General features: G+C 62.9%; 41 protein-coding genes, 1 tRNA gene and 1 pseudogene (1 of these 43 cut by a window edge). 18 read left to right on the forward strand and 25 right to left on the reverse strand.

The window, feature by feature from the left end; all coding sequences use genetic code 11:
* The 3 genes from NH14_RS15410 to NH14_RS15420 form a co-directional block, all read left to right on the forward strand.
* Window positions 1-283 carry the 3' end of a 4Fe-4S binding protein gene (locus NH14_RS15410; protein ID WP_035522827.1) on the forward strand. The gene continues 1,148 nt to the left of window position 1, outside the view, so the window shows 283 of its 1,431 coding nt (coding positions 1,149-1,431); its start codon lies beyond the left edge, outside the window; its stop codon occupies window positions 281-283.
* Window positions 284-479: 196 nt separating this feature from the next.
* Window positions 480-887, forward strand: coding sequence for a GlcG/HbpS family heme-binding protein (locus tag NH14_RS15415; RefSeq protein WP_035522830.1), 408 nt, complete (start codon window positions 480-482; stop codon window positions 885-887).
* A 31-nt stretch (window positions 888-918) separates the two neighbouring features.
* On the forward strand, window positions 919-1,098 hold the full coding sequence (locus NH14_RS15420; protein WP_035522833.1) for a hypothetical protein: 180 nt from the start codon (window positions 919-921) through the stop codon (window positions 1,096-1,098).
* A gap of 90 nt (window positions 1,099-1,188) precedes the next feature.
* On the opposite strand, the gene hemP is transcribed toward NH14_RS15420, so the two are convergent.
* The 4 genes from hemP to NH14_RS15440 form a co-directional block, all read right to left on the reverse strand.
* On the reverse strand, window positions 1,189-1,443 hold the full coding sequence (gene hemP, locus NH14_RS15425; protein WP_035523083.1) for a hemin uptake protein HemP: 255 nt from the start codon (window positions 1,441-1,443) through the stop codon (window positions 1,189-1,191).
* Window positions 1,444-1,630: 187 nt separating this feature from the next.
* Window positions 1,631-2,116 carry an SRPBCC family protein gene (locus NH14_RS15430; RefSeq protein WP_035523086.1) on the reverse strand — a complete coding sequence of 162 codons (486 nt, stop codon included), beginning with the start codon at window positions 2,114-2,116 and terminating at the stop codon, window positions 1,631-1,633.
* Between the two features lie 38 nt (window positions 2,117-2,154).
* Entirely contained in the window at window positions 2,155-2,553 is a 399-nt protein-coding gene (locus NH14_RS15435; protein ID WP_035522835.1) for an OsmC family protein, read from the reverse strand.
* Window positions 2,554-2,740: 187 nt separating this feature from the next.
* Window positions 2,741-3,622: a pirin family protein gene (locus tag NH14_RS15440; protein WP_035522838.1), complete on the reverse strand. Its 882-nt coding sequence runs from the start codon at window positions 3,620-3,622 to the stop codon at window positions 2,741-2,743.
* Window positions 3,623-3,744: 122 nt separating this feature from the next.
* Here NH14_RS15440 and NH14_RS15445 point away from each other — a divergent pair, with 122 nt between their 5' ends.
* On the forward strand, window positions 3,745-4,752 hold the full coding sequence (locus NH14_RS15445; RefSeq protein ID WP_052147844.1) for a LysR family transcriptional regulator: 1,008 nt from the start codon (window positions 3,745-3,747) through the stop codon (window positions 4,750-4,752).
* 480 nt (window positions 4,753-5,232) lie between these two features.
* Here NH14_RS15445 and NH14_RS15450 read toward each other — a convergent pair whose 3' ends face one another.
* The 9 genes from NH14_RS15450 to NH14_RS15490 all read right to left on the reverse strand — a co-directional run bounded on the left by NH14_RS15450 (window position 5,233) and on the right by NH14_RS15490 (window position 12,784).
* The gene (locus NH14_RS15450) at window positions 5,233-5,652 is read right to left on the reverse strand and encodes an ExbD/TolR family protein (protein WP_035522840.1); all 420 of its coding nucleotides are present in this window, start codon (window positions 5,650-5,652) and stop codon (window positions 5,233-5,235) included.
* 19 nt (window positions 5,653-5,671) lie between these two features.
* Complete coding sequence (locus NH14_RS15455; protein WP_035522843.1) at window positions 5,672-6,397, reverse strand: MotA/TolQ/ExbB proton channel family protein; 726 nt, start codon at window positions 6,395-6,397, stop codon at window positions 5,672-5,674.
* A 54-nt stretch (window positions 6,398-6,451) separates the two neighbouring features.
* A complete protein-coding gene (locus NH14_RS15460; RefSeq protein ID WP_035522845.1) occupies window positions 6,452-7,204 on the reverse strand; it encodes an energy transducer TonB in 753 nt (250 codons plus the stop codon).
* A gap of 289 nt (window positions 7,205-7,493) precedes the next feature.
* Window positions 7,494-7,745: a (2Fe-2S)-binding protein gene (locus NH14_RS15465; protein WP_035522848.1), complete on the reverse strand. Its 252-nt coding sequence runs from the start codon at window positions 7,743-7,745 to the stop codon at window positions 7,494-7,496.
* A 224-nt stretch (window positions 7,746-7,969) separates the two neighbouring features.
* Entirely contained in the window at window positions 7,970-8,827 is an 858-nt protein-coding gene (murI, locus tag NH14_RS15470; RefSeq protein ID WP_035522851.1) for a glutamate racemase, read from the reverse strand.
* A gap of 8 nt (window positions 8,828-8,835) precedes the next feature.
* On the reverse strand, window positions 8,836-9,315 hold the full coding sequence (gene bfr, locus NH14_RS15475; RefSeq protein ID WP_035522854.1) for a bacterioferritin: 480 nt from the start codon (window positions 9,313-9,315) through the stop codon (window positions 8,836-8,838).
* 199 nt (window positions 9,316-9,514) lie between these two features.
* Entirely contained in the window at window positions 9,515-11,038 is a 1,524-nt protein-coding gene (locus NH14_RS15480; RefSeq protein WP_035522856.1) for a fumarate hydratase, read from the reverse strand.
* 86 nt (window positions 11,039-11,124) lie between these two features.
* Window positions 11,125-11,742 carry a TIGR00645 family protein gene (locus NH14_RS15485; protein ID WP_035522859.1) on the reverse strand — a complete coding sequence of 206 codons (618 nt, stop codon included), beginning with the start codon at window positions 11,740-11,742 and terminating at the stop codon, window positions 11,125-11,127.
* A gap of 124 nt (window positions 11,743-11,866) precedes the next feature.
* Complete coding sequence (locus NH14_RS15490; protein ID WP_035522863.1) at window positions 11,867-12,784, reverse strand: DMT family transporter; 918 nt, start codon at window positions 12,782-12,784, stop codon at window positions 11,867-11,869.
* A gap of 219 nt (window positions 12,785-13,003) precedes the next feature.
* Between NH14_RS15490 and acs the strand changes: the two genes are divergently transcribed.
* The 3 genes from acs (at window position 13,004) to NH14_RS15505 (ending at window position 17,492) form a co-directional block, all read left to right on the forward strand.
* A complete protein-coding gene (gene acs, locus NH14_RS15495) occupies window positions 13,004-14,986 on the forward strand; it encodes an acetate--CoA ligase (protein ID WP_035522868.1) in 1,983 nt (660 codons plus the stop codon).
* A gap of 125 nt (window positions 14,987-15,111) precedes the next feature.
* On the forward strand, window positions 15,112-15,477 hold the full coding sequence (locus NH14_RS15500) for a DUF4212 domain-containing protein (RefSeq protein ID WP_035522871.1): 366 nt from the start codon (window positions 15,112-15,114) through the stop codon (window positions 15,475-15,477).
* The gene (locus NH14_RS15505) at window positions 15,474-17,492 is read left to right on the forward strand and encodes a sodium:solute symporter family protein (protein WP_035522874.1); all 2,019 of its coding nucleotides are present in this window, start codon (window positions 15,474-15,476) and stop codon (window positions 17,490-17,492) included. The genes NH14_RS15500 and NH14_RS15505 overlap by 4 nt, the downstream gene beginning before the upstream one ends.
* A 133-nt stretch (window positions 17,493-17,625) precedes the next feature.
* Here NH14_RS15505 and NH14_RS15510 read toward each other — a convergent pair whose 3' ends face one another.
* The 5 genes from NH14_RS15510 to NH14_RS15530 are packed head-to-tail and all read right to left on the reverse strand — an operon-like array spanning window position 17,626 to window position 21,142.
* Window positions 17,626-19,239: a T6SS phospholipase effector Tle1-like catalytic domain-containing protein gene (locus tag NH14_RS15510; RefSeq protein ID WP_084225126.1), complete on the reverse strand. Its 1,614-nt coding sequence runs from the start codon at window positions 19,237-19,239 to the stop codon at window positions 17,626-17,628.
* Between the two features lie 9 nt (window positions 19,240-19,248).
* Window positions 19,249-19,731 (reverse strand): DUF3304 domain-containing protein, encoded by a 483-nt coding sequence (locus NH14_RS15515; RefSeq protein ID WP_084225128.1) that lies wholly within the window; start codon window positions 19,729-19,731, stop codon window positions 19,249-19,251.
* 16 nt (window positions 19,732-19,747) lie between these two features.
* Window positions 19,748-20,230 (reverse strand): DUF3304 domain-containing protein, encoded by a 483-nt coding sequence (locus NH14_RS15520; protein ID WP_084225130.1) that lies wholly within the window; start codon window positions 20,228-20,230, stop codon window positions 19,748-19,750.
* Window positions 20,231-20,245: 15 nt separating this feature from the next.
* Window positions 20,246-20,728 carry a DUF3304 domain-containing protein gene (locus tag NH14_RS15525; protein WP_168727146.1) on the reverse strand — a complete coding sequence of 161 codons (483 nt, stop codon included), beginning with the start codon at window positions 20,726-20,728 and terminating at the stop codon, window positions 20,246-20,248.
* 15 nt (window positions 20,729-20,743) lie between these two features.
* Entirely contained in the window at window positions 20,744-21,142 is a 399-nt protein-coding gene (locus NH14_RS15530) for a DUF3304 domain-containing protein (RefSeq protein WP_161790906.1), read from the reverse strand.
* A 361-nt stretch (window positions 21,143-21,503) separates the two neighbouring features.
* On the opposite strand from NH14_RS15530, the pseudogene NH14_RS33500 reads away from it, so the two are divergent.
* A pseudogene (locus tag NH14_RS33500) lies at window positions 21,504-21,936 on the forward strand (hypothetical protein); the annotation flags it as partial.
* 94 nt (window positions 21,937-22,030) lie between these two features.
* On the opposite strand, the gene NH14_RS15535 reads toward NH14_RS33500, so the two are convergent.
* Window positions 22,031-22,121, reverse strand: a tRNA-Ser gene (locus tag NH14_RS15535).
* Window positions 22,122-22,178: 57 nt separating this feature from the next.
* Window positions 22,179-22,595 carry an HIT family protein gene (locus tag NH14_RS15540; protein WP_035534995.1) on the reverse strand — a complete coding sequence of 139 codons (417 nt, stop codon included), beginning with the start codon at window positions 22,593-22,595 and terminating at the stop codon, window positions 22,179-22,181.
* Window positions 22,596-22,862: 267 nt separating this feature from the next.
* Between NH14_RS15540 and cfa the strand changes: the two genes are divergently transcribed.
* Window positions 22,863-24,083 carry a cyclopropane fatty acyl phospholipid synthase gene (gene cfa / locus NH14_RS15545; RefSeq protein ID WP_052148624.1) on the forward strand — a complete coding sequence of 407 codons (1,221 nt, stop codon included), beginning with the start codon at window positions 22,863-22,865 and terminating at the stop codon, window positions 24,081-24,083.
* 11 nt (window positions 24,084-24,094) lie between these two features.
* On the opposite strand, the gene crcB is transcribed toward cfa, so the two are convergent.
* The 4 genes from crcB to NH14_RS15565 all read right to left on the reverse strand — a co-directional run bounded on the left by crcB (window position 24,095) and on the right by NH14_RS15565 (window position 29,207).
* A complete protein-coding gene (gene crcB, locus NH14_RS15550; protein WP_035534992.1) occupies window positions 24,095-24,475 on the reverse strand; it encodes a fluoride efflux transporter CrcB in 381 nt (126 codons plus the stop codon).
* Between the two features lie 168 nt (window positions 24,476-24,643).
* Entirely contained in the window at window positions 24,644-26,122 is a 1,479-nt protein-coding gene (styD, locus tag NH14_RS15555) for a phenylacetaldehyde dehydrogenase StyD (protein ID WP_035534990.1), read from the reverse strand.
* A gap of 33 nt (window positions 26,123-26,155) precedes the next feature.
* Window positions 26,156-27,214 (reverse strand): hypothetical protein, encoded by a 1,059-nt coding sequence (locus NH14_RS15560; RefSeq protein WP_035534986.1) that lies wholly within the window; start codon window positions 27,212-27,214, stop codon window positions 26,156-26,158.
* 7 nt (window positions 27,215-27,221) lie between these two features.
* On the reverse strand, window positions 27,222-29,207 hold the full coding sequence (locus NH14_RS15565; protein ID WP_035534984.1) for a primary-amine oxidase: 1,986 nt from the start codon (window positions 29,205-29,207) through the stop codon (window positions 27,222-27,224).
* A gap of 237 nt (window positions 29,208-29,444) precedes the next feature.
* Here NH14_RS15565 and NH14_RS15570 point away from each other — a divergent pair, with 237 nt between their 5' ends.
* From NH14_RS15570 to NH14_RS15595, 6 genes are all read left to right on the forward strand, one after another.
* A complete protein-coding gene (locus NH14_RS15570; RefSeq protein ID WP_035534981.1) occupies window positions 29,445-30,446 on the forward strand; it encodes an AraC family transcriptional regulator in 1,002 nt (333 codons plus the stop codon).
* A gap of 373 nt (window positions 30,447-30,819) precedes the next feature.
* Window positions 30,820-32,289, forward strand: coding sequence for an APC family permease (locus NH14_RS15575; protein ID WP_152617368.1), 1,470 nt, complete (start codon window positions 30,820-30,822; stop codon window positions 32,287-32,289).
* 50 nt (window positions 32,290-32,339) lie between these two features.
* Window positions 32,340-33,560: a porin gene (locus tag NH14_RS15580; RefSeq protein ID WP_084226029.1), complete on the forward strand. Its 1,221-nt coding sequence runs from the start codon at window positions 32,340-32,342 to the stop codon at window positions 33,558-33,560.
* An 80-nt stretch (window positions 33,561-33,640) separates the two neighbouring features.
* Complete coding sequence (locus NH14_RS15585; RefSeq protein WP_035534976.1) at window positions 33,641-34,384, forward strand: (Fe-S)-binding protein; 744 nt, start codon at window positions 33,641-33,643, stop codon at window positions 34,382-34,384.
* Window positions 34,381-35,838 carry a lactate utilization protein B gene (locus tag NH14_RS15590; protein WP_052148623.1) on the forward strand — a complete coding sequence of 486 codons (1,458 nt, stop codon included), beginning with the start codon at window positions 34,381-34,383 and terminating at the stop codon, window positions 35,836-35,838. The genes NH14_RS15585 and NH14_RS15590 overlap by 4 nt, the downstream gene beginning before the upstream one ends.
* On the forward strand, window positions 35,825-36,421 hold the full coding sequence (locus NH14_RS15595; RefSeq protein WP_035534974.1) for a LutC/YkgG family protein: 597 nt from the start codon (window positions 35,825-35,827) through the stop codon (window positions 36,419-36,421). Before NH14_RS15590 ends, NH14_RS15595 begins: the two co-directional genes overlap by 14 nt.
* Window positions 36,422-36,473: 52 nt before the next feature.
* Here NH14_RS15595 and NH14_RS33865 read toward each other — a convergent pair whose 3' ends face one another.
* A complete protein-coding gene (locus tag NH14_RS33865; RefSeq protein ID WP_269151833.1) occupies window positions 36,474-36,599 on the reverse strand; it encodes a hypothetical protein in 126 nt (41 codons plus the stop codon).
* An 88-nt stretch (window positions 36,600-36,687) separates the two neighbouring features.
* On the opposite strand from NH14_RS33865, the gene NH14_RS34220 reads away from it, so the two are divergent.
* From NH14_RS34220 to NH14_RS33515, 3 genes are all read left to right on the forward strand, one after another.
* Window positions 36,688-39,135 carry a cation:proton antiporter domain-containing protein gene (locus NH14_RS34220; RefSeq protein ID WP_508613266.1) on the forward strand — a complete coding sequence of 816 codons (2,448 nt, stop codon included), beginning with the start codon at window positions 36,688-36,690 and terminating at the stop codon, window positions 39,133-39,135.
* Between the two features lie 223 nt (window positions 39,136-39,358).
* Entirely contained in the window at window positions 39,359-40,891 is a 1,533-nt protein-coding gene (locus tag NH14_RS15605) for a phage late control D family protein (RefSeq protein WP_237179631.1), read from the forward strand.
* Window positions 40,836-41,192 (forward strand): type VI secretion system Vgr family protein (locus tag NH14_RS33515; RefSeq protein WP_237179632.1); only part of this gene is annotated, 357 nt, incomplete at its 3' end. The genes NH14_RS15605 and NH14_RS33515, both read left to right, overlap by 56 nt.

Consider the following 41,192-nt stretch of genomic DNA (forward strand, 5'->3'; position numbering starts at 1 on the left):
GCAGGCGCTCATCCCGCTCGCGGGCGCTGGCGTGTTCCTCGGCTTGTCGGCCACGACGCTCTCGCTCTTGCGCGCCGAGCACATGCAGCTCGACTGGGCCTCGAGCGTGCGCATTGCAATCCTCGTAATCACCAATGCATGGAGCGCATGGCTCGCGTGGCGCGTCACGGGCCGCTATAGTACGCGTGCGTGGCAACGCGCGCTCGCGCTGGCGGGCTTCTGCGTGGCGCTTGCCGTGGTCGACAGCGCGTGGTGGCTGATGTTCTGGGGCTGGGCGCATTGAGCGTGAAGCGACCCAGGTCGCATAGCTTCGTCAATTGCGAATGACGGGTATACGGATAAGGACAGCGCCACGGCGCGAGTGTGCGTGTACTCTCAAAAGCCGGACTGGCAGCTTTGCATGGGACCGGAGTCAGTGCTTGAAGCCCTCGCTCCAATCGACAGGTGCGCCACCCGTTTTTAAATACTCGGAGACATGTATGCGAACCAGAGCAGTGCTAACCGACGAAGACGTGGTAAAGGTGGCCGATGCGGCCATTGCGCACGCTCGTGCGAACGAGTGGAAGGTGACGATTTCGATCGTCGACGACGGTGGACATCTGCTGTATCTGCGTCGTCTCGACGGCGCGCCGCCTATCAGCAGCGAAGTCGCGCCGGGCAAGGCGCGCACGGCCGCGCTGGGACGCCGCGAGAGCCGTTTCTTCGAGGAGATGATCCGCGACGGCCGCACGGCGTTCCTGAGCGTGCCGCTCACGGCCATGCTCGAAGGCGGCTTGCCGATCGTCGCGAACGGCGACGTGATTGGCGCGGTGGGTGTCTCGGGCGTGAAGGCCGATCAGGACGCGGCCATCGCACTGGCCGGTATCAAGGCGCTGAACCTCGAGTAAGCATGACAGTCATGGCGCGAATCGTCGCGCCATGACGCGTGTGGCCGTCAAAAAAGCAGAAAGCCGCGGCAATCGTCGCGGCTTTCTGCTTTTTGCTTCGTGCGGCAAGCGCTTCGCGCGCCGCTACGGTTTTGAGCATGAGAACAAAAAAAACGGCCTGGCTGGCTGCGACGGCTGCTTGAAGGAGGGATGCACGAACGAAGGGGTCTAGTCTCGCGTGCAAGCCGTCGTTGCTGGCTAATGCCCAACGCCTCTCGGTGGAGGCGGTCCCCACAATACCCGGTAATAAAAAACTAAAACGTTACTTGGTCAGAATCAGCTTGCCGAGCCGCGTCGCGCGCAACTGGTAAGTCTCGCCGTTGTGCACGATGCTCACGTGGCTGCGGCCTTGCAGCAGCGCGGCGCTGGCGAGCGTGCGATCGGCGCCCGCCTGCGGGGCGGCCGTGGCCGCCGTGTGGGGCTTTACGCCGGCCGGGCTGGCGCTCCTGTGCGCGCCGGTGAGGGCGGAGCCAGTGCGGCGCACGCTGAGTGTCGACGAGCGGTTGAATTCGGTCATGAGCGTGACGGGGTTGGATCTCGATTCGATGGAAATCATAATAAATGATAATCGTTCCCATTTGCAATATCGCGAAATTCATCGAAATCCCGCGGCGATAGCGTGACGCCCAAAAGACGACGCCCGGCCTCGAGCCGGGCGCTTGAAGAGTCCGCTGCCGGTCAGTACAACTGCCTGGCGCAGCCGCTCAGTGCAGCGGCGCTTCCGGCTCGCCCAGCCCCTGCACGTACTGACGTATGAGCCGCACGGTGTCGATATCTGACTCGCGATACGCCGATTTCACGATCTCCGAGGTCTGGCGGTCGTCCTCCGTATCGGCGGTCGGCAACGTCGTGCGGTACTCGAAGCGCAGGAATAGCTGCAACTCGTCGGGCTGCTCGATCGTCATCGTGAGCGAGCCGCCCACGTAGTCGGCGGTCGGGAGGATGTCGTAGCGCACGTTGTCGTTCGGCGTGAGCGTGACGCGGTCGCGCACCGTGGCCTGGCCGTAATGCAGCTCGCGTTCGAGCGTGTTGCCTTCGCGCGAAAGGATCGTGCAGTCGTCGAGACCGATCACGAAAAGCTGCGGTTGCTCGGCGCGCAGCACGAGGCCTTCCCAAAGCTGCTCGCGCGTCATGGGCAGGACGAGCGGGTTGAGCGGGTCGTTGATCTGGATGAGGTGTTCGAAATTCAAGGCGCGGCCTTCTTGTGGCTGGTTCCGTCCGTCGCCGCTCATGCGGCGACAAGCCCAGAGCGGATCGTGATCGTATTCGTCAGGACCTTGTGGACCGGGCAGGCGTTGGCGATCTGCAGCAGGCGCTCGCGCTGCTCGTTCGAGAGTGCGCCGTCGAGTGCGATCTGGCGATCGATCGTGGTGCCTTCGCTGCCGGTTTGCATCGACAGCTTCACGCGCACGCCTTCGAGCGGCCACTCTTTGCGCTGCGCATACATCTTCAGCGTGATCGACGTGCAGGCGCCAAGGCTCGACAGCAGCAGCGCAAAGGGCGCAGGGCCACGGTCGCCGCCGCCGGCCGATGCCGGTTCGTCGGCGAACCACGTGTGGGTGCCATCGTCGAACTGAACCTGGTAGTTGGTCGAGCCAATCTGTGCGGTGACTGCGGTTTCGGCCATGCGCTCCTCGCGGACGGAACGGTTGAAAGGGAACACGCCGCAGCCGGTTGGGCCAGCCCGTTGGGCCGGCCCGTGGGGCGCGCGGCATGGAAAACCTTATTGTGACGGAAAGCGGATCAGGCTGCGGAGGTGTCGACAATGCACGCACGCCGCGCGATTTCGAAACGCCCGGTCCAGCCCGGCGCACTCAGCGAGCGATGCTCCCCATGCGCCCCGCCTGATAGTCGAGCACCGCCTCGCGGATCTCCTGCTCGGTGTTCATCACGAACGGGCCGTAGCGCACGACTGGCTCGTTGAGCGGCAGGCCGCCGATCAGCAGCACTTCGACGGGCTCGGCCGCCTCGGCAGACGTGGCAATCGCGACGGTGTCGCCGTCGCCCGCGAAGGCCACCATGTGCTGCGCGCCGATCTCTTCGCCATTCGCCCCGTATTGCGCCGTGCCGGAAAGACCGTAGGCGAACACGTTCCAGCCCGCGGGCACCGGCTGCTCCACGCGCGCGCCGGGCGCAAGCGTGAAGTGCAGGTACAGGATCGGCGTGCGCGTTTCGATGGCCGCTCTCGCGCCCAGCGATTCGCCCGCGATGACCTTGACCGTGGCGAGGCCGTCCGCCGAGCGTCCCTGCGGAATCCGCGCATGCGGCATCTCCTGGTAGCGCGGCGCGATCATCTTGTCGCTGGCGGGCAGGTTCACCCACAACTGCAGCCCGTGCATGCGGCCGCCCGTGTGGACGAATTCGGGGTCGGGCATTTCGCTGTGAACCACGCCCGCGCCCGCCGTCATCCATTGCACGTCGCCGGGTCCGAGCGTGCCTGAATGGCCGGCCGAGTCCTTGTGGCCGGAGCGTCCCTCGAGCATATAAGTGACCGTCTCGAAGCCCCGGTGCGGATGATCGGGCGCGCCCTTGGCCGCGCCGGGCGCGTAATCGACCGGCCCCATCTCGTCGAGCAGCAGGAACGGATCGAAATCCATCAGCTGGCGGGTGGGGAAGGGTCGATTGACGATGAAGCCACCGCCCTCGGTGGTGCGAACCGCGGGAAAGACGTGGGCGATCGAGCGGACGGCCGACATGGATATCACCTCGAAAAAGTGGGAATTACGCGATATGCGAAACAAACCGCTATTATAGGTACCCGATTTGGCGTGTTTGACGGCCTGATCGCAATGGATTGTCCCATCGCTGGAACGACGACATGCAAATCGATTCGCACAACCTGAACGACCTGATGTACTTCTCGCAGGTGGTGGAGCACGGCGGATTCTCGGCCGCAGAACGCGTGCTTGGCATATCGAAGTCGCGTCTCTCGCGGCGGGTGAGCGAGCTGGAGGCGTCGCTCGGCGTGCGTCTGTTGCAGCGTTCCACACGCAAGCTCGCGCTTACCGAGGCAGGCGAGCTGTTCTACCAGCATTGCCGCGCGATGCTCTCGGAGGCGCAGGCCGCGGTGAACGTCGTTCAGTCATTGCGCTCGTCGCCGCGCGGCACGGTGCGCGTAAGCGTGCCGGTCACGCTGTCGCAAACCATCTTTTCGCAGATCATCCCCGAATTCATGCATCGCTACCCCGAAGTGCGGGTGGTGATGCGCGTGACGAACCGCGTGATCGACCTGTTCGAAGACTCGGTCGATATCGCCTTGCGCGTGCGCTCGGAGCCGCCGGAGAACGCCAATATCGTGGTGCGGCCGCTCTGGCGCACCGAGCAGATGCTGGTGGGCTCGCCCAGTTTGCTCGCGCAGAACGCGCCGCCGCTCGCGCCCGAGGATCTCACACGTTTCGAAACGCTCGATACGCCCACGAGCGATGGCCGCCATGTGTACCACCTGATCGCGCCCGACGGCACGCATCACGCGCACGAGCACGAGCCGAGGCTCATCACCGCCGACCTCACGGTCATTCGCGAAGCGGTGCTGGCCGGCCTTGGCATCGCCGCGATGCCGGAAATGATGTACGGTGCCGCGTTGCGCACGGGCAAGCTCTCGCCTGTGATGCCGGGCTGGACGCTGCCGGTGCCGCAGCTTTACGCGGTATTTCTCTCGCGCCAGGGCATGGTGCCCGCTGTGCGCGCGTTCGTCGACTATCTGGTCGAAGTGCTCGACTCCGGAAAGGGCCTGCAGCAGGAATGCCCGCTCAAGAGCGATGTGATTGCGCTGATGGGGCAGGGCGGCGCGCCGTCAACGAAGGCGCGCAAGAGCGAAACAGTTTGATGTCCGGATTTGAAGTCCGCGCGGTGCATCGCATATGAAAGCTCAAGCTTTGCGAACATGTACGGTACATGCTTACGCGGTACGTGCTTACGCGTGCCCGAATTTCGAGCCGATGCGCATAGCGCGAAACGGACTGTTGGTGCGCCGTTTGTGTTTTGGCATTTAAGCGCCGCCGGCAATCGTTACTTTCAATGGCCGAAGTATTGAACGCGGGCGGCGAGAGGAATATATTGAAATCCCTCTCGCCAAGCACCGGTCTTGTGCGGGAATTGATGGCCGCTATCATAGCGAGCCTTCAGGGCTGAAAGCGCAGTCCGTGTCGACCACGGCAGTCGCATGTGCCGATGTGAACCGAACGATTGTCGGGGATCGTCGCCACCGCCCGAATGCGCCGCGTGCGCACGAAAAAAGGCCCTCATCTGACGATGGGGGCCTTTTACTTTGGACTTCGAAATCTTCGGCTTCTTCGGTTTTCCTCGCTCAATGGCGGGCGGGATCGGTGACGAAGCCAAGTTTGGTCAGGCCGCCGCTCTGCGCGGCCGACATCACCTGCGCGACCTTTTCGTAGGCGACCTTGCGGTCCGCATTCAGATGCAGCTCGGGCTGCGGCTGCTGTTGCGCCGCTGCGGCGATCTTCGTCTTGAGCGCGTCGTCGTTGACGGCCGCGCCGTCCCACAGCACCGTGCCGTCCGCCTCGATCGCGATGTTGATCTGCGCGGGCTTGGCGTCTTCCTTCTGGCTGCTCGCGTGCGGCAGATCGATCTTCACAGCGTGGCGGATCACGGGAATCGTCACCATGAAGACGATCAGGAGAACCAACATGACGTCGACGAGCGGCGTCATGTTGATCTCGTTCATCAGGCCGTCGTCATCGTCGCTGGCAAAGGGGCTCATCGCCATGTTGCTGGCCTCCGCTCGATTAGTGGCTGCGCGCGGCGACGCGCAGATTGCCGCCCTTCGCCGTCGACGACAGGCGCGCGCCCGTTACGAAGAACGCATGCAGGCCGTGCGCGAAACGGTTGAGCTTCGTGACGACCGACTTGTTGGCGCGCGTGAGCGCGTTGTAGCCAAGCACGGCAGGAATCGCGACGAACAGGCCGAACGCGGTCATGATCAGCGCCTCGCCCACCGGGCCCGCCACCGCGTCGATCGAAGTCTGGCCCGTCGCGCCAATGGTGAGCAGCGCGTGATAGATGCCCCACACCGTGCCGAACAGGCCGACGAACGGCGCCGTGCTGCCGATCGAGGCGAGGATTGCGAGGCCCGACTGCATCTTCGCGATCGAGTCGTCCATGGTGTCCTTCAGGCAGCGCGTGATCCAGTCCGAGACGTCCATGCGGTCGTGCAGATGCGGCTGCGTCTGGTGATGATGCTCGGCGGCTTCCTGGCCCGAGAGCGCGAGCGCGAGGAACGGGTTGTCTTCGCGCGTGCCGCTGCCGAGCTTTTTCACGCCGTCGGCGAGATCGTCCGAATGCCAGAACGAGGTCTCGGCGTTCTTCGTAAGGCGCTTCAGGCGCGCGACGTTCCAGCCCTTCACGACGATAACGCACCAAGACAGCACCGACATGATCAGCAGCGCGAGCGCGATACCGCGCGTCACGAAATCCCCTTGCGCCCAGACGTGGGCGATACCGTAGTTCTGCATAGTTTTTCCTTTATTTCAATTCGTCTAAACAGTGCAATTCAGATGAGCGAGCCTTTAGTTTTGCAGGCTGAAATCGAATGGCTGCGTGTAGGCCGCGCGCACCGGCTGACCGTCTTCCATGTACGGCTTGCAAGTGCTGTTGCGCATGGCGGCAAGCGCGGCGTCGTCGAGGCGGCTGTAGCCGCTGCTCTTCCTGAGTTCGATGTTTTCGAGCTTGCCCGTGAGCCCCACCACGAAGTGCACGTGGGCCACGCCGGTCTCGCCGCGACGCTTCGAGAGCATCGGGTAATCGGGCTCGACGATGTTGCAGTCGAGATGCGAGACGTTTTTGGGCGCGGTGAGCGCCATCGTCGGCTTGCCTTGGGCGGGGGCGGCGGCCTGCGTGGCGGGCGCCGGAGCGGGCGGGGTGGGCGCGGGCGTCGCCGGTTCGGCGGGCGCGCTTGTTTCGATCACGTGCTGCGAGGGCGCGTCGGCGACCGGCAGCGGCGTGGGCGTTGGCTTGGGTTTGGGCTGAACCTTGGGTTGCTCGCGGCTCACGCGCGGCACCGGCTTGGGCGGAGGCGGCGTGGGCGTCGACTGGATCGCGGCCGGCGCGGCAACGGGTTCGGGCTGGAGCAGCTCGGCGGTGATGGTCCGCGATTCGAGCGAGACCGGCGTGATGGCGTTGCGTTGGTGCAGCGCGATGGCAACGAGTCCGGCGTGCAGCGCGACGACGGTCGCGCATGCGGTCACGACGCGGCGTTGCGTGCCCGAGGGACGAAAAGCGGGAAGCACTTGCGCGGTGGCGGTGGTTTGGGAAGCCTGCATGTTAGCGTGGCCGCCAGAAAAGCAACGGCGCGCAGGCTGGGCAACGCGTCGCAACGGGCGGCTTTATTTGCGAAAGATCAACAGCGAAATACACACAGTGGTCACGAATCCGATCAGCAATTCCATCCCGGCACACTCCTTCTTCAAAAGGACACGGGGACTAGCTGGCTGGTCGTGAAACTGGCTTGCTGTCGGCGGTAAGGCGGGCAGTAAAGCGCCCGGGCGTGAACGCGTGCGAGCGGTGCGGCAAAGGCGCGCGACCTGAGGAATGAGGCGCGCGGCGCAGGAATCAGGCGGCCTTGCGCTCGTAGAACGTCAGGGGAACGGCTTGCGGCATGGCTGCCGGGCGCGCATGGCTCACGCCGCAGTGCGTCGCGCAGGCGCCGCTTTGCGCCATCACTTCGCGCACGGATTCCTCGCACTTGCCGCAGCAGGTCGCGACGCCGAGTTCGAATTGCAACTCGTCGAAAGAGTCCATGCCTTCCGCGATGGAGGCGCGGATCGTTCGGTCGGAGACGGACTTGCACACGCAGACAATCATGATGAACCGCAATAGAGAGAGTTAATGCGAATTATTATCATTATGTTTGCCTGCTTTGGCAAGCGCGCGCACAGATTTTTTGTAACAGAACCGGACCCTTAGCACGGGGTATGCATTGGATCAATGTGGACGGGAGTCCGGTGAGATCGGGCAGAAATGGGGTGGGAAGGCAAAGGCTTGACGTGACGCGTGGGGCCGCCGGGAGCAGGCGGCCCGGATGGTATTCAGGCGGCGTTGGCTTCGGGCTCGCGCGTGCGCGGCGAGGGGATGCTCACGCATTCGACCTGCGCCTCGATGCCGAGCAAGGCCGCCGCGAGCGTGCGCAGATGCGCGCCGTCGCTGGTCGAGCAGAAGCGCGCCGTCGTGCTTCCGACGTCGTCGGCCGGATATGCGCGCAAACCATGCTGATCGAGCACGCGCTCGAGCTGGCGCGCGATGGCTACACTCGTATCCACCAGCGTCATTCGCTCGCCCACGATCGAGCGGATGGCTGCATCGAGAAATGGGTAGTGCGTGCAGCCGAGCACGAGCGTGTCCGCGCCCGCGTCGAGCATCGGCTGCACATAGCCGCGCAGCAGTTCGACAAGCGCCGGCGAATCCACGTCGCAGCGCTCGACTGCTTCCACGAGTCCGTGGCCCGGCTGGCAGAGCACGCGCAGATCGGCGGCGTGGCGCTCGACCAGTGCCTGAAAGCGCGCGCTGCGCAGCGTCACCTCGGTGGCGAGCACGCCTGCCACGCGCGATTTGGAGAGCGCGGCCGCAGGCTTGATGCCGGGCTCCACGCCCACGAGCGGGACCGCGAGCCGCTCGCGCACGAGCGCGATGGATTGCGCGGTGGCCGTGTTGCAGGCCACCACGAGCGCCTTGGCGCCCTGCGCGACGAGCCATTCGCAGATGGCGAGCGTGCGGTCGGCGATAAAGTCGTCGTCGCGCTTGCCATAGGGCGCATAGCGCGAGTCGGCCACGTAGATGAGGCGTTCGGCGGGCAATTGCGCGCGCACGGCGCGCAGCACCGAAAGGCCGCCGAGCCCCGAATCGAAGATGCCGATGGGCGCGGCGCAGGAAGAAGCCGGAGCGTTCAAGTGAGTGATCAGGAATCAGTGGAACCCATTGCCGACTGCTGGTAGTTCTGGATGCCGACCTTGTCGATGAGATCGAGCTGGGTTTCGAGCCAGTCGATGTGTTCTTCAGTGTCGTGGAGTATCGTCGCGAAAATCTCGCGCGAGACGAAGTCGCGCACGGACTCGCAGTAGGCGATAGCTTCCTTGCAGGTGGACTGCGAAATCTGCTCGAGCTTCAGATCGCATTCGAGGATTTCCTTGGTCTCCTCGCCGATCAGCAGCTTATGCAGGTCTTGCAGATTGGGCAGGCCGTCGAGCATGAAAACGCGCTCGATGAGCAGGTCGGCATGCTTCATTTCGCCGATCGACTCGTCGTACTCGTGCTTGCCGAGCTTTTCCAGGCCCCAGTGCTTGTACATGCGTGCATGCAGGAAATACTGATTGATGGCGGTCAGCTCGTTCTTGAGCTGGGCGTTCAAGTATTCGATGACTTTTTTATCGCCTTGCATGATGTTCCGTCCTATTGAGGGCGTGCGGTTTTCAACCGCAGGATTCAAACGCGGGTTTCCAACAATAAACGCTCGATCCGCAAAAGCCAAGGCCGAATCCGCATGGAAATCGAGGTTGAATCAGACCTTTTCGCGTCGATCAATAAAAAACCGGGGCGCCAGGCCCCGGTTTTTTTGCATCGGCTGAATCAGCCGCGCATCAGACCGTCGCGACCGGAATCTTGCCGATCTTCGCCTGCCATTCGGCGGGGCCGGTCTTGTGGACCGAGGTGCCCGACGAATCCACGGCGACCGTCACCGGCATGTCCTGCACGTCGAACTCGTAGATGGCTTCCATGCCGAGGTCTTCGAACGCGAGGACCTTCGAGCCGCGGATCGCCTTCGAGACGAGGTACGCCGCGCCGCCCACGGCCATCAGGTAAGCCGCCTTGTGCTTCTTGATCGCCTCGATCGCCACGGGGCCGCGCTCGGCCTTGCCCACCATCGAGATGAGGCCCGTTTGCGAGAGCATCAGTTCGGTGAACTTGTCCATGCGGGTGGCGGTGGTGGGGCCTGCCGGGCCGACCACTTCGTCGCGCACCGGATCGACCGGACCCACGTAGTAGATCACGCGGTTCTTGAAGTCCACCGGCAGCTTTTCGCCCTTCGCGAGCATGTCGGCAATGCGCTTGTGCGCCGCGTCGCGGCCCGTGAGCATCTTGCCCGAGAGCAGCAGCGTCTGGCCCGGCTTCCACGAAGCGACTTCTTCGGGCGTGAGCGTGTTCAGATCGACGCGCTTGCTGGTTTCCGTGTTCGGCTCCCAGTTGACCTTCGGCCATGCGTCGAGCGAGGGTGCTTCGAGCTTCGCGGGGCCCGATCCGTCGAGCACGAAGTGCGCGTGGCGCGTGGCGGCGCAGTTCGGGATCATCGCAACGGGCTTGGACGCCGCGTGCGTGGGCGCCGCGTGAATCTTCACGTCGAGCACGGTGGCGAGGCCGCCCAGACCCTGCGCGCCAATGCCGAGCGCGTTGACCTTCTCGTGCAGTTCCACGCGCAGCTCTTCGACCCAGTCCTTCGGACCGCGCTTGATGATGTCCTGAATGTCGATGGACTCCATCAGCGATTCCTTCGCCATCAGCATCGCCTTTTCAGCGGTGCCGCCGATGCCGATGCCGAGCATGCCCGGCGGGCACCAGCCCGCGCCCATCGTCGGCACGGTCTTGAGCACCCAGTCGACGATCGAGTCGGACGGGTTCAGCATCACGAACTTCGACTTGTTCTCCGAGCCGCCGCCCTTGGCCGCAACTTGCACGTCCACTTTGTCGCCCGGCACGATCTCGTAGTGGATCACGGCCGGCGTGTTGTCCTTGGTGTTCTTGCGGCCGCCTTCGGGCGGGCTCACGATCGAGGCGCGCAGCACGTTGTCCGGGTTCAGATAACCGCGGCGCACGCCTTCGTTGATCATGTCGGTCACGCCCATCGTCGCACCGTCCCAGCGCACGTCCATGCCGACCTTCACGAAGATCGTGACGATGCCGGTGTCCTGGCAGATCGGGCGGCGGCCCTCGGCGCACATGCGGCTGTTCGTGAGAATCTGCGCGATTGCATCCTTCGCGGCCGGGCTTTCTTCAAGCTCATACGCGCGGCCGAGCGCCTCGATGTAATCCTGCGGATGGTAGTAGCTGATGTATTGCAGCGAATCCGCAATGCTCTGGATCAGGTCTTCCTGTTTGATGACGGTCATGGCTGGCTTCTGTGGGGACAGTGGGGGTTTTTGAATCGTGTAAATCGTGTCTAGCGAATCAAGCGTGGATGCTGCGCGCCGGGTGGCTATTCCGACGTTGCGGCCTCGCGCACCACGGTGCTTGCCGGCGCCGGATGGCGCGCGGCGAGGTCGTGGTAGTGCTCGGGATGTGTATGCGTGGTGATGCGGTCGATCCACGCCATCACGAGCGCGGAGAGCAGGAAGGCGATGTGAATGGCCACTTGCCAGATCACCGTGCGCTCGGACACCGCGTCGGGATTGATGAAGGTTTTCAGCAGATGAATCGACGAAATGCTGATGAGCGCCATCGCGAGCTTCACCTTGAGCACGCCGGCGTTCACGTGGTCGAGCCATTCGGGCTCGTCGGGGTGGCCTTCGAGGCCCATGCGCGAAACGAAGGTTTCGTAACCGCCCACGATCACCATGATCAGCAGGTTCGAGATCATCACCACGTCGATCAGGCCGAGCACGGCGAGCATGATGCTGGTCTCGTCGAGTGACATGGCGTGGCTCACGAGGTGCCAGACTTCCTTCACGAACAGCACGCAGTAAACGGTTTGTCCGACGATCAGCCCGAGATAGAGCGGCACCTGGAGCCAGCGGCTCATGAAGATGATGCTGGGCAGCAGGCCCATGCGGCGGGGGCGAGCGGCGGAAGGCGGCTGGTGGCGTGCAGCGGACATGGATGTTTCCGGAGTGGCGAAAAATCGGGCGCAAACCTGTGGCCGGGAGGGCCGGGCGGGCGTCATTGTAACGCGTCGGCGCGCCGCTTCGCCGCGACGCCAGCAGGCAAGTCTTACAAATAAATTACGACGCCACAGGCGGCAGCCGCCGGGTCTTGAGACTCGCGAGCGCGATGCCGCCGATCACGCAGGCCAGCGCGATGCCGTGCGCGGGCGTGGGCCGCTCGTCGAGAAAGGCGATGCCATACAGCGCCGCAGCCACCGGCAGCACGGCGGAAAACACTCCCGCGACGCTGCCCGGCACGTGGCGGATGCCCATCATCCAGAGGCAGAACGAGAACACGCTGGCCGAGAGCCCATACCAGATCACGAGGGCCCAGACGCTCACGGGCACGCTCGCATGAGCGGGCGACATCACGAACGACACTACGCCAGGCAGCCCGACCGGCAGCATCAGCAAAAAGCCGAACAGGTGCGTGTATGCGCAGATTTCGAGCGGCGCGAGCGTTTGCGTGAGGCGGCGCGAAAGGATCACATAGAACGATTCGCAGCACACCGCGCCCAGCACCATCAGATTGCCCGCGAAGTTGTCGGCGAACGATCCTGCGTTTTGCGCGCCGCTGCCCGCATGCGCGAGATTGATGACGGCGATGCCCGCAATGGCGAGCGCAATAGACGCGAACGCCCGTGCGTCGGGCCGCTCGCGCAGGAACAGCCACGAGAACAGCGCGACCACGGCAGGGATCGTGCTCGTGATGACACCGGCGGCCACCGCGCTCGTGCGATGCACGCCGCCGAGCATCAGCAGCGTAAACCCGAATGTACCGAAGAGGGCCTGAAGGAACAGATTGACCCATTCGCCGCGCTTTACGCGCCGCATGCGCGCGACGCGCAGCAGGGGCCAGAGTACGGCGAGCGCGATCACGAAACGCAGCAGCGCGAACATGGGAACAGGCAGAAACGCAACGATCGTTTTGCCAATGCCGACATTGCTGCCCACCAGCAGCATGGCGGCGACGAGGAAAAGGGAATAGCGGTTCAAGCTGGAATCCGGGCATACAGATCAGTTAGCATTCTAAATGCCCGCTTAACTGACGGCTATTGCGTGGCGGCCCGCGTAAGTAGCGGGTAAGTTGCCATGTTTAATCTTGCGTGCATGGGTTCGCGCGCGAGCCCGCACAAGGAGACGGCGCGCGGCAGGTATCGAAGATCCTGCGCGCGTCTACGAGTTTGACGTTTCATCTTCACCAAGGGGTTGTCGATGTCTGCGATTGAATCGGTTCTTCAGGAACATCGTGTGTTTGCGCCTTCGGCGCAAACGGTGGCGGACGCTACGGTGTCCGGCATGGACGCATACAAGGCTTTGTGCGCCGAAGCCGAGCGCGATTACGAAGGTTTCTGGGCGCGTCTCGCGCGCGAAACGCTGACGTGGCAAAAGCCCTTCACGAAAGTGCTCGACGAGTCGAAGGCGCCGTTCTACACCTGGTTCGAGGACGGCGAGCTCAACGCTTCGTACAACAGCCTCGACCGCCACGTGCAAGCGGGCAATGGCGAGCGCGTCGCGATCATCTTCGAAGCCGACGACGGCACCGTCACCAACGTCACCTACAAGGACCTGCTCTCGCGCGTCTCGCGCTTCGCCAACGCGCTCACGAAACGCGGCGTGAAGCAGGGCGACCGCGTGGTCATCTACATGCCGATGTCGGTCGAGGCCGTGGTGGCCATGCAGGCTTGCGCGCGCATCGGCGCGACGCATTCGGTGGTGTTCGGCGGCTTTTCGTCGAAGTCGCTCAACGAGCGCATGGTGGACGTGGGCGCGGTCGCGCTCATCACCGCCGACGAGCAGATGCGCGGCGGCAAGGCGCTGCCGCTGAAGAACATCGCCGACGAAGCCATCGCCATGGGCGGCTGCGAAGCCGTCAAGAGCGTGATCGTCTACAGGCGCACGGGCGGCAAGGTCGGCTGGACCGAAGGCCGCGATCACTGGATGCACGAACTCTCGCAAGCCGAGAGCGAGACCTGCCCGCCGGTGCCCGTGAGCGGCGAGCATCCGCTTTTCATCCTCTATACGTCGGGCTCGACCGGCAAGCCCAAGGGCGTGCAGCACAGCACCGCCGGCTATCTGCTGTGGGCGGCGCAGACCATGAAGTGGACCTTCGACTGGAAGCCCACCGACGTATTCTGGTGCACGGCCGACATTGGCTGGGTCACGGGCCACAGCTATATCGCCTACGGCCCGCTCACGATCGGCGCGACGCAGGTCATGTTCGAGGGCATCCCCACATACCCGAACGCTGGCCGCTTCTGGGACATGATCCAGAAGCACAAGGTCACCGTGTTCTACACCGCGCCCACGGCCATCCGCTCGCTCATCAAGTCCGCGGAAGCCGATGCGAAGGTGCACCCGAAGAGCTATGACCTTTCTTCGCTGCGCATCCTCGGCACGGTGGGCGAGCCGATCAACCCCGAAGCGTGGATGTGGTACTACGAGAACGTGGGCGGCAAGCGCTGCCCGATCGTCGACACCTGGTGGCAGACCGAAACCGGCGGCCACATGATCACGCCGCTGCCGGGCGCCACGCCGCTCGTGCCGGGCTCGTGCACGCTGCCGCTGCCGGGCATCATGGCGGCGATCGTCGACGAAACCGGCCAGGACGTGCCCAACGGGCAGGGCGGCATTCTGGTCGTGAAGCGCCCGTGGCCCGCGATGATCCGCAACGTGTGGGGCCAACCGGAGCGCTACAAATCGGGCTACTTCCCCGAGGAACTCGGCGGCAAGCTGTACCTGGCCGGCGACGGCAGCGTGCGCGACAAGGAAACGGGCTACTTCACCATCATGGGCCGCATCGACGATGTGCTGAACGTCTCGGGCCACCGCCTCGGCACGATGGAGATCGAGTCGGCGCTGGTGGCGAACCCGCTGGTGGCCGAAGCCGCCGTGGTGGGCCGTCCCGACGACACCACCGGCGAAGCCGTGGTGGCGTTCGTGGTGCTCAAGGCCGCACGCCCGCACGGCGAGGACGCCGTGAAGCTCGCCGCCGAACTGCGCGCGTGGGTGGGCAAGGAGATCGGACCGATCGCGAAACCGAAGGACATCCGCTTCGGCGAAAACCTGCCGAAGACGCGCTCGGGCAAGATCATGCGCCGTTTGCTGCGCTCGCTCGCGAAGGGCGAGGCGATCACGCAGGACGTCTCCACGCTCGAGAATCCCGCGATTCTCGATCAGCTTGGCGAGGCGCTTTGAGCGTTGTTTGATTGCCGGATCGAGCGCTAAAGCACTCGGTCCGGTGCGGTAGCTCGATACTCCGGCCCCATGCAAGGCCGGATCTTCCCGATTGCCGGCCATGCGCGTTTTTGCTACACAAGCGCATGGCCGCACCACACACCCCTCCGAAAAACAACCTCAACGCCTTGCCCGAGCCGCCGCCGGTGAGCGAGGCGATGGCGCTCGCGCATCGGCGCTACTGGCGCTTCAATCTGGTGCTGATCGCGGTGCTCATGAGCATCGGCTTCGCGGTGTCGTTTATCGTGCCGCTGTTCGCTCGCTCGCTCGACAGCGTGCGCTTCGCGAGCTTCAGCCTGCCGTTCTATATCGGCGCGCAAGGGGCGATCCTCGTTTATATCGGGCTCGTAGCGCTCTACATCGTGCTGATGCAGCGCGCCGACCGCGAACTGCAGGCCGCGCGCGAAGCCGATACGGCCATTCGCGAGGCCAGCCAGGCGCAGCAACGATGAGGCTCGCGCACCGGTTGATCCGCTCCTACGCGCTCTATACGCTCGGCTTCCTCGGCTTCATCTTCGTGATGTGGCGCATCGAACTGGCCACCGGCCCCGGCATGTGGATCGGCTACGTGTTCCTGTTCGTGCCGATTGCCGTCTATGCCGTAATCGGACTGCTCTCGCGCACCTCGGACCTGGTCGAGTACTACGTCGCGGGACGCCGCGTGCCGTCGTTCTTCAATGGCATGGCGACGGCGGCCGACTGGCTCTCGGCGGCCTCGTTCATCGGCCTCGCGGGCTCGCTCTACGCGAGCGGCTACGACGGCCTTGCCTACCTGATGGGATGGACGGGCGGCTACTGTCTCGTCGCGTTCCTGCTTGCACCTTACGTGCGCAAGCTCGCGCGCTACACCATCGCGGATTTCCTCGGTACGCGCTTCTCCAGCAACCTCGTGCGCGCGCTCGCCGTGCTGGCCACCATCATCTGCTCGTTCGTCTATCTCGTCGCGCAGATCCAGGGCGTGGGGCTGATCGCGGTGCGCTTCATCGGCGTGGATTTCGCCATCGGCATCTTTTGCGGGCTCGCCGGCATTCTCGTGTGCTCATTTCTGGGCGGCATGCGCGCGGTCACGTGGACCCAGGTGGCGCAATACATCATCCTGATCGCGGCGATCCTGATCCCGGTTTCGTTGATCGCGCATCGAGATGGTCTCGGCTGGCTGCCGCAATTCGATTACGGCAAGGTGATGCAGCGCGTGGAAACGCTCGAGCGCGAGGTGCGCGACACCAGCGCGGAGACGAACGTGCGCGACGAGTACGCGCACCGCGCCGCGCTATGGCAATCGCGGCTCGATGCGCTGCCGCAGTCGTATGCGGAAGAGAAGACGCGCCTTATCGATGCGCTCGCGAACATGCGCCGCCACAACGGTCCGCTGCGCGAGATCGATTCGCTCGAACGCGAGATCGAGCATTTCCCGCGCGACCCCGAAGCCGCGCGCGTGGCATGGACCCAGCAGCGCGACGACCTGCTCGCGCGCGCCGCGCCGCCTGTGGCGATGCACGAACCATTTCCCGCCGATAACGACGAGGCGCGGCGCATTCACGAACGCAATTTCCTCTCGCTGCTGCTGTGCCTTTCGCTCGGCACGGCGAGCTTGCCGCACATTCTCACGCGCTACAACACGACGACTTCGGTGGCGTCGGCGCGGCGTTCGGTGGGGTGGACGCTGCTCTTCGTCGCGCTGTTTTATTTGACGGTGCCGGTGCTGGCGGTGCTCATCAAGTTCGAAATTCTTTCGCACCTCACGGGGCTGCATTTCGCCGATCTGCCGCATTGGGTGATGCAGTGGCGGCGCATGGAGCCGACCATGATCGGCATTGCCGATATCAACGGCGACGGCATCGTGCACTGGAGCGACATTCAGATGCAGCCGGATATGGTGGTGCTCGCCGCGCCGGAGATTGCGGGGCTGCCGTATGTGATGTCGGGACTTGTGGCCTCGGGCGCGCTTGCGGCGGCACTCTCGACGGCGGACGGGCTGCTGCTCACGATCTCGAACGTGCTTTCGCACGATGTGTACTACCACATGGTGGACCCGAACGCTTCCAGCCAGCGGCGTGTGACCATGTCGAAGATTCTGCTGTTGGGCGTGGCCCTGTTTGCTTCGTGGGTGGCCTCGCTCAATGCCGGAAATATCCTATTTCTGGTGGGCGCGGCGTTTTCGCTGGCGGCGTCGAGCCTGTTTCCGGTGCTCGTGCTGGGGGTGTTCTGGAAGCGTACGACGCGGCTGGGCGCGGTGGCGGGGATGGTGGCGGGGCTGGCGGTGTGCGTGTATTACATCGTTTCGACGTATCCGTTTTTTACGCAGCTTACGGGGTTTGAAGGCGCACGCTGGTTTGGGATCGAGCCGATTAGTTCAGGCGTGTTTGGGGTGCCGGCGGGGTTTCTGGCGACCATCATCGTGAGTCTGGTTGGTGAGAAGCCGGATGAGTATTCGGTCGCGCTGGTGGATTATATTCGGCATCCTTAGGGAAGGTCGGCAGCCCGACTGTTGTATCGGATGTGCGTCGCTCGGCGATTGAGCGGTGGGCGAAAGACGTTCAATCGGCAAATGAGCGGCGCAAGGATACGATCAAATCCCGCAACGCTGGCAGGATCATTTCTCAAGCGATGGCATCCGCGTCTTCGTCGGGCTTGTTCGCGTCTGCGACATTCCAGTCGTTAGCAGGCTCATAGCCCTGATCTCCGAAGTAGATCATTCTCCAGTTTTGCAGTTTCGACGCGTCCGAGCCAAAACCCGCCACGGAGTCGTGCACGATGTAGTCAAAGAATTCAAGCAGTGTCTGGCGGATTTCGCTGGAGCCAGTGATCAAGGACACGTCCTCGTACGCACGCGCCAGCATCGCTTCGCGCAAGCTGAGTGATTTGCCATTGATCTTGCGCGTTTCCGCTTCCGCTGACGCCGTGTTTACGGCGTTACCGCCTGCGGTGATTCTCGCTAGTTCCTTGTCCACGTCTTTTACAAGGTCGCCGTTTCCCGTCTGCTGGAGAACATGCTTTGCTGCGGGAGCACGCGCGTGGGCTGCCTCGTCGTTGGTCAACTTGGACAGATGGCTACGCGTGATATACAGCGGGTAGAGATGTTCGGCGACGGCATTTTCGACCGGTCCGGATGCCTTGGCAAAAGTCTGGTAGGCGTCGAAGAGTGAGGCGGTTTTAGGCGATAGATTGAATGTCGCCCTCGTATCCACGTCGAGAAGATTGATCGCTTGAAGCGGGACGCCCGCAACTCTTGCGGCGCGATGCATATGCAACAGCGGAACCTGGCTCAGCTTTTCGTCGTCTTTCAGCGTTCGCGTTTGTTCGCCCGGCGCGTAACCGCCTCCAACGTCCGAGTGCACGCCGGGATAGATGATCTCGACGCAGTTGGGCGGATAACTCTTTCCTTCACGCACTGAGTCAAGTGGAAACGAGTCGCGGACCTCATGCGCCGCCACGTAGTGGACACATTGTTCGACCATTGGCGGGATTTTCAGGTCCTTCGCCCAGTAATAATGCCCGTCCTTGGGAACGAGCGCCAGGGTGGAACTCAGAGTGGGGAAAGCCGCAGTAGTCGCAATCTTGACCATCGGGCTGCGGTCCAGAAGCTTGAAGCTCGCGGGCAGCCCGGCCGACGCCACCGTGTCGAACAGGCCCATGAAATACAGGCGGATAGGGTGTCCCCGATATTGCCAGCCATCTCCTACATTCTGACATTCCTTGGCGAGCCGCACTGCAAAGGCGCGAGCGAGTGCCGAGCCTCTGGAAAAGCCGAATAGGGCGACATTGATGTTCCGGATAGGCTGTTTTGGGTTTGTTGCCCGTGCCTCGGCCTTTTCAATCCGATCGTCAAACTGTTTGCGTGCCCATAGCAGGCGCTTCTCGCCGCCGACTCCGAAAGCCAGCCCGGGTTTGCTGTACGTATGCTCGCCTATCTCTGGAAATGGTGTGCCAAGGCCGTTGATATAGATACGGTATCGGCTTGTTACGTCGTTATCCGATTCATGCGCAAAAAAAAGTCGCGAAACGTTGCTGTGTTTTAATTTCTTGGTGTCGTTAAACAGATTATTCCCCGTTCCATCGAAAAATAGTGAAAGCCAGATCGATTGGGAGCAATCCGCCATTCCGGGTCTTTTGGTGGGGTCCAGACAGGCCATCGAGGCCGCACGCGCTTCCCGCTCAAGCAACGTCAAGGGGCGCAGACCTGCAGCCTGCGGGACTTGGGTATCGTCAAGCATGACTATCCTTTATCGAACGAAAGGTAAGCGGCGTTTAAGCTTCAGCCGCGGCGGCGAAGGGCCATCGCGGCCCGATAGGGCCGCCTCGATATGACCATCCGGATAAAAATGAATCTCGAGATAGCTGGGGTCAGAGGGGACGGGGCCGATTACCTGGACCTTCGTTTTTCTGTAAGGCCCTGCTGCTTCGATTACTCTGCGCGGCGGATATGATTCGAGCGCGTCCATTTGATATTCGACGGTCACCCAGAATGGCGTTTTCGTGTCGCGGCTCATTACTACACAACACATAGTGCTCCCCCCACCAGATGTTGGGGTGCTTAACACGAGATTTGCACCCCATTGCCCGTTCACCGAGAAATCTGCAATTGCTCGGTCCGTGTAGTTGTATCCAACCAAACCAAGCATATAAGGATCTTTCGTGCAGCCCGGAAGAAGCAGGAGTGCCAACAGGAAAATCGAAAGGGCTAGCAGTACGCTTTTTGAATTCATTCGATCTCCGTGTTTTTTATCGAACGAAAGGTAAGCGGCGCTCAAGCTTTAGCCGCGGCGGCGAAGGGCCGTCGCGGCCCGATAGGGCCGCCTCGATATGACCATCCGGATAAAAATGAATCTCGAGATAGCTGGGATCGGAGGGGATGGGGCCGATAACCTGAACCTTTGTTTTTATGTAAGGCCCTGCTGCTTCGATTACTCTGCGCGGAGGATATGACTCGAGTGCGTCCATTTGATATTCGACGGTCACCCAAAATGGCGTTTTCGTGTCACGGCTCATTACTACACAACAGATGGTACCTCCTCCGCCTGAATCAAGAGAACTGAGTTCAATATTTCCGCCACCTTGATCATTTACGCCAAAATTAGCGATTGCGCGGTCGGTATAGTTATAACCAACGATTCCAAGCATATAGGGCTCTTTCTTGCAACCCGACAGAAGCAGGAGTGCCAACAGGGAAAACAAAAAAGATGGCAGTACGCTCTTTGAATTCATTCGATCTCCGTGTTTTTATCGAACGAAAGGTAAGCGGCGCTCAAGCTTTAGCCGTGGCGGCGAAGGACCATCGCGGCCAGATAGGGCCGCCTCGATATGACCATCCGGATAAAAATGAATCTCGAGATAGCTGGGATCAGCGGGGACGGGGCCAGTTACCTGAACTTTCGCTTTTCTGTAAGGTGCTGAGGGCTCAATAATTTTTCTCGGCGGATAGGATTCGAGAGCGCTCATTTTGTATTCAACATCGACCCAGAATGGCGTTTTCGTGTCGCGGCTCATTACTACGCAACACATAGTGCTCCCTCCACCAGATGTTGGGGTGCTTAACACGAGATTTGCACCCCATTGCCCGTTCACCGAGAAGTCCGAAATTGCCCGATCCGTGTAGTTGTATCCCACCAAACCAAGCATGTAAGGCTCTTTCTTGCAACCTTGCAGAAGCAGGAGTGCCAACAGGAAAAGTGAAAAAGCTGGCAGTACGTTCTTTGAATTCATTCGATCTCCGTGTTTTTATCGAACGAAAGGTAAACGGCGCTCAAGCTTCAGCCGTGGCGGCGAAGGACCATCACGGCCAGATAGGGCCGCCTCGATATGACCATCCGGATAAAAATGAATCTCGAGATAGCTGGGATCAGCGGGGACGGGGCCAGTTACCTGAACCTTCGTCTTTCTGTAAGGTGCTGAAGGCTCAATAATTTTTCTCGGCGGATAGGATTCGAGAGCGCTCATTTTGTATTCAACATCAACCCAGAATGGCGTTTTCGCGTCGCGGCTCATTACTACACAACACACGGTGCCTCCCCCGCCTGAATAAAGAGAACTGAGCTCAATATTTCCGCCGCCTTGGCCGTTTACGCCAAAATTAGCGATTGCACGGTCGGTATAGTTATAACCAACGATTCCAAGCATATAAGGCTCTTTCTTGCAACCTTGCAAAGGTAGCAGTGGCAAGAGGCAGAATAATATTAGAAGACTTCTTCTCTTTAAGATCATCCACATTTCTAGCCTTTTATCGCTTCCGTCTTTTTGCTTGGTTTCATGGGGAATGCCGTATGAGAAAACAATGTTCGGTTCGGACTATGACTGCCTCAGATACGACTTTTCGGCTCGTCTGGCGCTTATACCGTGCCGATAATGGAGCTTCAATCGGTCAAAATTTAAAAAACCACCCTGTGTTGAGTGATATCAAGGCGCGTTGCGAAACTGCATCCAACAGCCTAACCGTGTACGTGTGCGCGGGCGCATCGAATGGAAGCAGGCATCAATCATGGAGCCGACCATGATCGGTATCGCCGACATCAGCGGCGGCATCGTGCACTGGAGCGACATCCAGATGCGGTCCGCCATGGTGCTGCTTGCGCCCCGGGAGACCACAGCGCTGCCGTATTTGATGTTGGAACTCGTGGCCTCGGGCGCACTCGCGGCGGCGTGTCGGTTTCCGGTGCTAGTGCCGGGTAGAAGCGCACGACGCGGCTTGGCGCTGTGGCGGGGCTGGCGGTGTGCGCGTACTACATCGTTTCGACGTATCCGTTCTTTACGCAGCTTACGGGGGTTGAAGACGCACGCTGGTTTGGGATCGAGCCGATTAGTTCAGGCGTGTTTGGGGTGCCGGCGGGGTTTCTGGCGACCATCATCGTGAGTTGGTTGATAAGAAGCCGGATGAGTATTCGGTCGCGCTGGTGGATTATATTCGGCATCCTTAGCCGTGGCTTCGCAAATTGCTCTAATAGCCGCTTGACAAGCCAAGAAACAAAAAACCCCGCAACTCATTGATTTTGCGGGGTTTTTGCTAAATTCTGGCGGAGAGAGGGGGATTCGAACCCCCGATAGGCTATTAACCTATACACGCTTTCCAGGCGTGCGACTTAAACCGCTCATCCATCTCTCCGGCGGGAGGCGAAGTATAGCAGACTCTTTGCGGCAGGGGGAGTAGGCGAGGGCGCCCTCAAAGCGCCGCCCGAATCCGCTCCGCGGTCGCTTCAAGCTCAGCCTTGTCCGCCATGTCACGAGCATGCAAACGCAGATCCTCCCCCTTGCGGCGCGGAATGAGGTGAAAGTGCACGTGCGGCACGGTCTGACCCGCCGCCGCACCGTTGAACTGGGCGATCATCAGCCCATCCGGCGCGAGCGACTTGCGCACGGCCGCGGCCAGTTTCTGCACCATCGCCATCGAGGCGGCCACTGCTTCGGGCGACAACTCGTAAATTTCCTCGGCCGGCTCCTTCGGCAGCACCAGCACGTGGCCTTCGGATTGCGGCATTACGTCCATGATCGCGAGCGCCGCGTCGTTCTCGCACAGCTTGATGGAGGGAATTTCGCCGCGCAGCAGTTTCGCGAAGATGTTGTTGTCGTCGTAAGCCATGGGTTTCTCGGTAGTGTTTCGGGCGCGGCGCTTGCACGCCAAAAGGTCGATTATCGCCCACGCCAGGCCGTCCGTCGGAGTTCCTGCAGATTTTTTGAAGCGGGTGCATCATTAGAGCTATCGCAGCGTGCGCGACGAAGAAATGTCTTGATAGCACCCTCTTGCATGGGATCGGAGTAAGGAGCTCTGCATGGGACCGGATTCATTGCCAAAGCCGCAATTCCGGTCGATAGCGAAGGCGCCAACTCCGGTTTACACGGAGAACGTATGGCAACGACTGATCTCGAAGCAGACCAACCCGCTCAAGCTACCGGGCCGGCACAGCCCGCACAGCACGTCGAGCCGCCTCAGGCCGTCCGCGATGTCGCCGCGTCGGGGGCCTCGCGGTTCGCCGCCGAACTGCTGGCGCGCGCCGACATCAGGCTCAATGGCGCCCGCCCGTGGGACATGCGCATCCACGATCCGCAGGTGCTGGAGCGCGTGGTCGCGCTCGGCAACCTCGGCTTGGGCGAGGCGTACATGGACGATCAGTGGGACTGCGATCGGCTCGACGAATTCTTCGCGCGCGTGCTGCGTGCGCATCTCGATGAGCAGATCGATCCCGCCCGGCTGGTTTTTCACGCGCTCAAGGCGCGCCTCATGAACCGGCAGACGGTGCGCCGCGCGTGGAAAGTGGGGCAGCAGCACTACGATATCGGCAACGCGTTTTACGAGGCCATGCTCGACAAGCGCATGACCTACACCTGCGGCTACTGGTCGGGCGGCGCGAGGACGCTGGACGAAGCGCAGGAGGCCAAGCTCGATCTGATCTGCAGAAAGCTCGGGCTCGAGCCGGGCATGCGTCTGCTCGACATCGGCTGCGGCTGGGGCAGTCTCATGAAATTCGCCGCCGAGCACTATGGCGTGTCCTGCGTGGGCGTCACGATCTCGAAGGAGCAGGCCGCGCTGGGCGCCGAGCGTTGCAAAGGTTTGCCCGTGGAGTTTCGTCTGCAGGACTACCGTCTGCTCGACGAAAAATTCGATCGCATCGCGAGCGTGGGCATGTTCGAGCACGTCGGACACAAGAATTACCGCGCCTATATGGAAGTGGCGCATCGCTGCCTCGTCGACGACGGCATCTTCGTGCTGCACACGATCGGCAAGAACCGTCGCGACACCACGCCCGATCCGTGGGTCGACAAATACATTTTCCCCAACGGCGAGCTGCCCACCATCGGCCAGATCGCGGACGCCTCGGGCGGGCTTTTCGTCGTCGAGGATCTGCACAATTTCGGCGCCGATTACGACCGCACGCTGATGGCGTGGCACGCGAACTTCGAGGCCGCGTGGCCGCGTTTCGCGCCCGAAATGGGGCACCGTTTCTATCGCATGTGGCGCTATTATCTGCTCTCGTGCGCGGGCGCGTTCCGCGCGCGTGACATTCAACTCTGGCAGTACGTCCTTACCAGGCATGGCCTGCTCGGCGGGTATCGCCGGCCGCAAGCCTGAGGCATGTGGCGTTAGCGCATGACCACGGCGACCGTTGCGATGCCGAGTATCGTCATCAGCACGGAGGCGCACACGTGAATCGCGATCTCGCCCGCCGCCCAGCCGAGGCGGCCATGCTGCAGATGCGCGACCACCTCGGCGGAGAAGGTCGAGAACGTCGAGAGTCCGCCCATGCAGCCAGTGATGACGAAGAGGCGCCACTGCGGTGAGACGTCGGGCAGGCGCGCGAACGCGGCGAGCGCCACGCCAATGATGTAGCCCGCGATGATGTTGGACGCGAGCGTGCCGAGCGGCAACGTGGGGAAAGCAGCGTTCAGGCGCAGGCCTAGCACCCAGCGCAGCAGCGAGCCGAGCGCGCCGCCAATGCCGACGGCGAGAATCGAGAGATACATGGTTTGGAGTCGTTGTAGGCGCAAGGGGCGTCGACACTGGAAGGCCGGTTAGCCGGCCGTTGCCCGGCGTGGGGCGCGATGGTGTCGCGCTTTCGACTCCGGAGTTTAGCATCGCGATGGGCGCTGCAAGGCCCGCCCGCACGGTGTTGTCGGTGCGGGCGTTGCGCGTCAATACGCGATGCAGACCGATTTCGTCTCGGTGTAGGCATCGATGATGGCGCGGCCGTGCTCGCGGCCGATGCCCGAGGCCTTGAAGCCGCCGAAGGGCAGCGCCGGATCCACCATGTTGTGCGTGTTGACCCAGACAGTGCCGGCCTGCACCGCATCCACCACGCGCAGCGCGCGGTCGAGCTGGTTGGTCCATACGCTCGCGCCGAGTCCGTATTCGGAGGCGTTGGCGGCAGCGATGGCTTCTTCGACGTCGTCGTAAGGCATTGCTACGAGAACCGGGCCGAACACTTCTTCGCGCACCACTGTGAGCGGCTTGTTGGCGGCGTTTGCAATCACCGTGGGCTCGATGAAGTAGCCTGCACGCCTGCCGTCGCCGCCGCCTGCCACGATCTCTCCGCCTTCCGCGCGGCCTTGCGCGATCATGCCGGCCACCTTGTCGCGATGGCGCGAGGAAACTAGCGGCCCCATCTGTGTGGCGGCATCGAAGCCGGAGCCGAGCACGGTGTTGCGCGCCACTTGCGCGACGCCTTCGACGATTTCCTCGAAGCGCGCGCGCGGCACATAGAGGCGCGATCCGGCGGTGCAGACCTGGCCGTGGTTAAAGAAGATCGCGCCCGCAGCGCCTTCGATGGCGCGTTGCGGGTCGCAGTCGTCGAGCACGATGACCGGGCTCTTGCCACCGAGCTCCAGCGAGACGCGCTTGAGATCGTTCGCGCACTGTTTGCCGATGATGCGGCCCACTTCGGTGGAGCCGGTAAAGGTGACTTTGTCCACGCCTGCATGACGCACGAGCGCCGCGCCCGCTGTCTCGCCCTGGCCGGTGACAACGTTGAACACGCCCGCCGGAAAGCCTGCTTCGTGCGCGAGTTCGGCCAGGCGGATTGCCGTGAGCGGAGTTTCCTCGGCGGGCTTGAGCACGACGGTGCAGCCGCAGGCGAGCGCGGGCGCGATTTTCCACACGGCCATCAGCAGCGGGAAATTCCACGGCACGATGGCGGCGACCACGCCCGCCGGCACGCGCCGCGTGGAGGCGTTGTAGCGCACGCCCGGCGGGAAGGCGAGCGAAAGGTCGACGGTGCTGCCTTCGATCTTGGTGGCCCAGCCCGCCATATAACGCAGCCATTGCACGCTGCCGCCCACTTCGAGCATCTTCGAGAAGCCGAGCAGTTTGCCCTGGTTGAGCGTTTCGAGCGCGGCGAGTTCGTCGCCGTTGCGTTCGACGAGATCAGCGAGCTTCAGCAGCAGGCGCTCGCGTTCGGAGGGCGGCAGGCGGCGCCACGGGCCGGCGTCGAAGGCGCGGCGCGCGGCGGTAACGGCGGCGTCGATGTCGGCGTTGGCGGCGTCCGGCACCTGGGCGATTTCAGCGCCCGTGGCGGGGTTGAAGACGGCGAACGTGCGGCTGTCGCCGCTGGCGCAAAAGCGGCCGTCGACGAACATCTGCGTGCGGATCGTGTGCGTGAAGTCCTGGCGGTCCATGGGGTTTCCTCGATTGGGTCCTGTGCTTGGGTGTCAACGAATGTCGATTCCGCCGCCCGATGAAAGGGCGTGCGCTGCGTAGCTAGATGGATACTGCTGTGCGGAATGCGGCGCATGCACGTGAGCCCGGCGCCTGTGGCGGCGAGCCGCGAGTGTGCAAGCGCACACGAGGTTGAGTGTGGCGCTCGCGAGAAAGAGCGTGTGGAACCCGGGGCCGAAACCCCAGGAAGTCGTGGCCAACGCAGCGCCCGCGAGCATGCCCGCGTGGTGCGCGAAGCCGGGGCAGCCTGCCTGTGACGCCAGGCCGATGCGCAGGAGTGTCGGTAGCGTGAGCGCGTCGAGCACGGTGAACGCTGGCGCGGCGAATACGGCCCACGGTGCGAGCGTATCGAGCGTGAGCGCGGCCAGCAACGCGCCGCGCAGCGTGAAGAGCGCTAGCAATGCGTAACGGTGGTCGATACGCTCCGCGAGCAGGCCCAGGCCAGCCGCCGCGCCAAGCGAAACGGCCAACTGCGCGAGCGAGTAAGGTCCGCTGCCGCACACGGCGAAGAACTGGAAACGTGCGAGCACGCCGCTCGAAACCCCAGCCAGCAATGCGGGCACGAGCAGGGCAGCGCTGCTTTGCAGCGCCGTAGTGAACGCTCGTTGTGCGAATTGAAACGGAGTCCTATGAATTGGCTGGCGAGGCGTTACGGATTCCGTACGCCGCGTCCGCAAGCTCGACCATGCCGCTGCAAACATGACGAGACCCGCCAAAGCGAGTGCGATTGAAATGCCGATCGGCAAAAAGCCTGCGCGCGCCCGCACGGCCGCTGCCGCCATTGTCGCCATGACGAGGATGAGCGAGGTGGCCACCGGCACGGTGGCCCGCGAGGCGAAGCGGCGCGCGAGCGCAGCAGGCAGCAAGGACATCGCAAAGAGCGCCGCAGCACCTCCCGCAAATGCCGCAGCATTCGCGCCAACTTGCATCGCACCCAGCATGGCGCTCGCCGCGAGCGCCGAGGCGCCGCCCGTTACCGCGCACCAAATCCATGCGGCGGCGAGGACATCGCGAACCTTCGGCGTCACGGAGCGGCGCGCGCGCGGCATCATCGCGAACTTACTGCTTGCCGTGACAGCACGACGGCGCCGTTCCCGCATCGGGCGCACCGTCCTGCACGCTATGCGGGTCGCGCCCGCCCGGCAGATCCATCGCCGGATTGCCGTGGAAGAAGTTGTTCGGCTTGAGCATGAAGCCGGCGTACTCGACGGGCATGACCGGGAAGTCCTCGGGCTTGCATACATGCGTGTGGCCGAAGCTATGCCACAGCACGATGTCTTCGTTTTCCACGTTGCGGTTCGCTTCGATATAGCGCGGCAGGCCGTCGCCGCCCGCATGCTGGTTGGGATAGTCGCCGCTCGCGTAGCGTTGCGTCGTGTCGTATGGCGTAACCCAGACATGGCGCGTGGCGAAGCCGCCGCGCTGGCGCACTTTCGAATTCGGGTCGGCGAGCATCAGCGGAGAATCGTTGATGATGAGCTTGTAGCCGGGATTCGCGCCCACACGGTTTTTCACGTTTGGATTCACGACTTTCCAGAAGCGTCCAGTCTGGCCGTTGGCGTTGCGCGCGGCCTCCTGCTCGGTCCTGAGCACGCGCTTCGTGGTGTCGAAGACGTTGCCGTAGGGGTTCTCCGCACCCATCGGACGCGGCACGAACTCGTGCTCGGTCACGGAATTCTTCTCGCCGTCCACCATCATGTGCAGGCGCGCATTGAAAAAATGCTGATGCGTCGGGCCGCCGAGATTCTCGGTGACCATGCCGCCCCATGGGTACGTGCCGCCATCCGCGACAGCCGAGGTCTGAATGATGCCGGTGAGCTTGCATTCGAGCTGGATCGTGCCGTCCTGATAGAAGTACCAATAAAAGCCGTAGTCGTAATTGCCCACCGTTGCGAAGAACGAAATCACGAGACGGCGCGAGCGGCGCATCTCGAACACGCCGGTGCGGAATTCGTAGTGTTTCCAGAGCGTGCCGTAATCCTCTTCGTGCAGGCACACCGCGTTTTTCATCGTGAAGCTATTGCCGAAATCGTCGGCGGACGGAATGTCGAAGTAGCGGATCGTGCCGAGGCAGTCACAACCGAGTTCGAGTTGGTTCGCCAGCTTGCCGAGGCCATACTCGCCCGCATCGAACGCGCTTTTCCAGTAATGGTTCGTGGTGGGATCGGAGTAGGGCACACACATTTCCGTCACGCTCGCGCGGTAGACGATGGGGCGCGGCGCGCTCTTGCCGTCGTCCCAGGCGATCTGGTGCAGCACCAGGCCCTCGCGCGGCGTGAAGCCCACGCGGAATGTCCAGTTCTGCCAACTGACCTGCCAGCCGTCGATCGTAAAGCTGGGTCCCTCGGGCTGGCTGATCGAAAGCGGCTTGACGGTATCGCGCGGCTTGCCGATGCTTGCCGTGTCGTAGTTGTGCTTCGCGCGCGGGATGGGGATGATGCGGCCGTCGTCCACGAGCTCAATCACTTTCTGCTCAAGCAGGTCCACCACCGCCACCACGCCTTCGATCGGGTGCGCGTAGCCGTTATCGGTCACGTTCTCGCGGTAATAGCTCACGCAGCGCACGAGGCGACGGCCACCTTCGTTTGGGCGATCGAAGGCGCCTGCTGAGAACGGATCGACCTGCACGCGCGCGAGATCGTCTTCTGTGAGGCCGCGCTTCTTGACGGCCTCGCGCCACGCGAGGTCTTCCTTCACGATGCGCTCGGCGTTCATGAAATCTTCGATCATCACGGGCGGCTGGCCGAACGGCGCGCTGTGCAGTGCGAGCGCCTTGCGCGATTCCACTTTCTTTTCGCGCAGATCGACCACCAGTTCGAGTGTCTGGTTGCGCGTGCGATCGATGGCAATCGTGAACGCACGGCGCGAATAATAGCTGCCGGGCCGGTATGCGAGCACTTCGGCCTTGGGCGGCTCGTGCAACTCGGTAACGGGAAAGCGCGCGTGTTCGTCGAGCTGTTCGGCGGCCTTCACAATGTCACAGGCGAGCTGCATTTCGATAAGGCTCAGCGGATCGAGCGGATGCGAGTTCGGGTTCGTGTTCATAAGCATTTCGTAAGGATGGCGTTGGGCCGCAACAGCGCGTGGAGCGCGGCAGGCTGGCCCCGTTTCGGGGAGCGGAGGGCATTGCCGCAATGGCGATGTCGTGACGTCATCGTAGAAACGCCATATTTTTTTCGCGCTTGCAAAACGCGCCAAAGGAACGATAGAGTGCGCCAAAGACAGAACGTACAAACCCGGGTGCATACGCTCATGCGCATCGTCGGGTGAACGGAGAGAGACATGAAATCAGGGCCTGTCAGCAACGGGTATCCGATGATTCGCGGCGCTGTGATGGGGCCGATCGTGCGCGCGCTCGATGCAGCGGGCGCCGACTGCGATGCATTGCTGGCGGAGTTCGGCCTGAGCCGCAGGCAACTTTCGGACCCTTATGAAATCCTGCCGCTCGGGCGCTATGTGGGTGCTTTCGAGCGCGCGGCGCAAGTGCTCGATGAACCGTGGCTCGGCCTGCGTCTCGGCAACGAATTGCAGCTCACCGAACTCGGGCCTGCCGGGCTCGTGTTCATGTCGTCGCCCACGCTGGGGGCGGCCATCCGCAAGTTTACGGATGCACTCGCTTCATGGCAGAGCGGTACCTTCGTCGATCTGGTGCGCGATAACGCATGGCCCATGTGGAGCTATCGCATTGCGCAGGCCCAGATCTGGCCGCGCCGCCAGGACGCCGAATACAGCGTAAGCGCGATGTGCCACATGATTCGCCTCGTGCGCGGTGCGGCGTGGGCGCCGGTCGAGATCCATTTCGAGCATGCCGCGCCCGCGGATCTCAAGCCCTATATGCGTATTTTCCGCGTGCCGGTGCGTTTCCAGCAGCCAGCGAGTGGCGTGGTGATTCATCCGCACGATCTCGATGCGCCGCTCAAGAGCGCCGACACGCAATTGGCGCGCATGATGGAGCGCCACGCGACCGATCTCATTTCGCGCGATACGGTTCCGCACGATCTCGTCGCTCAGGTGCGAGATCTGGTCACGCGGCGGCTCGCACGCGAAAAACTCGTGGTTGCCGACATTGCGCGGGATCTCGGGCTATCGAACCGTTCGCTGCAGCGTCATCTGACCGAGGCGGGCACTTCTGTGCGCGAGATCATTCGCGAGGAACGCCAGCGCAGCGTGGCCGTGCTGCGCGAACAGGAGGGCATGACCAACGCCGCCGTCGCCCGCGCGGTAGGCTATGCAGATGCCACAGTGCTATGGCGCGCGACGCGTAACTGGGGGCGGTCCGAGTAAGCCCGGTTTGCAGGGATAAAGGCGCGTCAGTTTGAAAATGTAATGTTGCTGATGGGGTTCGGAAAGGAATGTGATTGAAAGAAGTCGGTGACAATTGATTTGTCATCCAAATCAATTGTTTTATCGGCGGCCAGCCACGATCAGGGTGCGATTGAGCGGCAAACACGTTAGGTAAAAACCCCAGACGGGTTGGCGCAACTTATCGAATATTTGGCGCGGTCAGTCAGATCGCGGGAATTTTTAACCGCCTACCATGCGCTCGTATCGAATCTCGCAATAGACCACGCGGGATTCGCTTTCACGAGCGCCGGTCGGACGCGGTTCTTCATCGTGTCGCGTGGCGCAATTCAAAAAGACACCAGCAGAGGCAACGATGAACGAACCGCAAATACCCGTCGCGCCATCCGGGCTCGTGGGCAGCGCCATGGCAGACGATGCCGCCGCGGCGCCGCGCAGTCTGCTCGGCTTGTGGCAGATCGTGTTTCTCGTGATCTCCGCGGCCGCGCCGCTCACCGGCATGCTTGGCGCGGTCCCGCCCGCCATCAGCCTCGGCAATGGCGCGGGCATTCCTGGCGCCTTTGTGATCGCGGGCGCGGTGCTGCTCGTGTTTAGCGTGGGCTTCGCTTCGATGAGCCGGCATATCGTGCGCGCCGGCGCGTTCTACGCCTACATTACGGCGGGCTTCGGCCGGCCGCTCGGCATGTCGGGTGCGCTCGTCGCGCTGCTTTCGTACACCTGCATCCAGATCGCGCTGTACGGGTTATTCGGCTTCTTCTGCACGGTCGTGCTTGGGCCGGTCCTGCATAGTGCGATGCCGTGGTACGCGTATTCGTTCGCATGCATCGCCGTCGTGCAGGTGACGGGCCTGCGCGGCATCGACCTGAACAGCCGCCTGCTCGGCGTGCTGATGTGCCTTGAAATGGGCATCCTGCTCGTGCTTTCGATCGCCATCGTGATGCACCATGGTGGGCCGAGCGGCCTCACGCTCGCGCCGTTCGCGCCGAAGCAGGTGTTCAGCGGCCACATGGGCATTGCCGTGATGTTCGCGCTGGCGTCGTTTATCGGCTTCGAGGCCACGGCGATTTACGGCAAGGAGTGCCGCGATCCGAAGGTTACGGTGCCGCGCGCGACCTATGTGTCGGTCACGCTGATTCTCGTGTTCTTCGCGTTCGTTACGTGGGCCATCGTGTGCGCCTGGGGCCTGAAGGACGTGGTCGACGCCGCGACGAAGCAGCCCGGCGACTTCTGGTTCATCCAGTCCACGAAGTACCTGGGCGGCGCCATGACCACCGCGATGAGCGTGCTTCTGCTCTCCAGCATCTTCGCGAGCCTGCTCTCGTTTCACAACACGATCGTGCGTTACATTCATGCGCTTTCGGTCGAGGGCATCCTGCCCGCGAAGCTCGACCGCCTGCATGCGAAATACGGCTCGCCGTATCGCGCGAGCTATCTGCAAACGCTTACTGTGGCGTTGCCGGTGGGGCTCTATGTGCTCGCAGGCGCCGATCCGTTCAATACCGTGTTCAGTTGTACGTCGGCGCTCGGCACCATCGGCATCGTGATGCTGCAAGCGGTGACGAGCTTCTCGGTGGTCGCTTTTTTTCGCACCACGAAAAAAGACACGCGGGTGTGGCACGCGTTCGTCGCACCGATACTGGGCGGGCTGGGCCTGTTGTGGATCGGCTTCGTGCTGACCGGCAACCTAGACGCGCTTTCCGGTTCCGATAGTCCCATCGTGCGGGCGTTCCCGTGGATCGTGTTCGCGGTCGCGCTGTTCGGCATTGTGCTCGGCTTCGTGCTCAAGCGCATACGGCCCGACATCTACGCGCGCTTCGGCCAGTAGCATCCCGCGCGCGTGGCGCGATCTCTCCCCTCAAATCCAAAGACATCGACATGGCAAACCCACTCGTCAGGCGTACGGCGCTGGCGCTGGCTTCGTGCGCTCTAGCCACCTTCATGCAGGGCGCTGGCGCCCAGTCCTCGGTCACCCTCTTCGGCACGGTGGACGCCGGCCTCGTCTATTCGACGAATCAGCAGAGTACACACGCGGATGGCAGCACCGAAGGGCATTCGAACTGGCAACTGGGCGGCGGCAACCTCGTGCCGTCGCGCTGGGGCCTGACCGGCAGCGAAGACATCGGCGGCGGCACCGCGGTGAACTTCACGCTGGAAAACAGCATCTTCACGCAGAACGGGGCGTTGCTGCAGGGCGGCACGCTCTTTAACCGCAACGCCTGGGTGGGCGTGGCGAACGCGAACTACGGCACGCTCACGCTCGGGCGCCAGTACGATCCGTTCTCCGACAACATGGGCGTCTATGCATCGAGCAACAACTGGGCGACGCTCTACGGCTCGCACTTCGGCGATGTCGACAACCTCAACGAAGCGTTCAACTTCAACAATTCGATCAAGTACGTGAGCCCGAGCTTCGGCGGCTTGACCGTGGGCGGCCTGTTCAGTTTTGGCGGCGTGGCGGGCAACTTCTCGCAGAACCGCGGCTGGTCGCTCGCTGCAAACTACACGCGCGGACCGCTTTCGCTTTCCGCGGGCTATCTGCAACTGCGCAATCCGCTCCAGGCGGCGTTGGGTGGGGAGGCCGGATATATTGGCGATTTCAGTTGCGCGAATGCCGATGCTTCGTATTGCGAACTGCACAATGCGCAGAAGATCGATATCTACGGCGCAGGCGCTTCGTATGCGCTCGATACGGTAACGCTCGCACTGAGCTACACGCATACGCGGCTTTCCCAGAGCCAGTATTTCGCGAGCACGGCGCAGCCACAAGGCGCGGACATCGCGTTCGATATCGCCGAACTCAACACGACGTGGCAAGTTTCGCCCGCGCTGCAATTCGGCTTTGCCTATATCTTCAACGATGCGCATCCGGATCAGGGTTCATCCACGCGCATCCATCAGATCAATCTGGGCACGGTCTACAGCCTCTCGAAGCGCACGGCGCTCTATGCCGTGGTGATTGGCCAGAAGTCAACCGGTGCGGGACTCGGCATCGATGCCGCTGGCGGCACGCGCAATCTCGCGCAGATTCCGAATCTGGTGAATTCGGATAGCGACAAACAGTTGGCGGTCATCGCGGGCATTCGCCATAACTTTTGAGCGGGCGGGGCAGTGCGCGGGCAAACGCGGGAGGATCGGCGCTAAAATGGTCCGGTCCGCTTTCTCGCGCGAGCCCTCGCATGAAAGTCGCCCTTTTTGTCCCGTGCTTCATCGACGCGTTTTATCCCGAAGTGGGCATTGCCACGCTCGAATTGCTGGAGCGGCTCGGCTGCGAGGTCGACTATCCGCTCGAGCAGACCTGTTGCGGCCAGCCCATGGCCAACAGCGGCGCGCAGAACGAGGCGGCTGGCGCGGAGCGCGTGTTCGCACGCGCTTTCGAAGGGTATGACTTTATCGTCGGGCCGTCGGCCAGCTGCGTGAATCACGTGCGCGATCATTTCACGGCCATCGAGCAGACCGATGCGGTGCGACGCGTGCGCACCAACACCTTCGAACTCGTGGAGTTCCTGCACGACGTGCTGCGCGTGCGCGAATTTCCGTGGGCCGAATTCCCCTGGCGCGTGGGCCTGCATAATAGTTGCAGCGCGTTGCGCCATCTGCACGAGGCTTCGATTTCGGAAGTGGTGGGAAAGCCCTTTTCGAAGCCGCTCGCGTTGCTGCAGCGCGTGAAGGGCATCGAGTTCGTGCAGCCCCAGCGGCCCGACGAATGCTGCGGCTTCGGCGGCACGTTCGCAGTGACCGAGGAAGCGGTGTCCGTACGCATGGGCCAGGACAAAGTCATCGATCATGTGAGCGCGGGCGCGCAATACATAGTCTCGGGCGACATGTCGTGTCTCATGCATCAGCAGGGCTGCGCGGAGCGCATGCAGTCCGATGTGCGCTTCATCCATATTGCCCAGGTGCTCAACGGAGCACGCGAATGAGCGCCCCGAACGATCGCCCGAAGCGGGTCGAGCACGCGAAGCTCGCCGGCGCATTTCTCGCGCGACCCGAACACGTGGATTTCCACGACAAGCGCCTCTGGGACTTGCGCACGAAGCGCGATGCGCAGGCGCATGCGATTCCCGAATGGGAGGCGCTGCGCGAGCTCGCGTCGGCCATCAAGGCGCACACGCTTTCGCATCTGGCCGACTACCTCGACCAGTTCTCGCGCACCGCCGAGGCGAACGGCGTGCAGGTGCATTGGGCCGATACGGCGGGCGAGCACAACGAGACGGTCTTTCGCATCCTGAGCGAGCGTGGCATGACCGCGCTCGTGAAGAGCAAGTCGATGCTCACCGACGAGTGCGAGATGCGCCCGTACCTCGAACAGCGCGGCATCGCGGTGATGGAAACCGATCTTGGCGAGCGCATCCAGCAACTCGATGGCCAGCCGCCGAGCCATATCGTCGTGCCCGCGGTGCACAAGCTGCGCGATGACGTAGCCCAGGTGTTCGGCCGCACGATAGGCACCGATGCGTCGAACAATGACATCCACTATCTCGCAGAGAGCCAGCGCATGAACACGCGCCCGTGGTTCGTGCGTGGGAAGACGGCCGGCATGACGGGCTGCAATTTCGCGGTGGCTGAAACCGGCACGGTGGTGGTCTGCACGAACGAGGGCAACGCCGATCTATCGGCCAACGTGCCGCCGCTGCATATCGTTTCGATGGGCATCGAGAAGCTGATTCCGCGCATGTCCGATCTTGGCGTGTTTGTCCGCATGCTGTCGCGCAGCGCGCTGGGCTCGCCGATCACGCAATACACCTCGCACTTCCGCGCGCCGCGCGAGGGTGCCGAAATGCACTTCATCCTCGTCGATAACGGCCGCAGCGCGCGGCTCGCGATGCCGGACTTCTGGTATTCGCTCAAGTGCATTCGCTGTGGCGCGTGCATGAATACCTGTCCGGTTTATCGGCGCAGCGGCGGCCTCTCGTATGGCAGCACCTATGCAGGGCCGATTGGCGCGATCATCAATCCAACCTTCGATTTGAAGCGCTTTAGCGCGTTGCCGTTCGCGTCCACGCTCAACGGCAGTTGCACCAGCGTGTGCCCGGTGAAGATCAATATTCACGAGCAGATCTACCAGTGGCGCGAGGTAATCGCCGCGCAGCACGAGGTGCCATTCGTGAAGCAGGAAGTGCTCAAGATGGCGGGGCGCTTGTTGGGGAGTCCGAAGATGTATCGCGCGGCGGTGTCGTCGCTCGATGGCGCGCTGCGGCTCTTGCCCAATTTCGTGCTCTACAACCCGCTCAATATCTGGGGCCGGCAGCGCACGCTGCCGCAGGCGCCTTCCACGACTTTTCATGCGTGGTACCGCAAGCATCGCGAAGGCAAAAAAGGCAGCCGCGGGGAAGACAATGGAGGCAACAACGGAGGCAACAATGGCGAGCCGTGAAGCGTTCCTCGCGCGCGTGCGCGCGGCGCAGCCCAAGGCCCAGGACTTGCCCGAGGTGCCGTTGTTCGACACGCCGCCCGGCGACTTGCGCGCGCGCTTTGGCGCGGCGCTCGCGCTGATGGGCGGCAGTGAGGCGCGGGCCGATTCGGGCGAGGCAGTGCTCGCGCTGATACGCGAGCGCTTCGGTGCGCAGGTGTCGATCGCGTCGGCGGCGCCCGAGGTGCAGGGCACGCGTGCGCTCGATCCGGCCACGCCCGAGTCGCTCGAAAACGTGGAGGTGGGCGTCGTGCGCGCGCGCTTCGGCGTTGCCGAAACGGGCTCGGTGTGGCTCTCCGAGCGCGAGTACGGGGTGAACGCACTCGGCTACCTCGTGCAGCATCTCTACGTGCTGCTCGATCCCGGCGCGCTCGTGGCGGGTCTTCAGGATGCCTACCGGCGCGACGATTTTCGCGGCGCGCGCTATGCGGTGCTGGTGACGGGGCCGTCCGCCACGGCCGATATCGAGGGCGTGCTGATTCGTGGCGCGCAAGGGGTGAGGTCGCTGACGCTGGTCTGGCTTGCCGCGCGCGGCGAGCACGCCTGACTCATGGCTGACTCATGGCTGACTCACGCGATCGGCAATGATCATCCACGTTCTACTCCTGAGCGGCTTCTTGCTGGCGAGCATCGCCGTGGTGCAGGCCGTGAGCCTGCGCTTCGCGCTTTCCGAATCGGTGCTGCTGGCTGCGTGGGGTTTCGCGCTCGGGGGCGAGCGTCTTCACGCCTGCGCTCGCGCCGCGCCTGCCGCCCGAAGGGTATCTATGGATCTTTCTGCCGCTACTGCTGTTTCAGGCTGCGCTGAGCGTGAACGTGCGCGAGATGCTGGGCGATGCGGCGCCCATTTTGTTGCTTGCCGTGGCGGCCGTATTTGTTGCCACAGCGATCGTGGGCGGCGCGATTCGCCTCACCTCACCTCACCTCACCGGGCTCGGCCCACTTACCGACGGCCTTCTGCTCGGCGCGATGATCGCGACCACGGACCCCTCCGCCGTGCTCGCGGTGATTCGCCAGGTGGGCGCGCCGGAGCGTCTCGTGCGCCTCGTGGAAGGCGAGAGCCTGCTCAACGACGCGGCCGCCATCGCAATCGCGAGCGTGCTGATCTCGGCCATCATCGGTGACAGCGCCGCTGCAATGGGCGCTGCCGCGTTGCGCACGCTCGGCATCGAACTGCTCAGCGTACTTGCTGTCGGCGCGCTTGCCGGGCGCGCGTTCGCGTACTTGCTGTCGGCGCTCGGCGGCGGGCAAGGCCGAGATTTCGCTGAGCTTCGCGCTGTCATATCCGCTTTATCTGTTTGCCGATCAAACGCTGCACGTCTCCGGCGTGGTGTCGATGGTGGCGGCTGGCCTCGTGATCAGCGGGCTCGGGCGCACGCGGCTTTCGCCCGTGAACTGGCAGCATCTGCAACTGAACTGGGGGCAGGTGGCGGCCATGGCGGGCGCGGCCATCTTTCTGCTCGCGGCCATGCAGATTCCCGCCACCTTGCGCGCCGCGCGCTGGATCGACCTTGCCGCGCTTGCCGTGGTGGTGACGGCGCTGGTGGCGCGCCTCGTCGTGACGTTCGGCATGCTGCCGTTGCTGAGCCGATTGAAACTCACCGAGCCCGTGAGCGCCGCGTACAAGCTCGTGATCGCTTGGGGCGGCCTGCACGGCGCGGTCACGCTCGTGCTCGCGCTCGGCCTCGCGCACAACGAGGCGTTGCCCGACACCACGTGCCGCTTCGTCGCCATTCTCGCCTCCGACTTCGTGCTCGTGAGCCTGATCGTGAACGGCTCGTCGCTCAAGCTGCTGATCAAGCGGCTCAAGCTCGACTTGTTCTCGCCGCAGGAAGAGGCGCTTCAGCAGCAGGCGGTGCTGCTTTCGTCGATCGGCGTCTCCGCGCAGGTTCACGCGGCGGCTCGCACGTTCCGCATTCCCGAGTCGGTTGCCGACGAAGCCTGCAATACGTTCCGGCGCAGCATCGATCTGAGCGCAACGGCCTTCGACATCGAGGCGGCGCTGTCCGAGCGCGAGCGCCTCGCGAGCGGGCTCGTCACGCTCGCGACCAAGGAGTGCGACCTGATTCCGCAGTACGGCAGCGGCACCATTACGATCCGCAATCTCGAGGCGAACTACATCATCAGGTATTAGCCATGACGAACCTGATTACCGCCTGGCAGTGCGACGCCCGGGGCGCGCTGACCGGCACGACGCTCGTGCAGGAAGATCCGCTCGAACCGGGCGTATTCCTGCTGCCGCCCCACGCCGCGCTCAACGGGCCGCCACCGTTTGACGCATCGGAGGGCACGCCCGTCCTTGTCGATGGTGCGTGGACGATCCGTCCGCATGAGCCAGTGCCGTCGCCGGAATTTGTGCCTGCGGCGCCGTCGATTCCCACTGCGCAGAATCGTCCCCCCGCAAGCGAACACGAGATCGCCGTGATTGTCGACCGGCAATGGAAATTGCTGCCGGATTTGCGCGGCACGACGTACTGGCTCGCGCACGGCACCCGGCACGTCATTACGGAAATCGGCGAGATGGTGCCGACCGATGCGACCGACGCACCCCCGCACCCCGCAGTGCCAACGCCCACGCTCGCCCAGGCGCGCGCTGCGAAGGATACGCTGCTGCGCATCGCCTGTGACCTCGCGGTACAGCAACCGGTAACGTACACGACGACATTGCCCTTTGCATCCGGGCTATTCGTACGTTCGCCCATGCGTCGCCGGCGACCTGGTTCCACGCGACGCCGCTCATGCGCACGCCTGCCCCTGCGAGCCGTGCGTCGCTGCTGCGCGCCCATTTTCCATGGGCGGGCCGTAGCGGGAAGGCCCCCGGGCCTGCCGGTTGCACTCAACGCCGGTCCGCCAACCCCGTTACCGTGCCCGCTCACCCGATTCGTTACGTCGTGCGCAGGCCTGTTTCCGGACCCGCTTGCCATGACTGGCGACGATGTCACCGTGCCCATTCCGGGCACCACCCTGCACAACCTCCTGCGCGATTACGACCGGTTGCAGAGCCTCGTCATGCAGGCGGTCAGTCATGCCGATGCGCGCCTGCAGGACATCCAGCGGCTGCGCTTTCTGATGCGCCTCGCGGCACGGCCCGACTCGCGCGAAAAGCAGGAGGACGTGTTGCCCCTGCTTGAGCAGATCGCGGAACGCCTTGAGGCACATGCACGCGACGACGCCGCGCTGCTTGCCAATGCGCTGCGCCATCACGGACAGCGGGGCTGGCCGTTGCCCACGCGCCATCCGTTCGCGTTGCCCATGCGCCATTAGGAAGTGCACCCGCCTATCACGCAAATCCATCTCAAAAAACATAAGGACTCCGATTTATTGTTGTTTGACAAAAGCTTGGGGAATTTCAGACGCTACCCTGATTTCCGGATTGACGCACTGATGGAGTAATTCCTTAATTATCGACTGCCAAAAACTGCGAGCCCGACGGGAAGCGGTGGGTCCGGCGGCTTCGCCTCGTTCCTTTTAACGAACCGGGATGCGTATGGATGCAGTGACAAAGCGTTTCAGGGATACCTTGCTTCACCCGAGCGCGCGCCTGAGCCAACGCCTGAGCCTGTGGGTAGGCGGTGTCGAAATTCCGCTCGACGTGATCAAGTTCAAGGCGAAGGCGGGCTTCTGCCAGGACTATTTCGTCGATGTCACGGTAACGTCTCCGGAACTGGCCATTGACGGCAAGCTCTGCGTGGGCAAACGCGCGGGGTTGCAGATCGACGAGCGCGCGGCGGTCCCTTCGGCGAGCTATGCCGATTCCGTCGACCGTGAGGCGGCAACGTGGAACGGTGTGGTGACGCGCTGGAAGCGGGTCAGCGTGAGCCGCGACGAGGGCACCTACCGCCTGCGCATTGAACCGCGCTTCGTGGCCCTCCTCAAACGGATCGTCAAATCCGATACGTTCAAGGACGTTACCCTCCAGGAGCTGATCACGCAGGCCGTGATCGACCGGAAGAATTTCGATGCCTTCGACGTGGAGTTCCAGATTGAGGGACTCGACCAGAAGATGGAACAGGTTGTCATGTACGAGGAGTCGCTTTACAACCTGATTGCACGTCATTGCCGTCGCAAGGGTGTTTTCTGGTTCTACAAACAGGGCCGCGCCAAGGACGGGCGACTCGATACCATCGTTTTTTCGAATAACCCGCGCGCCTATGTCCGCTCGATCGACGTGCCGCTGCTCGACGGCGCGGGTCTGAACAGCAACTGGCAGGAAGCGGCGCAGAAGGTCAACGAGCAGCGCAGGCTCGTTCCCGCCGCGATCGAGGTGTGGGAGCGCAACTATCGCACGCCGGGCGACCCGCTACGGGCGAGCGCGAATGTCTCCGCCGACGCAGGGGGCCGCTCGGTATTCGGCCAGATCAGTCGCAGCGCGGAGTTCCACTTCACGCAGGACCAGGGCGAGGCTGTCGTCCAGATGCGGCGCGACGAACTGGTCGCGCGGCAGGCGACGCTCTCGGGCACCACCGACGCGAAGGGCGTCGCGCCGGGCGTGGTCATGAAGCTGACGAACGCGAAGCTCGCCAGCGCGGAATACGGCTTCGTGATTACCTCGGTGGTCATGAAGGGCAGCCGCACGAAACCGGCGTTCACGCGCTTCAAGGCGATGCCCGCGCACCTCGCGTACCGGCCTCGATTCGTTTACGAAAAGCATTGGCGATTTCTGGGTGGCCCCGTCGCAGGCGTCGTTACAACGTTTGACTCGACGCCCTACGCGTGCGTGGACGAATACGGCCGCTATCCAGTCCTGCCGAAGTTCCTGCAGGGCTCGGGCAATACCGACCGGCAACTGCTGAAGCTGCGCCTGCTGCGTCCGTCTTCGTCGTATCAGGGGGGGCTTTCACTCGCCGCTGCTTCCGACGACCGAGGTCATGCTCGAAGCGGCCCACAACGATGTCGACCGTATCCATATCTCCGGCGCCCTGCACGACTATTCGCATCCGGACATCGTCCACGGCGCGCAGGCGATGTTTTCCTATGCGATATGGCGCTCGCCGCTACGCGGCGCGGAAATCGTCTTTAACGATCTGCAGGGCAAGGAAAGCGCGCGAATCGCGACGGTCTACAACCAGACAGCGATGAACCAGGGCTACCTGCTCAACAGCAAAAAGCTCCAGAGAGGCGAAGGATTCGAAATCACGACCCAGGGATGGGGCACGACGCGCGCGGCGAAAGGGCTGTTCCTGACGGCGGACGCGGCGGCGGGAGCCGATACGCCTCACCTTGAAATGCCTGCGGCCGTTGCGCAGCTCAAGGCGGCACTCCAGCGCGTCACGGATCTCGCGGCAGCAACCACGCAGGCCGGGGCCGATCCTGCCGACCGC

Source organism: Paraburkholderia sacchari (assembly GCF_000785435.2).
Lineage (GTDB): Bacteria > Pseudomonadota > Gammaproteobacteria > Burkholderiales > Burkholderiaceae > Paraburkholderia > Paraburkholderia sacchari.

Coding starts and splice junctions, on each gene's coding strand:
- NH14_RS15415 (WP_035522830.1), top strand. CDS start 480: ATGCGAACCAGAGCAGTGCTAACCGACGAAGACGTGGTAAAGGTGGCC.
- NH14_RS15420 (WP_035522833.1), top strand. CDS start 919: ATGACGCGTGTGGCCGTCAAAAAAGCAGAAAGCCGCGGCAATCGTCGC.
- hemP (WP_035523083.1), bottom strand. CDS start 1,443: ATGACCGAATTCAACCGCTCGTCGACACTCAGCGTGCGCCGCACTGGC.
- NH14_RS15435 (WP_035522835.1), bottom strand. CDS start 2,553: ATGGCCGAAACCGCAGTCACCGCACAGATTGGCTCGACCAACTACCAG.
- NH14_RS15440 (WP_035522838.1), bottom strand. CDS start 3,622: ATGTCGGCCGTCCGCTCGATCGCCCACGTCTTTCCCGCGGTTCGCACC.
- NH14_RS15445 (WP_052147844.1), top strand. CDS start 3,745: ATGCAAATCGATTCGCACAACCTGAACGACCTGATGTACTTCTCGCAG.
- NH14_RS15450 (WP_035522840.1), bottom strand. CDS start 5,652: ATGGCGATGAGCCCCTTTGCCAGCGACGATGACGACGGCCTGATGAAC.
- NH14_RS15455 (WP_035522843.1), bottom strand. CDS start 6,397: ATGCAGAACTACGGTATCGCCCACGTCTGGGCGCAAGGGGATTTCGTG.
- NH14_RS15460 (WP_035522845.1), bottom strand. CDS start 7,204: ATGCAGGCTTCCCAAACCACCGCCACCGCGCAAGTGCTTCCCGCTTTT.
- NH14_RS15465 (WP_035522848.1), bottom strand. CDS start 7,745: ATGATTGTCTGCGTGTGCAAGTCCGTCTCCGACCGAACGATCCGCGCC.
- bfr (WP_035522854.1), bottom strand. CDS start 9,315: ATGCAAGGCGATAAAAAAGTCATCGAATACTTGAACGCCCAGCTCAAG.
- NH14_RS15480 (WP_035522856.1), bottom strand. CDS start 11,038: ATGACCGTCATCAAACAGGAAGACCTGATCCAGAGCATTGCGGATTCG.
- NH14_RS15485 (WP_035522859.1), bottom strand. CDS start 11,742: ATGTCCGCTGCACGCCACCAGCCGCCTTCCGCCGCTCGCCCCCGCCGC.
- acs (WP_035522868.1), top strand. CDS start 13,004: ATGTCTGCGATTGAATCGGTTCTTCAGGAACATCGTGTGTTTGCGCCT.
- NH14_RS15500 (WP_035522871.1), top strand. CDS start 15,112: ATGGCCGCACCACACACCCCTCCGAAAAACAACCTCAACGCCTTGCCC.
- NH14_RS15505 (WP_035522874.1), top strand. CDS start 15,474: ATGAGGCTCGCGCACCGGTTGATCCGCTCCTACGCGCTCTATACGCTC.
- NH14_RS15510 (WP_084225126.1), bottom strand. CDS start 19,239: ATGCTTGACGATACCCAAGTCCCGCAGGCTGCAGGTCTGCGCCCCTTG.
- NH14_RS15515 (WP_084225128.1), bottom strand. CDS start 19,731: ATGAATTCAAAAAGCGTACTGCTAGCCCTTTCGATTTTCCTGTTGGCA.
- NH14_RS15520 (WP_084225130.1), bottom strand. CDS start 20,230: ATGAATTCAAAGAGCGTACTGCCATCTTTTTTGTTTTCCCTGTTGGCA.
- NH14_RS15525 (WP_168727146.1), bottom strand. CDS start 20,728: ATGAATTCAAAGAACGTACTGCCAGCTTTTTCACTTTTCCTGTTGGCA.
- NH14_RS15530 (WP_161790906.1), bottom strand. CDS start 21,142: ATGCTTGGAATCGTTGGTTATAACTATACCGACCGTGCAATCGCTAAT.
- NH14_RS15540 (WP_035534995.1), bottom strand. CDS start 22,595: ATGGCTTACGACGACAACAACATCTTCGCGAAACTGCTGCGCGGCGAA.
- cfa (WP_052148624.1), top strand. CDS start 22,863: ATGGCAACGACTGATCTCGAAGCAGACCAACCCGCTCAAGCTACCGGG.
- crcB (WP_035534992.1), bottom strand. CDS start 24,475: ATGTATCTCTCGATTCTCGCCGTCGGCATTGGCGGCGCGCTCGGCTCG.
- styD (WP_035534990.1), bottom strand. CDS start 26,122: ATGGACCGCCAGGACTTCACGCACACGATCCGCACGCAGATGTTCGTC.
- NH14_RS15560 (WP_035534986.1), bottom strand. CDS start 27,214: ATGATGCCGCGCGCGCGCCGCTCCGTGACGCCGAAGGTTCGCGATGTC.
- NH14_RS15565 (WP_035534984.1), bottom strand. CDS start 29,207: ATGAACACGAACCCGAACTCGCATCCGCTCGATCCGCTGAGCCTTATC.
- NH14_RS15570 (WP_035534981.1), top strand. CDS start 29,445: ATGAAATCAGGGCCTGTCAGCAACGGGTATCCGATGATTCGCGGCGCT.
- NH14_RS15575 (WP_152617368.1), top strand. CDS start 30,820: ATGAACGAACCGCAAATACCCGTCGCGCCATCCGGGCTCGTGGGCAGC.
- NH14_RS15580 (WP_084226029.1), top strand. CDS start 32,340: ATGGCAAACCCACTCGTCAGGCGTACGGCGCTGGCGCTGGCTTCGTGC.
- NH14_RS15585 (WP_035534976.1), top strand. CDS start 33,641: ATGAAAGTCGCCCTTTTTGTCCCGTGCTTCATCGACGCGTTTTATCCC.
- NH14_RS15590 (WP_052148623.1), top strand. CDS start 34,381: ATGAGCGCCCCGAACGATCGCCCGAAGCGGGTCGAGCACGCGAAGCTC.
- NH14_RS15595 (WP_035534974.1), top strand. CDS start 35,825: ATGGCGAGCCGTGAAGCGTTCCTCGCGCGCGTGCGCGCGGCGCAGCCC.
- NH14_RS15605 (WP_237179631.1), top strand. CDS start 39,359: ATGGATGCAGTGACAAAGCGTTTCAGGGATACCTTGCTTCACCCGAGC.